The 55,972-nt window shown below is 68.0% G+C and carries 60 protein-coding genes and 1 tRNA gene (2 of these 61 only partly in view); 37 read left to right on the forward strand and 24 right to left on the reverse strand.

Annotated elements, in window-relative coordinates; genetic code table 11:
* The 18 genes from M2317_RS11830 to M2317_RS11915 form a co-directional block, all read left to right on the forward strand.
* Window positions 1–1,145: the 3' portion of a primosomal protein N' gene (locus tag M2317_RS11830; protein ID WP_429460390.1), read on the forward strand. 805 nt of this gene lie to the left of the window's left edge; only the last 1,145 of its 1,950 coding nucleotides appear in the window; its start codon lies off the left edge, out of view; the stop codon is at window positions 1,143–1,145.
* 18 nt (window positions 1,146–1,163) lie between these two features.
* Entirely contained in the window at window positions 1,164–2,087 is a 924-nt protein-coding gene (locus tag M2317_RS11835; protein ID WP_429460392.1) for a methionyl-tRNA formyltransferase, read from the forward strand.
* A 65-nt stretch (window positions 2,088–2,152) separates the two neighbouring features.
* On the forward strand, window positions 2,153–3,511 hold the full coding sequence (locus M2317_RS11840; protein WP_429460737.1) for an RsmB/NOP family class I SAM-dependent RNA methyltransferase: 1,359 nt from the start codon (window positions 2,153–2,155) through the stop codon (window positions 3,509–3,511).
* Complete coding sequence (gene rpe / locus M2317_RS11845) at window positions 3,508–4,191, forward strand: ribulose-phosphate 3-epimerase (RefSeq protein WP_429460394.1); 684 nt, start codon at window positions 3,508–3,510, stop codon at window positions 4,189–4,191. Before M2317_RS11840 ends, rpe begins: the two co-directional genes overlap by 4 nt.
* A complete protein-coding gene (locus M2317_RS11850; protein ID WP_429460396.1) occupies window positions 4,188–4,451 on the forward strand; it encodes a phosphoribosyl-ATP diphosphatase in 264 nt (87 codons plus the stop codon). Before rpe ends, M2317_RS11850 begins: the two co-directional genes overlap by 4 nt.
* A 40-nt stretch (window positions 4,452–4,491) precedes the next feature.
* On the forward strand, window positions 4,492–5,331 hold the full coding sequence (hisG, locus tag M2317_RS11855; RefSeq protein WP_429460398.1) for an ATP phosphoribosyltransferase: 840 nt from the start codon (window positions 4,492–4,494) through the stop codon (window positions 5,329–5,331).
* Window positions 5,331–6,092, forward strand: coding sequence for an imidazole glycerol phosphate synthase subunit HisF (gene hisF, locus M2317_RS11860; protein ID WP_429460399.1), 762 nt, complete (start codon window positions 5,331–5,333; stop codon window positions 6,090–6,092). The genes hisG and hisF overlap by 1 nt, the downstream gene beginning before the upstream one ends.
* Window positions 6,089–6,445 (forward strand): phosphoribosyl-AMP cyclohydrolase, encoded by a 357-nt coding sequence (hisI, locus tag M2317_RS11865; protein WP_429460400.1) that lies wholly within the window; start codon window positions 6,089–6,091, stop codon window positions 6,443–6,445. The genes hisF and hisI overlap by 4 nt, the downstream gene beginning before the upstream one ends.
* Window positions 6,442–7,029: a Trp biosynthesis-associated membrane protein gene (locus M2317_RS11870; RefSeq protein ID WP_429460402.1), complete on the forward strand. Its 588-nt coding sequence runs from the start codon at window positions 6,442–6,444 to the stop codon at window positions 7,027–7,029. The genes hisI and M2317_RS11870 overlap by 4 nt, the downstream gene beginning before the upstream one ends.
* Before the next feature lie 45 nt (window positions 7,030–7,074).
* Window positions 7,075–7,305 (forward strand): HGxxPAAW family protein, encoded by a 231-nt coding sequence (locus M2317_RS11875; RefSeq protein WP_429460403.1) that lies wholly within the window; start codon window positions 7,075–7,077, stop codon window positions 7,303–7,305.
* A complete protein-coding gene (gene trpC / locus M2317_RS11880; protein ID WP_429460405.1) occupies window positions 7,305–8,084 on the forward strand; it encodes an indole-3-glycerol phosphate synthase TrpC in 780 nt (259 codons plus the stop codon). The genes M2317_RS11875 and trpC overlap by 1 nt, the downstream gene beginning before the upstream one ends.
* Window positions 8,081–9,289 carry a tryptophan synthase subunit beta gene (trpB, locus tag M2317_RS11885; protein ID WP_429460407.1) on the forward strand — a complete coding sequence of 403 codons (1,209 nt, stop codon included), beginning with the start codon at window positions 8,081–8,083 and terminating at the stop codon, window positions 9,287–9,289. The genes trpC and trpB overlap by 4 nt, the downstream gene beginning before the upstream one ends.
* Window positions 9,286–10,092, forward strand: coding sequence for a tryptophan synthase subunit alpha (trpA, locus tag M2317_RS11890; RefSeq protein WP_429460409.1), 807 nt, complete (start codon window positions 9,286–9,288; stop codon window positions 10,090–10,092). Before trpB ends, trpA begins: the two co-directional genes overlap by 4 nt.
* Window positions 10,093–10,102: 10 nt before the next feature.
* Window positions 10,103–11,134, forward strand: a complete 1,032-nt coding sequence (gene lgt, locus M2317_RS11895) for a prolipoprotein diacylglyceryl transferase (protein WP_429460411.1) — start codon at window positions 10,103–10,105, stop codon at window positions 11,132–11,134.
* A 141-nt stretch (window positions 11,135–11,275) separates the two neighbouring features.
* Window positions 11,276–15,796: a glutamate synthase large subunit gene (gene gltB / locus M2317_RS11900; RefSeq protein ID WP_429460739.1), complete on the forward strand. Its 4,521-nt coding sequence runs from the start codon at window positions 11,276–11,278 to the stop codon at window positions 15,794–15,796.
* Entirely contained in the window at window positions 15,789–17,255 is a 1,467-nt protein-coding gene (locus M2317_RS11905) for a glutamate synthase subunit beta (protein WP_429460412.1), read from the forward strand. The genes gltB and M2317_RS11905 overlap by 8 nt, the downstream gene beginning before the upstream one ends.
* A gap of 55 nt (window positions 17,256–17,310) precedes the next feature.
* Window positions 17,311–18,762 (forward strand): pyruvate kinase, encoded by a 1,452-nt coding sequence (pyk, locus tag M2317_RS11910; protein WP_429460414.1) that lies wholly within the window; start codon window positions 17,311–17,313, stop codon window positions 18,760–18,762.
* 55 nt (window positions 18,763–18,817) lie between these two features.
* The gene (locus M2317_RS11915) at window positions 18,818–19,483 is read left to right on the forward strand and encodes an esterase/lipase family protein (RefSeq protein ID WP_429460416.1); all 666 of its coding nucleotides are present in this window, start codon (window positions 18,818–18,820) and stop codon (window positions 19,481–19,483) included.
* 65 nt (window positions 19,484–19,548) lie between these two features.
* Here the strand turns inward: M2317_RS11915 and M2317_RS11920 are convergent.
* Window positions 19,549–19,631: transfer RNA gene (locus M2317_RS11920), tRNA-Leu, on the reverse strand.
* Window positions 19,632–19,731: 100 nt separating this feature from the next.
* Here M2317_RS11920 and M2317_RS11925 point away from each other — a divergent pair.
* The gene (locus M2317_RS11925; protein ID WP_429460418.1) at window positions 19,732–20,349 is read left to right on the forward strand and encodes an ANTAR domain-containing response regulator; all 618 of its coding nucleotides are present in this window, start codon (window positions 19,732–19,734) and stop codon (window positions 20,347–20,349) included.
* Window positions 20,350–20,381: 32 nt separating this feature from the next.
* A complete protein-coding gene (locus M2317_RS11930; protein WP_429460741.1) occupies window positions 20,382–20,882 on the forward strand; it encodes a GNAT family N-acetyltransferase in 501 nt (166 codons plus the stop codon).
* 20 nt (window positions 20,883–20,902) lie between these two features.
* Here M2317_RS11930 and M2317_RS11935 read toward each other — a convergent pair whose 3' ends face one another.
* Window positions 20,903–21,307, reverse strand: a complete 405-nt coding sequence (locus M2317_RS11935; RefSeq protein WP_429460743.1) for a hotdog fold thioesterase — start codon at window positions 21,305–21,307, stop codon at window positions 20,903–20,905.
* Between the two features lie 63 nt (window positions 21,308–21,370).
* On the opposite strand from M2317_RS11935, the gene polA reads away from it, so the two are divergent.
* The 8 genes from polA to M2317_RS11975 all read left to right on the forward strand — a co-directional run bounded on the left by polA (window position 21,371) and on the right by M2317_RS11975 (window position 30,726).
* Window positions 21,371–24,001, forward strand: a complete 2,631-nt coding sequence (polA, locus tag M2317_RS11940) for a DNA polymerase I (protein ID WP_429460420.1) — start codon at window positions 21,371–21,373, stop codon at window positions 23,999–24,001.
* A 36-nt stretch (window positions 24,002–24,037) separates the two neighbouring features.
* Window positions 24,038–25,711, forward strand: coding sequence for a DUF885 domain-containing protein (locus M2317_RS11945; RefSeq protein ID WP_429460422.1), 1,674 nt, complete (start codon window positions 24,038–24,040; stop codon window positions 25,709–25,711).
* 72 nt (window positions 25,712–25,783) lie between these two features.
* Complete coding sequence (locus tag M2317_RS11950; protein WP_429460423.1) at window positions 25,784–26,812, forward strand: LLM class flavin-dependent oxidoreductase; 1,029 nt, start codon at window positions 25,784–25,786, stop codon at window positions 26,810–26,812.
* A 39-nt stretch (window positions 26,813–26,851) separates the two neighbouring features.
* Entirely contained in the window at window positions 26,852–28,201 is a 1,350-nt protein-coding gene (locus tag M2317_RS11955) for an MFS transporter (protein WP_429460425.1), read from the forward strand.
* Window positions 28,202–28,239: 38 nt separating this feature from the next.
* Entirely contained in the window at window positions 28,240–28,995 is a 756-nt protein-coding gene (locus M2317_RS11960; protein WP_429460427.1) for an SGNH/GDSL hydrolase family protein, read from the forward strand.
* Window positions 28,992–29,618: a YczE/YyaS/YitT family protein gene (locus tag M2317_RS11965; protein WP_429460428.1), complete on the forward strand. Its 627-nt coding sequence runs from the start codon at window positions 28,992–28,994 to the stop codon at window positions 29,616–29,618. The genes M2317_RS11960 and M2317_RS11965 overlap by 4 nt, the downstream gene beginning before the upstream one ends.
* A complete protein-coding gene (locus M2317_RS11970; RefSeq protein WP_429460430.1) occupies window positions 29,615–30,358 on the forward strand; it encodes a formylglycine-generating enzyme family protein in 744 nt (247 codons plus the stop codon). The genes M2317_RS11965 and M2317_RS11970 overlap by 4 nt, the downstream gene beginning before the upstream one ends.
* Window positions 30,359–30,465: 107 nt before the next feature.
* Window positions 30,466–30,726, forward strand: coding sequence for a DUF6458 family protein (locus tag M2317_RS11975; RefSeq protein WP_429460431.1), 261 nt, complete (start codon window positions 30,466–30,468; stop codon window positions 30,724–30,726).
* A 13-nt stretch (window positions 30,727–30,739) separates the two neighbouring features.
* Here the strand turns inward: M2317_RS11975 and M2317_RS11980 are convergent, their stop codons facing one another.
* The 7 genes from M2317_RS11980 to M2317_RS12010 are packed head-to-tail and all read right to left on the reverse strand — an operon-like array spanning window position 30,740 to window position 34,863.
* The gene (locus M2317_RS11980; protein WP_429460433.1) at window positions 30,740–31,153 is read right to left on the reverse strand and encodes a GNAT family N-acetyltransferase; all 414 of its coding nucleotides are present in this window, start codon (window positions 31,151–31,153) and stop codon (window positions 30,740–30,742) included.
* Window positions 31,150–32,454 (reverse strand): MFS transporter, encoded by a 1,305-nt coding sequence (locus M2317_RS11985; RefSeq protein ID WP_429460435.1) that lies wholly within the window; start codon window positions 32,452–32,454, stop codon window positions 31,150–31,152. Before M2317_RS11985 ends, M2317_RS11980 begins: the two co-directional genes overlap by 4 nt.
* Window positions 32,455–32,498: 44 nt before the next feature.
* Window positions 32,499–33,044, reverse strand: a complete 546-nt coding sequence (locus M2317_RS11990) for a hypothetical protein (protein ID WP_429460437.1) — start codon at window positions 33,042–33,044, stop codon at window positions 32,499–32,501.
* Window positions 33,041–33,526, reverse strand: a complete 486-nt coding sequence (locus M2317_RS11995) for a GNAT family N-acetyltransferase (protein WP_429460439.1) — start codon at window positions 33,524–33,526, stop codon at window positions 33,041–33,043. The genes M2317_RS11990 and M2317_RS11995 overlap by 4 nt, the downstream gene beginning before the upstream one ends.
* Window positions 33,527–33,541: 15 nt before the next feature.
* Entirely contained in the window at window positions 33,542–34,144 is a 603-nt protein-coding gene (locus tag M2317_RS12000) for an AAA family ATPase (protein WP_429460441.1), read from the reverse strand.
* Between the two features lie 31 nt (window positions 34,145–34,175).
* A complete protein-coding gene (locus M2317_RS12005) occupies window positions 34,176–34,460 on the reverse strand; it encodes a DUF1905 domain-containing protein (RefSeq protein ID WP_429460443.1) in 285 nt (94 codons plus the stop codon).
* Window positions 34,461–34,479: 19 nt separating this feature from the next.
* Window positions 34,480–34,863 (reverse strand): DUF1761 family protein, encoded by a 384-nt coding sequence (locus M2317_RS12010; RefSeq protein WP_429460445.1) that lies wholly within the window; start codon window positions 34,861–34,863, stop codon window positions 34,480–34,482.
* A 76-nt stretch (window positions 34,864–34,939) separates the two neighbouring features.
* On the opposite strand from M2317_RS12010, the gene M2317_RS12015 reads away from it, so the two are divergent.
* Window positions 34,940–35,557, forward strand: a complete 618-nt coding sequence (locus tag M2317_RS12015; protein WP_429460447.1) for a TetR/AcrR family transcriptional regulator — start codon at window positions 34,940–34,942, stop codon at window positions 35,555–35,557.
* Window positions 35,558–35,581: 24 nt separating this feature from the next.
* Here the strand turns inward: M2317_RS12015 and M2317_RS12020 are convergent, their stop codons facing one another.
* The 3 genes from M2317_RS12020 to M2317_RS12030 all read right to left on the reverse strand — a co-directional run bounded on the left by M2317_RS12020 (window position 35,582) and on the right by M2317_RS12030 (window position 38,097).
* Entirely contained in the window at window positions 35,582–36,184 is a 603-nt protein-coding gene (locus tag M2317_RS12020) for a histidine phosphatase family protein (protein ID WP_429460449.1), read from the reverse strand.
* 32 nt (window positions 36,185–36,216) lie between these two features.
* Window positions 36,217–36,747 (reverse strand): AAA family ATPase, encoded by a 531-nt coding sequence (locus tag M2317_RS12025; protein WP_429460451.1) that lies wholly within the window; start codon window positions 36,745–36,747, stop codon window positions 36,217–36,219.
* 63 nt (window positions 36,748–36,810) lie between these two features.
* Window positions 36,811–38,097, reverse strand: coding sequence for an MFS transporter (locus M2317_RS12030; RefSeq protein WP_429460452.1), 1,287 nt, complete (start codon window positions 38,095–38,097; stop codon window positions 36,811–36,813).
* Window positions 38,098–38,301: 204 nt separating this feature from the next.
* Between M2317_RS12030 and M2317_RS12035 the strand changes: the two genes are divergently transcribed.
* The 3 genes from M2317_RS12035 to M2317_RS12045 all read left to right on the forward strand — a co-directional run bounded on the left by M2317_RS12035 (window position 38,302) and on the right by M2317_RS12045 (window position 40,920).
* Window positions 38,302–38,952 carry a GNAT family N-acetyltransferase gene (locus tag M2317_RS12035; protein WP_429460454.1) on the forward strand — a complete coding sequence of 217 codons (651 nt, stop codon included), beginning with the start codon at window positions 38,302–38,304 and terminating at the stop codon, window positions 38,950–38,952.
* Between the two features lie 163 nt (window positions 38,953–39,115).
* Window positions 39,116–40,273, forward strand: a complete 1,158-nt coding sequence (locus M2317_RS12040; protein ID WP_429460455.1) for a class I SAM-dependent methyltransferase — start codon at window positions 39,116–39,118, stop codon at window positions 40,271–40,273.
* A 14-nt stretch (window positions 40,274–40,287) separates the two neighbouring features.
* Entirely contained in the window at window positions 40,288–40,920 is a 633-nt protein-coding gene (locus M2317_RS12045) for an HAD family hydrolase (RefSeq protein ID WP_429460457.1), read from the forward strand.
* Here the strand turns inward: M2317_RS12045 and M2317_RS12050 are convergent.
* Genes M2317_RS12050 through M2317_RS12070 form a run of 5 tightly spaced genes read right to left on the reverse strand, consistent with a single transcriptional unit; the run spans window position 40,864 to window position 44,874 of the window.
* Window positions 40,864–41,205, reverse strand: a complete 342-nt coding sequence (locus M2317_RS12050) for a transcriptional regulator (RefSeq protein WP_406245319.1) — start codon at window positions 41,203–41,205, stop codon at window positions 40,864–40,866. The two genes, M2317_RS12045 and M2317_RS12050, sit on opposite strands and share 57 nt — an antisense overlap.
* Window positions 41,202–41,648: a hypothetical protein gene (locus M2317_RS12055; RefSeq protein WP_429460459.1), complete on the reverse strand. Its 447-nt coding sequence runs from the start codon at window positions 41,646–41,648 to the stop codon at window positions 41,202–41,204. Before M2317_RS12055 ends, M2317_RS12050 begins: the two co-directional genes overlap by 4 nt.
* 50 nt (window positions 41,649–41,698) lie before the next feature.
* The gene (locus tag M2317_RS12060) at window positions 41,699–44,047 is read right to left on the reverse strand and encodes an ATP-binding cassette domain-containing protein (protein ID WP_429460461.1); all 2,349 of its coding nucleotides are present in this window, start codon (window positions 44,045–44,047) and stop codon (window positions 41,699–41,701) included.
* Window positions 44,048–44,063: 16 nt separating this feature from the next.
* Window positions 44,064–44,471, reverse strand: coding sequence for a VOC family protein (locus tag M2317_RS12065; RefSeq protein WP_429460462.1), 408 nt, complete (start codon window positions 44,469–44,471; stop codon window positions 44,064–44,066).
* A gap of 10 nt (window positions 44,472–44,481) precedes the next feature.
* A complete protein-coding gene (locus M2317_RS12070; RefSeq protein ID WP_429460745.1) occupies window positions 44,482–44,874 on the reverse strand; it encodes a helix-turn-helix transcriptional regulator in 393 nt (130 codons plus the stop codon).
* 165 nt (window positions 44,875–45,039) lie between these two features.
* On the opposite strand from M2317_RS12070, the gene M2317_RS12075 reads away from it, so the two are divergent.
* Window positions 45,040–45,633 (forward strand): HdeD family acid-resistance protein, encoded by a 594-nt coding sequence (locus M2317_RS12075; RefSeq protein WP_429460464.1) that lies wholly within the window; start codon window positions 45,040–45,042, stop codon window positions 45,631–45,633.
* A gap of 60 nt (window positions 45,634–45,693) precedes the next feature.
* Here the strand turns inward: M2317_RS12075 and M2317_RS12080 are convergent, their stop codons facing one another.
* The gene (locus M2317_RS12080) at window positions 45,694–46,458 is read right to left on the reverse strand and encodes an SDR family oxidoreductase (RefSeq protein WP_429460466.1); all 765 of its coding nucleotides are present in this window, start codon (window positions 46,456–46,458) and stop codon (window positions 45,694–45,696) included.
* Between the two features lie 114 nt (window positions 46,459–46,572).
* Between M2317_RS12080 and M2317_RS12085 the strand changes: the two genes are divergently transcribed.
* The 4 genes from M2317_RS12085 (at window position 46,573) to M2317_RS12100 (ending at window position 49,244) form a co-directional block, all read left to right on the forward strand.
* On the forward strand, window positions 46,573–47,046 hold the full coding sequence (locus M2317_RS12085) for an NfeD family protein (protein WP_429460467.1): 474 nt from the start codon (window positions 46,573–46,575) through the stop codon (window positions 47,044–47,046).
* 10 nt (window positions 47,047–47,056) lie between these two features.
* Window positions 47,057–47,983 carry an SPFH domain-containing protein gene (locus tag M2317_RS12090; RefSeq protein ID WP_429460469.1) on the forward strand — a complete coding sequence of 309 codons (927 nt, stop codon included), beginning with the start codon at window positions 47,057–47,059 and terminating at the stop codon, window positions 47,981–47,983.
* Window positions 47,980–48,753, forward strand: a complete 774-nt coding sequence (locus M2317_RS12095) for a glycerophosphodiester phosphodiesterase family protein (protein WP_429460471.1) — start codon at window positions 47,980–47,982, stop codon at window positions 48,751–48,753. Before M2317_RS12090 ends, M2317_RS12095 begins: the two co-directional genes overlap by 4 nt.
* Window positions 48,754–48,860: 107 nt before the next feature.
* Window positions 48,861–49,244 (forward strand): RNA polymerase-binding protein RbpA, encoded by a 384-nt coding sequence (locus M2317_RS12100; RefSeq protein WP_429460473.1) that lies wholly within the window; start codon window positions 48,861–48,863, stop codon window positions 49,242–49,244.
* Here the strand turns inward: M2317_RS12100 and lnt are convergent.
* The 6 genes from lnt to M2317_RS12130 form a co-directional block, all read right to left on the reverse strand.
* Entirely contained in the window at window positions 49,241–50,773 is a 1,533-nt protein-coding gene (gene lnt, locus M2317_RS12105) for an apolipoprotein N-acyltransferase (RefSeq protein WP_429460474.1), read from the reverse strand. The genes M2317_RS12100 and lnt overlap by 4 nt on opposite strands.
* Window positions 50,774–50,776: 3 nt before the next feature.
* Window positions 50,777–53,251, reverse strand: a complete 2,475-nt coding sequence (locus tag M2317_RS12110) for a DEAD/DEAH box helicase (protein WP_429460476.1) — start codon at window positions 53,249–53,251, stop codon at window positions 50,777–50,779.
* Window positions 53,248–54,012: a twin-arginine translocase subunit TatC gene (gene tatC, locus M2317_RS12115; protein ID WP_429460478.1), complete on the reverse strand. Its 765-nt coding sequence runs from the start codon at window positions 54,010–54,012 to the stop codon at window positions 53,248–53,250. Before tatC ends, M2317_RS12110 begins: the two co-directional genes overlap by 4 nt.
* Window positions 54,013–54,074: 62 nt before the next feature.
* Complete coding sequence (gene tatA / locus M2317_RS12120; protein WP_429460480.1) at window positions 54,075–54,326, reverse strand: Sec-independent protein translocase subunit TatA; 252 nt, start codon at window positions 54,324–54,326, stop codon at window positions 54,075–54,077.
* A gap of 33 nt (window positions 54,327–54,359) precedes the next feature.
* Window positions 54,360–55,343, reverse strand: a complete 984-nt coding sequence (locus tag M2317_RS12125) for a helix-turn-helix transcriptional regulator (protein WP_429460481.1) — start codon at window positions 55,341–55,343, stop codon at window positions 54,360–54,362.
* Window positions 55,343–55,972, reverse strand: partial view of a helix-turn-helix transcriptional regulator gene (locus M2317_RS12130; RefSeq protein ID WP_429460483.1) — the 3' portion only. It continues 363 nt past the right edge of the window; 630 of the gene's 993 nt are visible here — the last part of the coding sequence; its start codon lies beyond the right edge, outside the window — the gene reads right to left on this strand; its stop codon occupies window positions 55,343–55,345. The genes M2317_RS12125 and M2317_RS12130 overlap by 1 nt, the downstream gene beginning before the upstream one ends.

The following is a 55,972-nucleotide window of genomic DNA, read 5'->3' on the forward strand; positions in this document are numbered from 1 at the left end:
TGTCCGAGCCGCTGGCGCCTTATGTGCACGCGCGCGACGCCGCGCTGCTGCGTCAGGAGCAGGAGGGCAGTGCGCTGCTGATCGCGGGCCATACCCGCACCACCGACGCCGAGCGTCTCGTCCAGCTCGGCTGGCTGCAGGACGTCCGCGCGGCCAGACGCATTCTCCCTCGCGTGCAGCTGAGCACCCCGCAGGAGCTCGAGCAGGGCGCGGCGAGGATGCCGTCCAGCGCGTTCCGGTCGGCTCGGGATGCCGCGGCGGAAGGGCCGGTGCTCGTCCAGGTCGCTCGTCCGGGTTTCGCACCCTCCCTGGTGTGCGCCGACTGCCGCAGACCCGCCCGCTGCCCGCAGTGCGCGGGTCCGCTGGGGGCGCGCACCCGCGGCGCCGTGCCGGTGTGCGGATGGTGCGGTCGCGCCGCACGCACGTGGACCTGCCCGGAGTGCTCGTCGACGAAGCTCCGCCTCGCGTCCTCGGGGAGCGAACGGACCGCCGACGAGCTCGGGCGCGCCTTTCCCGGCATCCGGGTCATCGTCGCGGACGGAACGCATCCGATCACGCGGGTCGACGACAAGCCGAGCCTCGTCGTCGCCACCCGTGGCGCCGAGCCGCTTGCAGACGGCGGATACCGCGCCGTGATCCTGCTCGACGGCGCCCGGATGCTGCAGGCCCCGGATCTGCGCATCGGGGAGTCCTGTCTGCGCTGGTGGTCGAACGCCACGGCGCTGGCCGCACCTGGTGCACCCGTGCATCTGGTCGGCATCCAAGGACCGGCGGCCATGGCACTGGCGACCTGGAATCACGCCGGCTACGCCCGCGCCGAGCTCCAGAGTCGAGCACCTGTGCACATGCCCCCGACCGTCCGCGTGGCGCAGGTCGAGGGGACATCGGCATCGGTGCGCGCGGCGGTCGAGGCCGTCCGCGCGCTCGGACTGCCGGCGGAAGCCGTGCTCGGACCCGTGCCGCTGGCCGACGACGACGGGCGCGTGCGTGCGCTCATCCGCTTCGAGTACGGAGCGGGCACGGCCGTCGCCACCACGCTGCGCGCGCAGGTGATCGCCGACGCCGTCCAGCGCCGACGCGGCAAGGGCCGCCCGACCAGGGCCTCGCTCGCGCTGCGGCTCGATATCCTCGAACCTGAGATCTGACCCCACCGGAGAACCTTCATGCGCCTCGTCTTCGCCGGCACACCCGCCGTCGCCGTCCCCACGCTGCGGCTGCTCGCCGCGAGCCATGAGATCGCGGCGGTGGTCACGCGTCCCGATGCCCCGCTCGGCCGGAAACGGATTCTCACGCCGTCGCCGGTCGCTCTCGCCGCCGAGGAGTTCGGCCTTCCGATCATCAAGGCCGCGCGCCTGGATGCCGAGGCGACCGAGCGGATCGCGGCTGCGCGACCGGAGCTCGGTGTCATCGTCGCCTACGGGGGACTCGTCAAGGAGCCTCTGCTCTCGACGCCCCTGCACGGCTGGATCAACCTGCACTTCTCGCTGCTGCCGGCCTGGCGCGGTGCCGCCCCGGTGCAGCGCGCGCTGATCGCAGGCGACGACGAACTCGGGGCGAGCGTCTTCCAGCTCGTCGAGGCCCTGGACGCCGGCGACGTCTACGCGGCACGCGCGTTCGACGTGCCCGCCGACGCGACCGCCGACATCGCTCTGGACGCCCTCGCAGCGGCCGGCGCGCCGTTGACCGCCGAGGTGGTCGAGGCGATCGAAGCCGGAACCGCGCACGCGCAGCCGCAGACCGGGACGGTCACTCTCGCGGCGAAGCTGACGCTGGAGGACGGCCGGCTCGACTTCACGCGGCCGCTGAACGAGGTGTACGCCCGGTTCCGCGGCGTCACCCGCGAACCGGGCGCGCACACGACTGTCGACGGCGCGCGCCTGAAGATTCTTGCCGCAGAGCCCGGCGCCGATGCGGCGCTCGCACCGGGGCTCATGCAGGGCACGAAGGATGCCGTGCTGATCGGGACGGCGACCTCGCCGCTCGCGGTGACGCGGGTGCAGCCGGCGGGCAAGCCGGCGATGGCGGCCGCCGACTGGTGGCGCGGTCGGCGCGAGGGCGAGGGCGAGGGCACGGTGGCCGGATCGTGAGCGGTCCGCAGCGCTCCTCGCGTCGCCCCTCGCGTCCTGGCGGGAACTCGCGCCCTGATCGCACAGTGCAAGCCGCGCGACGGGTGGCGTACGACGTGATCCGCGCGGTGAGCGAATCGGACGCCTACGCCAACCTGCTGCTGCCGGGTGCGATCACGGAGGCGGGACTTTCGCCGCAGGATGCCGGCCTCGCGACCGAGCTCACGTACGGCACTCTGCGCCGCCGGGGCACCTATGACGCGATCATCTCTTCGGCTGCCGGTCGGGATGCCGCGGACATCGACACTCCTGTTCTCGACGCCCTGCGACTGGGGGCGCACCAGCTGCTGGCCACGCGCGTCGCCTCGCACGCGGCCGTCAACGAATCGGTGAACCTCGCCGCCGCGCACAGCCGCGGGGCCGCCGGCTTCGCCAACGCGGTGCTGCGCCGGATCGCGCGCGACACCCCGGGGGAGTGGGACGAGCGGATCGCGGCGGCGGCGCGCTCGGACGACGAGCGCCTCGGGTTGCAGACGGCGCATCCGGTCTGGGTGATCCGAGCGCTTCGGCGTGCGCTGTCGGCGGAGGGTCGCGCAGAAGAACTCGAAGCGCTCCTCGAGGCCGACAACGTGTCGCCCGAGGTGACCCTGGCCGCGCTTCCCGGCCTGGCGCAGCCGTCGGAGCCGCGACGCCCGTATGCGCCCACCGCTTTCGGCGCTCCGGGGGGAGATCCGCACGTCTACCTCGGCGAGGCCGCAGGCACCGTGCGCGTGCAGGACGAAGGCTCGCAGCTCGTCGCACTGGCGCTCACCGCGGCGACGCCGATCGACGAGGGCGAGCGCTGGCTCGACCTGTGCGCCGGCCCTGGGGGCAAGACGGCGCTGCTCGCCGCGATCGCGCAGCTGCACGGCGTCAGGCTCGAGGCGAACGAGGTCATCCCGGCCCGCGCCGGGCTGGTGCGCAATGCCTTGCGACCGATTTCCGGAGAAGTGCCGGTGCATGAGCAGGACGGGCGCGCGCTGGCATCCGCGCGTCCAGGCGAGTTCGATCGGATCCTCGTCGATGCCCCGTGCACGGGCCTCGGCGCGCTGCGTCGCCGACCCGAGGCGCGCTGGCGCAAGACTCCTGCGGACGTCGCCGAGCTCACCGGTCTTCAGGCAGAGCTGCTCGACGCGGCCGCCGACGCGCTGCGCCCAGGAGGCGTCGTCGCGTATGTGACGTGCTCCCCGCATCTCGCCGAGACCACGGGCGTGGTGTCCGAGGTCCTGCGCGGACGCGATGATCTCGTCGAGCTCGACGCTCGCGCCGTGATCGCGCAGGTGAGCCGCTCTCCGATCGACCTCGCCTCCGACGGCTCCGGCCGCGTGCAGCTGTGGCCGCACCGCCACGGCACCGACGCCATGTTCCTCGCGCTGCTCCAGCGCACCGAGAAGGGATCCCGATGACCACGTTCCCCGAAGCGCCGCGCATCAACCCCAGCATCCTGGCGGCCGACTTCGTGAACATGCAGGCCGAACTCGCCCGCATCGCCACAGCCGACTTCGTCCACGTCGACGTCATGGACAACCACTTCGTCCCGAACCTCACGTTCGGTCCGCAGATGGTCGAACGAATCCAGGCGACGAGTCCGGTGCCGCTGGATGTGCACCTGATGATCAGCGATCCCGATCTGTGGGCGCCCGGTTACGCCGAGCTCGGTGCGGCGAGCGTCACGTTCCATCTGGAGGCGGCGCACGAGCCCGTCGCGCTCGCGCGTCGACTGCGCAGCATCGGAGCCCGTGCCGGCGTGGCGATCAAACCCGGAACCACCGGTGAAGCGCTGTACGACATCCTCGACGAGTTCGATCAGGTCCTCGTGATGACGGTCGAGCCCGGCTTCGGCGGCCAGGGCTTCATGCCCGAGACGATGCCGAAGCTGAGCGCACTCGTGAACGAGGCGCGTCGCCGAGGATCGAACGTGTGGTTCCAGGTGGACGGCGGGATCTCCGCGGACACGATCGAGCAGGCGGCGGCGGCCGGGGCGGACACCTTCGTCGCAGGTTCCGCCGTGTACGGAGCCGAGAACGTCGAGGCCGCCGTCATCGGGCTCAGGGACCTCGCGCGAGCGGCTAGCCTGGGATCGTGAAGACTTTCGACGAGCTGTTCGCCGAGCTCCGTACCAAGGCCGAAACCCGTCCTGAGGGGTCGGGTACCGTCGCGGAGCTCGACGGCGGCGTACACACCATCGGCAAGAAGATCGTCGAAGAGGCCGCCGAAGTCTGGATGGCCGCGGAGTACGAATCGGATGATGCCGCTGCCGAGGAGATCTCGCAGCTGCTGTATCACGTGCAGGTCATGATGATCGCCAAGGGACTGAGCCTTCAGGACGTCTACCGACATCTCTGATGCGCTCCGCCCTGTCGCTCTCCTGAACTGAAAGACCCCCATGCTGCGCATCGCTGTTCCCAACAAGGGCTCGCTGTCCGAGACGGCCGCCGAAATGCTCGCCGAAGCCGGTTACGCCGGTCGCCGCGAATCCAAGACCCTGCACGTCATCGACGCCGAGAACGACGTCGAGTTCTTCTTCCTCCGTCCGCGCGACATCGCCACCTATGTCGCCTCCGGCGCCCTGGACGTCGGCATCACCGGCCGCGACCTGCTCAGGGACGTGCCGCAGCAGGCACGCGAGATCCAGTCGCTCGGCTTCGCCCACTCGACGTTCCGTTTCGCGGCGCCCCCTGGAGCGTTCTCGAGCATCGAGGATCTCGACGGCGTCCGTGTCGCATCCGCCTACCCCGGCCTCGTGGACGCCTATCTGCGCGAGCACGGCGTCCAGGCCGAACTCGTGCCGCTCGACGGGGCCGTGGAATCCGCTGTCCGGCTCGGTGTCGCGGACGCGATCGCCGACGTCGTGGAGACCGGGACGACGCTCCGCCAGGCGGGTCTCGAGATCTTCGGACCCGTCATCATCGAGTCCGAGGCCGTGCTGATCAGCCGGCCGGGGGATGCCGAGGGCACCGAGACGCTGCTGCGGCGGCTGCGTGGCGTCATCGTCGCCCGCCGCTACGTCCTGCTCGACTACGACCTCCCCGCCGACCTCGTGGACCAGGCCGTGGCCATCACGCCGGGGCGTGAATCCCCGACGATCTCGCCGCTGAAGGATCCGAGCTGGGTCGCGGTGCGCGTCATGATCCCCCGCAAGGGCGTCAATCAGGTGATGGACGCGCTCTACGCGCTGGGTGCGCGCGCGCTGCTGGTCACCGCGATCCACGCCGCGAGGCTCTGATGGCGCTCGCGAGTCGCGTCATCCCGTGTCTCGATGTGGCGGCCGGCCGCGTCGTCAAGGGCGTGAACTTCGAGAACCTGCGCGACATGGGCGACCCCGTCGAGCTGGCGGCGCACTACGCCGCGCAGGGGGCGGACGAGATCACTTTCCTGGATGTCACGGCCACCGTCGACGAACGCTCCACGACCTACGACGTCGTGCAGCGCACCGCCGAGCAGGTCTTCGTGCCGCTGACGGTCGGCGGGGGAGTGCGCAGCGTCGACGACGTCGCGCGGCTTCTCTCCGTGGGTGCCGACAAGGTCGGGGTGAACTCCGCGGCGATCGCCCGTCCCGCACTGCTCGGCGAGATCGCCGATCGCTTCGGCGCGCAGGTCCTGGTGCTCTCGCTCGACGTCAAGCGCGCAGCGACCACGGAATCCGGTTTCGTTGTCACCACGCACGGCGGCCGAACCGAGACGACTCTCGACGCACTCGAATGGGCGCGCGAGGCGACCGAGCGGGGTGCCGGCGAGCTGCTGGTGAACTCGATCGACGCCGACGGAACGCAGGACGGCTTCGACCTGGAGCTCGTGCGCCTCATGCGCGAGGTCGCCTCGGTTCCGGTCATCGCCTCCGGCGGTGCCGGCAAGGCCTCCGACTTCGCTCCGGCGATCAGAGCCGGAGCGGATGCCGTGCTCGCCGCGAGCGTGTTCCACACCGGAGCCCTCACGGTCGGCGATGTCAAGGACGCGCTGCGAGCCGAGGGGGTGCTGGTCCGATGAGCGACGTGGAGGAACGCATCGCGCAGGTCGCCTTCAACGCGGACGGCCTCGCGCCCGTCATCGTGCAGCAGTGGGACACGCTCGAAGTGCTCATGCTCGCCTGGATGGATGCCGAGGCCCTGCGCCGCACCCTGACGGAGGGGCGCGCGACGTACTGGTCCCGGTCGCGTCAGGAGTACTGGCGCAAGGGGGATACCTCCGGCAACACGCAGCTCGTCCACGGCGCGCGCCTGGACTGCGACGGAGACGCCATCCTGCTGCAGGTGCACCAGAACGGACCGGCGTGCCACACGGGAACTCGAACCTGCTTCGACGCGACCGATCTGGAGGCCGCTCCGGCGGCGGACGCATGACCGCAGCTGCACGCGGACGATCCATGGCGGTCCTCGGGTTCCTCGCGGCCGGGGGCATCGGCGTGCTCTCGGCGACGCAGACCTGGCTCGTCGCGACACGACATGACGCCGCCGAGCCGATCCTCGTGACCGGCGCGCAGGCGCTCCCGCTGCTGACACCGCTCAGCCTCGCCGTGCTCGCCCTGGCCGCGGTGCTCGCGATCGTCGGTCCGGTGCTGCGATACGTCCTGGCCGCACTCGGTGCGGCGGTCGCCGTGCTGCTGGGCTGGTCGACCCTGGAGCTGCTGCTGAACCGCCCCCTCGGTGCGGTCGCCGCCACTGTCACGGACGTGACGGGCCTCGCCGGCGACGCCGCGATCGCCGACCTCGTCGATGCCGTGCAGACGACCGCGTGGCCGACCGTCGCACTGGTCGGGTGGGCGATTCTCCTCGCCGCCGCCGTCTTCACGATCGGCACGGCTCGCCGCTGGAAGGCCGGCGGCAAGCGATTCCGCACGGATGCGGACGCGACCGCGGCATCCGGGCCCGTCGATGCGATCGATTCCTGGGACGAGCTGTCCCGCGGAACCGACCCGACGCGCTGAGACCGGTAGACTGACCACGCCCGCCATCGACCCGGAGGAATCCCCATGAGCAACGCCATCGCAGACCCCGGCCACGGACACTCGCCTGCCGCCTGGACCGCTGTCGTGGTCATGCTGTTCGGTGTCGCCGCCGGTACCGTCGCCTACTGCTTCGAGCAGCCGCTGTTCGTCTGGATCTCGGTCGGGATCATCGTCATCGGAGCGCTGCTGGGCTGGATCCTCGCGAAGGCCGGTTACGGCGTGAAGGGCCCCAAGTACTCGCCGAAGGCGCACTAGTGGTTCTCGCCGACCTCACGGCCGGCGCTGTCGAAGACGCCGAGCGTCGTGCGCTGATGCGCCCGCTCGCCGACGTCGAGAAGGCGGCCCTGGCCCGTCCGGCTGCGAAGGACGCCCGTGCGGCACTCGCCCCGGCATCCCGTGTCAAGATCATCGCCGAGGTCAAGCGTGCGAGCCCGTCCCGCGGTGCCCTCGCCGAGATCCCCGACCCAGCGCATCAGGCGTCGCTGTACGAGACAGGCGGCGCCTCGGCGATCAGCGTGCTGACCGAGGAGCGCCGATTCGGCGGCAGCCTCGCCGACCTGGAGGCGGTCACGAGCCGGGTGTCCGTTCCGGTGCTGCGCAAGGACTTCATCGCGACGCCCTACCAGGTGCTCGAGGCGCGCGCCGCGGGCGCCGACCTGGCTCTCCTGATCGTCGCCGGCCTCGAACGGCGCGTGCTCACGGAGCTGTTCGCCCTGATCACCGAGCTCGGGATGACGCCGCTGGTCGAGACGCACTCCGCCGATGAGATCGCCGTGGCCGCCGATCTCGGAGCTGCGCTCATCGGCGTCAACGCGCGGGATCTGACAACCCTCGAGCTCGACCGCGACCTGTTCAGCCGCATCGGGCACCTGATCCCCGACGGCGCGACGAAGATCGCCGAATCCGCCGTGCTGTCACCGGACGACGTCGCGCACTACCGAGGCGCGGGTGCGGATGCCGTGCTGATCGGCGAGGCACTCGTCACCGGCGACCCCGTCGCCACGCTGCATCGATTCCTGGAGGCCGGCGCATGAGCCTGCGTGATCAGTCAGGACCGTTCTTCGGCGACTTCGGCGGACGGTACATGCCGGAGTCCCTCATCGCCGCGATCGACGAGCTCACCGCCGCGTACGAGCAGGCGATCGCCGACCCGGCCTTCCGCGCCGAGCTGGCGCATCTGCTCAGCAGCTACGCCGGGAGGCCCTCCGCCCTGACCGAAGTGCCGCGGTTCGCCGAGCACGCCGGGGGAGCACGCGTCTTCCTCAAGCGCGAGGACCTCAACCACACCGGCAGCCACAAGATCAACAACGTCCTCGGTCAGGCGCTGCTGACCAAGCGGCTCGGCAAGACCCGCGTGATCGCCGAGACCGGCGCCGGGCAGCACGGCGTCGCGACCGCTACGGCAGCGGCGCTGTTCGGCCTGGACTGCACCATCTACATGGGCGAGGTCGACACCGAGCGGCAGGCGCTCAACGTCGCCCGCATGCGCCTGCTGGGCGCCGAGGTGATCGCGGTCAAGACCGGATCCCGCACCCTGAAGGACGCGATCAACGACGCGTATCGTGACTGGGTCGCCACTGTGGAGACGACGAACTACATCTTCGGCACCGCAGCGGGGCCGCACCCGTTCCCTGCGATGGTGCGCGACTTCCAGAAGATCATCGGCGAGGAAGCGCGCGAGCAGCTGCTGGCCACGGCCGGTCGCCTGCCGGATGCCGTGGTCGCCTGCGTCGGCGGCGGTTCGAACGCGATCGGCATGTTCGACGCGTTCCTCGATGACGACTCCGTCAAGCTGTACGGCGTGGAGGCAGCCGGTGACGGCGTCGACACGCCACGGCACGCGGCATCCATCGAGCGCGGGCGCCCAGGCGTGCTGCACGGCGCGCGCACCTACGTCCTCCAGGACGAGGACGGCCAGACCATCGAGTCGCATTCGATCTCGGCCGGACTCGACTATCCGGGAGTGGGGCCGGAGCACTCCTGGCTCGCCGACATCGGCCGAGCCGAGTACATCCCCGCGACCGACGACGAGGCGATGCAGGCGCTGCGGCTGCTGAGCCGGACCGAGGGGATCATCCCCGCGATCGAGTCGGCGCACGCGCTGGCCGGAGCCATGCGGATCGGACGGGAGCTCGGACCCGACGCCCTCATCGCAGTGTGCCTGTCCGGCCGAGGCGACAAGGACATGGACACGGCAGCGCAGTACTTCCACCTGTACGACGAGGAGCCCGGCGCATGAGCCGTGTCGAGGACGCCATCCGGCGCGCGCACGAGGCCGGACGCGGAGCCTTCATCGGCTACCTCCCGGTCGGATATCCGGATCTGGACACCAGCATCCGCGCGGCGATCACGCTCGCCGAGAACGGCGCGGACGTCATCGAGCTCGGTCCGCCCTACAGCGACCCGGTGATGGACGGTCCTCTGATCCAGGAGGCCACCCAGGCCGCCCTGGCCGCCGGCTACCGCACGAAGGACCTCTTCACGGCGCTGCGTGCGATCACCGCGGCGACCGACGTGCCCGTCGTCGTCATGACGTACTGGAACCCGGTCGTGCAGTACGGCGTCGACCGCTACGCCGACGACCTGCTGGCCGCGGGGGCATCGGGGCTCATCACGCCCGACATCACTCCCGAGGCCGCGGCCGAGTGGATCGCCGCGAGCGAGCGGACGGGACTCGACCGCATCTTCCTCGCTGCGCCCATGTCCACCGACGAGCGCCTCGACCTCGTGTCGTCGTCGTCGACCGGATTCATCTACACGGTGTCGACCATGGGCATCACGGGGGAGCGGGCCGAGCTGGACAAGGCCGCCCGCACGCTCGTGGGGCGTCTGCGCGAGCACGGCGCAGGCTGCGCCTGCGTGGGGATCGGCATCTCCACACCGGAGCAGATCGCCGCGGTCCTCGAGTACGCGGATGGCGCGATCGTGGGCACGGCCCTGGTCCGCGCCCTCCGCGACGGCGGTCTCGACGGGCTCGCCGCCACGACGCTTTCCCTGGCAGCCGGTACTGCGCTGTCCGATCGCACCGATCAGAGAAACTAGAATCGCACTCATGTCCCTCGCGCTCTCCAGCACCCTCAACGGCGTGCTCACCAGCATCCCGAGCCCGCCCGAGAACACCTTCACCCTGTGGCCGGGCGGTCCGACGATCTATTACTACGCGCTGTGCATCATCGCCGGCATCATCGTCGCCACGCTGATGACCAACCACCGCCTCACCAAGCGCGGGGCCGAGCCCTGGATCGTCATCGACATCGTGATTATCGCGGTGCCGCTCGCGATCATCGCGGCCCGCTTCTATCACGTGTTCACGCACCCGAACGACTACTTCGGCGAGGGCATCAACACCTGGAATCCCTTCCAGCCCGGATCGATCTGGGCGATCTGGGAGGGCGGCATCGCCATCTACGGCGCCCTCATCGGCGGTGCGGTCGGTGCATGGCTCGGCTGCCGCTGGGCGAAGATCCGCTTCTGGAGCTTCGCCGACGCTCTGGCACCCGGCCTTCTGCTGGCGCAGGCGCTCGGTCGATTCGGGAACTGGTTCAACCATGAGCTGTTCGGACTGCCGACCGATGTCCCGTGGGGCCTGGAGATCGAATCCGACAATCCGGCGTTCCCACCCGGACTCGCGGACGGCACGCTGTTCCACCCGACGTTCCTGTACGAGGTCATCTGGAACGGTCTCGGCGTGCTCGTCCTGCTCTGGCTCGGTCGCAACCTCTACTTCCAGTGGGGCCGGCTCTTCGCGGTCTACCTGATCTGGTACAGCGCAGGACGCATCGTGTGGGAGTCGATCCGGATCGACCCGAGCGAGATCATCCTCGGCCTGCGCAGTAACGTCTGGGCGGCCATCATCGGCGTCGTCGTCGGCATTGTCATCCTCATGGTCCAGACGCGCCGTCACCCCGGTCGCGAACCCTCCGTCTACCAGCCCGGCTACAGCCGGAAGGATGCCGACGCTGATGTACAATCGCAAGACAATCCCTCTGACTTCGTGGACGTGAGCGAGCCTCCGGCCGAAGAGGTCACCGCAGGAGCCACCGCCACAAGCACCGCTCCCACGAACGAGGCAGGCGCCCGATAAGCCGCCTCGTGGCGGGAGATCCATTGCACTGAACGAGCGGGCCGACGTCGTCCCCGGTGTCACTTGAATAACTGAGGACGGTAACTGGTGTACTTCCAGCCTCCCTACGGCGCCTCCGGCGCCTACCCCCCGAAGCAGGGCATGTACAACCCGGCGTTCGAAAAGGACGCCTGTGGCCTTGCCATGGTCGCCACGCTCCGCGGCACGCCAGGTCATGACATCATCCAGCAGGCGCTCGAAGCCCTGCGAAACCTGGAGCACCGCGGCGCGATCGGCTCAGATGCCGGCACCGGAGATGGCGCAGGCATCCTGACCCAGATGCCCGACGAGTTCCTCCGCGCTGTGACGGGGTTCGAACTTCCTCCGGTCGGCGAATACGCCGTCGGACTCGCGTTCCTCCCGCTGCAGGCGGGGGAGCGCCGCACTCAGAAGGCCGGCGTCGAGAAGATCGCCCGCGAAGAGGGACTGACGGTCCTCGGCTGGCGCGTCGTACCGACCGCCAACGAGCACCTCGGCAAGCTCGCCGACGAAGCGCGTCCCGCGTTCGAGCAGCTCTTCGTGGCGCGCCCCGCCAAGGGCGACTCCCCCGCGCTCTCGGGCATCGAGCTCGACCGCGTCGCCTACCGGCTCCGCAAGCGCGCCGGTCACGAGCTCGGCGCCTACTTCGTCACCCTCTCCAGCCGCACGCTCGGCTACAAGGGCATGGTCACGACGCTGCAGCTCGAGCCGTTCTACCCCGATCTGCAGGACGAGCGCTTCGCCAGCGAACTCGCCGTCGTGCACTCGCGCTACTCGACCAACACGTTCCCGTCCTGGCCGCTCGCTCAGCCTTTGCGGATGCTGGCGCACAACGGCGAGATCAACACCGTCGGCGGCAACCGCAACTGGATGCGCGCCCGCCAGTCGCAGCTCGAGTCCGAGCTGCTCGGCGACATCCGTCCGCTGCTGCCGATCTGCACGGACGGCGCGAGCGACTCGGCATCCTTCGACGAGGTGCTCGAGCTGCTCACCCTCACCGGGCGCAGCCTGCCGCACGCCATCCTGATGATGGTTCCCGAGGCATACGAGAAGCAGGCGGACATCTCTCCAGAGCTGCGCGCCTTCTACGAGTACCACTCGAACCAGATGGAGCCGTGGGACGGCCCCGCCGCGCTCATCTTCACCGACGGCACGCTGGTCGGCGCCACCCTCGATCGCAACGGACTGCGCCCTGGACGCTGGACCGAGACGACCGACGGCCTCGTCGTGATCGGATCCGAGACCGGTGTGCTCGAGTTCGAGCCGGAGCGCATCAAGCGGCGCGGCCGGCTCCAGCCCGGCAAGATGTTCGTCGTCGACACGGCCGCCGGCCGCATCGTCGAGGATGACGAGATCAAGCAGCACCTGGCGACCCTCCACCCCTGGCAGGAGTGGCTCGACGAAGGCTCCGTGCGCCTGGCCGATCTGCCCGAGCGCGAGCACATCGTGCACCCGCCGGCGTCCATCACGCGCCGTCAGCGCACCTTCGGCTACACCGAGGAGGAGGTGCGCATCCTTCTGACCCCGATGGGCCAGAACGGTGCGGAGCCGCTCGGCGCCATGGGATCCGACACGCCGATCGCGGTGCTCAGCGAGCGTCCGCGGCTGCTGTTCGACTACTTCACGCAGCAGTTCGCCCAGGTGACCAACCCGCCGCTGGACTCCATCCGCGAAGAGGTCGTCACGAGCCTCAAGCTCGGTATCGGGCCGGAACGCAACCTGCTCGACTGGGGGCCGGATCATGCGCACACGGTGACGCTCGACTTCCCGGTGATCGACAACGACGAGCTGGCGAAGATCCGCCACATCGACAAGGCGATGCCGGCACGGCGCTCCGTGACGATCCGCGGCCTCTACCACTTCGACGCCGGACCGCAGTCGCTTCCCGACCGCATCGCCGAGATGTGCGCCGAAGTGGATGCCGCGATCGAAGAGGGCGCCGAGTTCGTGATCCTCTCGGATCGCGACTCCAACAAGGACCTCGTTCCGATCCCGTCGCTGCTGATGATCTCCGCGATCCATCACCATCTGATCCGCCGTGAGAACCGTCTGAAGGTCGGGCTCATCGTGGAAGCCGGCGACGTCCGCGAAGTGCACCACGTCGCCACGCTGATCGGCTACGGGGCGTCCGCCGTGAACCCGTATCTCGCGATGGAGACGGTCGAGCATCTGGTGCGCACCGGCTTCATCACCGGCATCTCGCCGGAGAAGGCCGTCCGCAACCTGATCTACGCGCTCGGCAAGGGCGTGCTGAAGATCATGTCGAAGATGGGCATCTCCACGGTGTCGTCGTACGCCGGCGCCCAGGTCTTCGAGGCCGTCGGACTCAGCCAGGAGTTCATCGACGCCTACTTCACGGGCACCGAGTCAAAGCTCGGGGGCATCGGCGTCGACGAGGTGTACGCCGAGAACCAGGCGCGTCACGACTACGCCTACCCCGAGGACGCCGCGGCACGCGCACATGAGCGGCTGTGGACCGGAGGCGAGTACCAGTGGCGCCGTGACGGTTCGCCGCACCTGTTCAACCCGGACACCGTGTTCCGGCTGCAGCACTCGACCCGCACGCGTCGGTACGACATCTTCCGCGAGTACACCAAGCTCGTCGACGATCAGGCCGCCGAGCTGAAGACGCTCCGCGGACTCTTCTCGCTGCGCACGGGGCACCGCAAGCCGGTGCCGCTCGACGAGGTCGAGCCGGTCAGCGAGATCGTCAAGCGGTTCTCCACCGGCGCGATGAGCTACGGCTCCATCTCCCGCGAGGCCCACGAGACGCTGGCGATCGCGATGAACCGCATCGGCGGCAAGTCGAACACCGGTGAGGGCGGCGAAGAGCCCGATCGCCTGGTCGACCCCGAACGCCGCAGCTCGATCAAGCAGGTGGCATCAGGTCGATTCGGCGTGACCAGCCAGTACCTCACCGAGGCGGATGACATCCAGATCAAGCTCGCGCAGGGCGCCAAGCCCGGCGAGGGCGGTCAGCTGCCGCCAGGCAAGGTGTACCCCTGGGTGGCGCGCACGCGTCACGCGACCGCCGGCGTCGGACTGATCTCGCCGCCGCCGCACCACGACATCTACTCGATCGAGGATCTCAAGCAGCTGATCTTCGATCTGAAGCGCGCGAACCCTGGAGCCCGCATCCACACCAAGCTCGTCAGCCAGTCCGGCATCGGCGCGGTGTCGGCGGGCGTCGCGAAGGCACTCAGTGACGTCATCCTCGTCTCCGGGCACGATGGCGGCACCGGCGCGAGCCCGCTGAACTCGCTCAAGCACGCCGGCACTCCGTGGGAGCTCGGTCTCGCCGAGACGCAGCAGACGCTCATGCTCAACGGCATGCGCGATCGCGTCGTCGTCCAGGTGGACGGGCAGCTCAAAACCGGCCGCGACGTCATCATCGGCGCTCTGCTGGGAGCGGAGGAGTTCGGCTTCGCCACGGCTCCACTCGTCGTGAGCGGATGCATCATGATGCGCGTCTGCCATCTCGACACGTGCCCGGTGGGCGTCGCGACGCAGAACCCGGTGCTCCGCGAACGCTTCACTGGGAAGCCGGAATTCGTGGTGAACTTCATGGAGTTCATCGCCGAAGAGGTGCGCGAGATCCTCGCCGAACTGGGCTACCGCTCGCTCGATGAGATCATCGGACGCGCCGATCTCATCGAGACGAACGCCGCGATCGAGCACTGGAAGGCGGACGGACTGGATCTGTCGCCGATCCTCGAGGGACCGGTGTTCCCTGCATCCGAACCCCGGCGCAGCGGCCGCGAGCAGGACCACGAGCTGGACGAGCACTTCGACGTCCAGCTGATCGAGATGGCGCAGGAGGCGCTCGCGGACGGCTCTCCCGTCCTGATCGAGCTCCCGATCCGCAACACCGAGCGCGCGGTCGGCACCATGCTCGGCCACGAGGTCACCACGCGCTACGGTGCGGCGGGCCTGGCACGCGAGACGATCGACGTCACCCTCACCGGCACGGCCGGGCAGTCGCTGGGCGCATTCATGCCCGCCGGCATCGCGCTGCGCCTCGAGGGCGATGCGAACGACTACGTCGGCAAGGGCCTCTCCGGCGGCGACATCACGATCCGTCCGCCGCGCGGCGCGACGATCATCCCGCAGGAGAACGTCATCGCAGGCAACGTCATCGGGTACGGGGCGACCGGCGGGACGATCTTCATCTCCGGCGTCGTCGGCGAGCGATTCCTGGTGCGCAACTCGGGTGCCACGGCCGTCGTCGAGGGCGTGGGCGACCACGCGCTCGAGTACATGACCGGTGGTCTCGCCGTGATCCTCGGGACGACGGGACGCAACCTGGGCGCCGGCATGTCCGGCGGCATCGCGTACGTCCATTCGCTGCGCACCGACAAGGTGAACGCCCAGTCCCTGGACAGCGGCGAACTGCGCCTCGAGCAGCTCGATCGCGCCGACCTCGAGGTGCTGCGGAGTCTTCTCACCGAGCACGTCGAGCGCACGGCATCCCCGTTGGCGGCAGACATGCTCGCCGATTTCGACAACGTGGCGAACGAATTCGTCAAGGTGCTTCCGCGCGACTTCGCCGCGGTGCAGAACATGCGCCAGGAGGCGGAGCAGGCCGGGCTCGACCCGGACGGCGACGTCATCTGGAACCGGATCCTGGAGGTGACCGGTGGCTGACCCCAAGGGCTTTCTGAAGGTGACGGAGCGGGAGCTTCCCGCTCGCCGTCCCGTCCCGGTGCGGATCATGGACTGGAAAGAGGTCTATGAGCCGGGCGACCAGGCCGTGCTGCGCCGCCAGGCCGGCCGTTGCATGGACTGCGGTGTCCCGTTCTGCCACTCCGGCTGCCCATTGGGCAACCTGATCCCGGAGTGGAACGATCTCACCTGGCGGGGCGAGGGCCGTTCGGCGATCGAGCGACTGCACGCCACGAACAACTTCCCGGAGTTCACCGGTCGGCTGTGCCCTGCGCCCTGTGAGAGCTCGTGCGTGCTCGGGATCAACCAGCCTGCCGTGACGATCAAGCAGATCGAGGTCTCGATCGTCGACGAGGCGTTCTCGCACGGCTGGGTCGAGGCCGAGCCGCCGGAGCGCCTCACCGGCAAGACCGTCGCGGTCGTCGGCTCCGGGCCCGCGGGTCTGGCTGCGGCCCAGCAGCTGACGCGTGCTGGACACACGGTCGCCGTGTTCGAGCGCGACGACCGCATCGGCGGTCTGCTGCGCTACGGCATCCCGGACTTCAAGATGGAGAAGAGCCACGTCGAGGCGCGCCTTCGCCAGATGCAGGAGGAGGGCACGCGGTTCCGTGCCGGCGTCGAGATCGGCAAGGACATCAGCTGGGCCGACCTCCGCGCCAGGTACGACGCGGTCGTCATCGCGACCGGCTCGACCGTTCCCCGCGATCTGGCAATACCCGGTCGCGACCTGGACGGCGTCCACTTCGCGATGGAGTACCTCGTCGAGTCGAACCACGCCGTCGCAGGCGACAAAGTGCCCAACCAGATCACGGCCGAGGGCAAGCACGTCATCGTGATCGGCGGCGGTGACACCGGTGCCGACTGCATCGGCACCGCGCACCGCCAGGGGGCGCTCAGCGTCACGAACCTCGCGATCGGCCGCCAGCCGGGCGACGCGCGGCCGGATCACCAGCCGTGGCCGATGATGCCGACCGTGTTCGAAGTGTCCTCGGCGCACGAGGAGGGCGGGGAGCGGGTCTACCTCGCCTCGACCGTCGAGTTCCTGTCCAACGACGCCGGTGAGGTGCGCGCGCTGCGCGTCGCCGAGACCGAGTTCGTCGACGGCCGGCGCGTGCCCAAGAGCGGTACCGAGCGCGAGATCCCCGCTGACCTCGTCCTGATCGCGATGGGCTTCACCGGCCCGGAGCAGGACGGCTACACCGAGGAGACCCTGCCGCAGGTCACCGACCGCGGCAGCTTCCAGCGCGACGACTCCTACGCGTCGACGATCCCCGGCGTGTTCGTGGCCGGAGACGCCGGACGCGGGCAGTCGCTCATCGTGTGGGCGATCGCAGAGGGCCGTGCCGCCGCAGCGAGCGTCGACCGCTTCCTGATGGGCGAGACGGTGCTGCCCGCACCGGTGCGTCCGACGGATGTCGCGATCGGCCTCCAGCCCGCGTAGGCTGACTGCGGCACCGTCGCCAGTTCTATTCCCTCTTCTACCCTGGAGACTTCTGTTGAGACGCGCGAAAATCGTCGCCACCCTCGGCCCCGCCACGAGTTCCTATGAGAACGTGCGGGCCATCATCGAAGCCGGAGTGGACGTCGCCCGACTGAACCTCAGCCACGGCGACTACTCCGTCCATGACGCCAACTACGCCAACGTCCGTCGTGCTGCCGACGACGCAGGCAAGGCGGTGGCCGTGCTCGTCGATCTGCAGGGCCCGAAGATCCGTCTCGGCAAGTTCGAGGCCGGTCCCTACGAGCTCGAGGTCGGTGACATCTTCAAGATCACCACCGAAGACATCATCGGCAACCGCGAGATCTGCGGAACCACGTTCAAGGGCCTGCCCCAGGACGTCAAGGCCGGCGACTTCCTGCTCATCGACGACGGCAAGGTCCGCGTCGAGGTCGTCGAGACCGACGGGACCGTCGTCACGACGAAGGTCATCGTCGCCGGTGCCGTGTCGAACAACAAGGGCATCAACCTGCCCGGTGTCGCCGTCAACGTGCCCGCGCTGAGCGAGAAGGACGAGGCGGACCTCCGCTGGGGCCTGAAGATCGGTGCCGACCTCATCGCGCTGTCGTTCGTCCGCAACGCCTCCGATGTCGTCCGCGTGCACGAGATCATGGCCGAAGAGGGCGTCAAGGTGCCCGTCATCGCCAAGATCGAGAAGCCGCAGGCCGTCGACGCTCTCGAGGAGATCGTCGACGCGTTCGACGGCATCATGGTCGCCCGTGGCGATCTCGGTGTGGAGCTGCCCCTCGAGGCCGTCCCGATCGTGCAGAAGCGTGCCGTCGAGCTGGCTCGTCGCAACGCGAAGCCGGTCATCGTCGCGACGCAGATGCTCGAGTCGATGATCTCCAGCCCCGTGCCCACGCGCGCCGAGACCAGCGATGTCGCCAACGCCGTCCTCGACGGTGCCGATGCGGTCATGCTGTCCGGCGAGACGAGCGTGGGGGAGTACCCGATCGTGGTCGTCGAGACCATGGCGCGCATCATCGAGTCCACCGAGGAGCACGGCCTCGAGCGCATCAGTCACCTCACCAACAAGCCGAAGACGCAGGGTGGCGCGATCACGCTCGCAGCGCTCGAGGTCGCCGAGTTCGTCGACGCGAAGTACCTGTGCGTGTTCACGCAGTCCGGTGATTCGGCCCGGCGTCTGTCGCGGCTGCGCTCGCGCATCCCGATGATCGCGTTCACACCGGAGCCCGGTATCCGTCGTCGTATGGCGCTCACCTGGGGCATCCAGTCGATCCTCGTCGATGTCGTGCAGCACACCGACCTGATGTTCCACCAGGTCGACGACTACCTTCTCGGCAACGGTCTCGCCGTCGAAGGCGACAAGGTCGTCGTGATCTCCGGGTCCCCTCCAGGGATCATCGGCTCGACCAATGACATCCGCGTCCACAAGGTCGGGGATGCCGTCGGCGGTGCCGCTCCGATCTACAAGGCCGCCGGGGCCTGATGGACCTCGTCACGGGGCGCGGGATCACCACCCCGCGCCCTGTGACGTATCGACGATGACGCATCTGCTGCGCCGAGCGGGATGGTGGGTCCGTGATTACGCCTACGCGCTCGCGTGGCAGGCGCGGGCGTTCGTCGACCGGACGGATCCCGATTCCTACGCTTCGGGTTCACGCGTGCCCGTCATCGTGCTCCCCGGCGTCTACGAGACCTGGCAGTTCATGCGTCCGCTCGTGGCGGCGATGCACGAGAGCGGCCACCCCGTGCACGTCGTGCGGGCGCTGCACCGCAATCGACGGCCGATCCTCGAGATCGCCGCAGACGTCACAGCATTCCTCGAGAGTGCCGATCTGCACGACGTGATCGTCGTCGCCCACAGCAAGGGCGGACTCGCCGGAAAGCTCGCCATGGCGGGGCCGGCCGGTGCGCGCATCCGAGGGATGCTGGCCGTCGCGACGCCGTTCCACGGTTCCGCGTGGGGACGGATCATGCCGTGGCGCACACTGCGCGCCTTCTCGCCGCTGGACCCCGCCATCGTCGAGCTCGCCAGGGAGCTGGACGCGAACGCCAGGATCGTGTCGATCTATCCGCGTTTCGACCCGCACATTCCGGAGAGCAGCGAGCTACCAGGGGCGAAGAACGTACCGCTGGACACCGGCGGGCACTTCTGGGTGCTCACGAATCCCCGCATCCTCGACGAACTCGAGGAGCTCACGGGCTGAGCGCCGTGGGGCGCCGGCGGTATGCGCTGTTGATGGAGCCTGTCCGGTTGCCATTGCGATTCGAGTGCCGGCGGTGGGACTCGAACCCACACGCCCTTTCGGACAAAGCATTTTGAGTGCTCCGCGTCTGCCATTCCGCCACGCCGGCCCTGTATCGCGTCTACGACTGTAGCGCAGGATCATGCAGTCTCCACGGTCTCCGACGCGCCGTCGTCCGGACAGTGCCCGCTCTCCCGTAGAATGAACGGGTGACCGAAGAACAGGCTGAACAGTCCACGGCATCCGCTCCGCGACGCGTCGTCGTCGCCGAAGACGAATCGCTGATCCGTCTCGACATCGTCGAGATCCTGCGAGACAACGGATTCGACGTGGTCGGTGAGGCGGGAGACGGCGAGACCGCCGTCGCGCTCGCGACCGAGCTCCGCCCCGATCTGGTCATCATGGATGTCAAGATGCCGCAGCTGGACGGCATCAGCGCGGCCGAGAAGCTGCACAAGGGCAACATCGCCCCCGTCGTGCTGCTGACCGCGTTCAGCCAGAAGGAGCTCGTCGAACGCGCGAGCGAGGCCGGCGCACTGGCCTACGTCGTCAAGCCGTTCACGCCGAACGACCTGCTGCCGGCGATCGAGATCGCTCTGGCCCGCCACGAGCAGATCATCACGCTCGAGGCCGAGGTGGCTGACATGGTCGAGCGCTTCGAGACGCGCAAGCTCGTCGATCGCGCGAAGGGCCTGCTCAACGAAAAGATGGGCCTCTCCGAGCCCGAGGCGTTCCGCTGGATCCAGAAGGCATCGATGGACCGCCGTCTCACGATGCAGGACGTCGCCAAGGCGATCATCGAGCAGCTCGCTCCCAAGAAGGCCTGATCGAACTCGAGCACGGCATCCGCCTCCGTCTGCTGCAACCCGGCGACGGAGAGATGCTGGCAGCAGCATACGAGCGCAACCGTCAGCACCTGGCTCCCTGGGATCCCGAACGCGACGACCGGTTCTTCACGCCTGAGTGGCAGGAATCGCACGTCGCGGCTTCGCTGGTCGAATCGGATGCCGGGCGCAGCGCCCGCTTCGTCCTGATCCGTGACGACCACGCCATCGTCGGTCTCGTCAACCTCAACAACATCGTGCGCGGTGCGTTCTGGAGCGCGGATCTCGGCTACTGGATCGACCGAGAGCATGCCGGCCGCGGATCGATGACCCGTGCTGTCGCCGCGGTGCGGGAGCACGCGGCATCCGTCCTGCAGCTGCACCGTCTGCAGGCGGCGACGCTGCTCCACAACGCCGCATCGCAACGGGTTCTCGCGGCGAACGGCTTCGAACGGATCGGGATCGCGCCGAAGTACCTGCGGATCGCGGGGGAGTGGCAGGACCACGTCCTGTTCCAGCGGATCCTCGCCGCCTGATTCCGCCGTACGCGCCGGCGTCAGGCGGGCATTTCCTTGATCATGTTCGTGATGCGGATCGTCGAGCACCGACGCCCCTGATCATCGGACACGACGATCTCGTGCACCGTGATGCTGCGCCCGAGATGAATCGGCGTGCACACGCCGGTGACGACGCCGGACGTGGCCGAACGCGTGTGCGTCGCGTTGATGTCCACCCCGACGGCGAGCCTCCCAGGGCCCGCGTGCAGGTTCGCGGCCATCGACCCCAGCGATTCGCCGAGCACCACGTATGCGCCGCCGTGCACGAGGCCGACGGGTTGCGTGTTGCCCTCGACGGGCATGGTGGCGACGGCGCGTTCGATGGCGAATTCAGTGAACTCGATTCCCATCTTCTCGGCCAGGGCTCCCATGCCACGGGCGGTCGCCCACTCCAGGCCGTTCATCCGGATGCTGTCGCTCAACGATCCTCCTCAGCGCGTGTCTGTCGTCCTCGTTAGGCTGACAGGGTGACGGACTCCGCAAAGCCTACCCTCATGGTCGTCGACGGCCATTCGCTCGCCTATCGTGCCTTCTTCGCTCTCCCGGTCGAGAACTTCACGACGAAGGACAACCAGCACACGAACGCCATCTACGGCTTCCTGTCCATGCTGGTGAACCTCATCAAGGCCGAGAAGCCGACCCACATGGCGATCGCGTTCGACACGTCACGACACTCGTTCCGCACCGACGAGTACCCCGAGTACAAGGCCACCCGGTCCGAGACGCCGCAGGAGTTCCGCGGCCAGATCCCGCTCCTGCAGGACTGCCTCGCCGCGATGTCCATCCCGGTCCTCACGAAAGAGGGCATCGAGGCCGACGACATCCTGGCGACGCTGGCGAAGCAGGGCTCCGTGCAGGGGTACGACGTCCTCGTCGTCTCGGGCGACCGCGACACCATCCAGCTCGTGAACGACGATGTGACCCTGCTCTACCCCTCCGTCCAGGGCGTGTCCCAGCTGAAGCGCTACGACCCGACGACCGTCCAGGAGCGCTACGGCGTCCGACCGGAGCAGTACCCCGAGATCGCCGCGCTCGTCGGCGAGACGAGCGACAACCTGCCAGGGGTGCCGAAGGTGGGGGAGAAGACCGCGGTGAAGTGGCTGACCCAGTTCGGCAGTCTCGACGAGCTCATCGCGCGCGCCGATGAGATCAAGGGCGTCGTCGGCGGCAACCTGCGCGATCACATCGACGACGTGCGCCGCAATCGCAAGCTCAACCGCCTGCTCACCGACGTCGAGCTGCCTCTCGCGCCCGGCGATCTCGTGGTCGCCCCGATCGACGCGCAGGCGGTGCGCGACATCTTCGCCCGTCTGGAGTTCCGCACGCTGCTGCCGCGCGTGTTCGAGGCGGTCGGTGCCGAGGCGGTCGAGGACGACACGCCTGCCGTGGTCGTCCCCGCGCCGGTCGAGTCGTCGGCTGGCGACCTCGCCGACTGGCTCTCCGCCCAGAGCGGCGAGCTCGCGCTCACCCTCGTGCTCGCCGGGGGGATGCCGATCCGGATGGGCGTCGCCGGGAGCACGGGCCTGCACGAGACCGATTGGAACGCTGAGACGGCAGAGGCGCTGCGTCCCTGGCTGGAGTCCGCTGCCCCGAAGGTCATGCACGACGCCAAGCCTCAGGTGAAGGCGCTGCTGCGCGCAGGCATCCGCATCGGTGGGCTCGCGTACGACACGATCCTGGCCGGATGGCTCCTTCGCCCGAGCTTCCCCGACAAGACGCTCGGAAACCTTGTCGAGCGCTACCTCGGCGAGAAGCTCCCCGAAGCGGATCCGACCCAGCTCGTCCCCGAGACGGATGGAGCCACCCCTGCCCAGGAGGCCTGGTTCACCCTGCGGACCGCCGAGGCACTGCGCGCGGACATCCCGGGGTCGGTCGCCGCCGTGCTCACCGACATCGAGCTGCCGACGCTCCTGGCACTCGCCGACATGGAGATCGCGGGCGTCGCCGTGTCGCATGACGTGCTCTCGACGTTCTCGGGCGAGCTCGGCACGCGCGCAGACGCGATCGCACAGGATGCCTTCGCCACGATCGGCCGCGAGGTCAATCTCGGGTCTCCCAAGCAGCTGCAGGAGGTGCTGTTCGAAGAGCTGCAGCTTCCGAAGACGCGCAAGACGAAGACCGGGTACTCCACGGATGCCGCGTCACTGGCCGACATCCAGGAGAAGAGCCCGCACCCGTTCCTCGAACAGCTGTCCCAGCACCGCGAGGCGACGAAACTGCGGCAGATCATCGAGTCGCTCGACACGGCCATCAAGCACGATCACCGCATTCACACGACATACGTGCAGACCGGCAGCCAGACCGGTCGCCTGTCCAGCACGGACCCGAACCTGCAGAACATCCCCGTGCGCACCGAGGAATCACGGCGCATCCGCAGCGCGTTCGAGGTCGGGGAAGGCTACGAGACCCTTCTGACGGCCGACTACTCGCAGATCGAGATGCGCATCATGGCGCACCTGTCCGGTGATGAAGGTCTCATCGAGGCGTTCAACAGCGGCGAGGATCTGCACCGCTTCGTCGGGGCCAGGGTGTTCGGCGTCGACCCTGCGGACGTCACCTCGGCGATGCGCACGAAGGTCAAGGCGATGTCGTACGGCCTGGTCTACGGCCTGAGCGCCTTCGGCCTGTCCAAGCAGCTGCGCATCGAGCAGGCCGAGGCCAAGCAGCTGATGCTGGAGTACTTCGCCCGGTTCGGCGCAGTGCGCGACTACCTGCGCGCATCGGTGCTGGCGGCCAAGGAGGTTGGGTACACCGAGACGATCTTCGGTCGACGCCGACCGTTCCCCGACCTCACCAGCCCCAACCGCGTGCTTCGTGAGAACGCGGAGCGTGCAGCGCTCAACGCGCCGATCCAGGGCAGCGCGGCCGACATCATGAAGATCGCACTGTTCCGCATCCACGACGATCTCGTCGCTGCCGGGTTGCGCTCGCGGGTCCTGCTGCAGATCCACGACGAACTCGTGGTCGAGGTCGGGCCGGGGGAGTGGGATGCCGCGGAGCAGATCGTGCGCGCCCGCATGGCCGGTGCCGCCGAACTGTCCGTCCCGCTGGATGTCCAGGTCGGGCGCGGGCACGACTGGAACGAGGCCGCGCACTGAGGTGGCAGCGGTAGGGGTGCGCAGTACGCTGGGCGGATGACCAATACTCCGCGCACACCTACCGCGATCGATCAGGTCGCCGAGGAATGGGTCGATGACCTCGCCGTCCTCGCGCCGACCCTGGGCACATACATCGGACGCAATGAGGCGAACGACCGCTATGCCGACCTGAGCCCGGAGGGCCAGGACCACTACGCCTCCGAAGTCCGCCGCACGCTGGCGAAGCTCGACGCGCTGCAGCCTGTCGATGCGATCGACGAGGTCACGAAGGCGGATCTCGGCAGTGAGCTGCGGCTCGAACTCGAGCTCCATGATGCGCAATGGCACCTGCGCGACCTCAACGTGATCGCATCCGCGCCGCAGGACATCCGCTCGGTCTTCGACCTGATGCCGACGGTGACGACCGACGATTGGGACATCGTGTCGACGCGTCTGGGTGCCATCCCGGCGGCGCTGCGCGGCTACACGGCCACGCTGCGCGAGGGCATCGCCCGCGGCGTCACACCAGCCAGGCGGCAGGCCGTCGAGGTGGCGAAGCAGATCGAGCGCTACACGGCCGATGACGGCTTCTTCGCCGCTTTCGTCGCCGAAGCGGCGCCCGCCGAAGGCGAACTGCCTGCGTCTCTCGCCCGCACGCTCGCCGACAACGCCTCCGCCGCGCGCGTCGCGTACGACGAGCTGCGTGCATTCCTCGCCACGACCCTGGCCGACGCCGCCGGCGAGGTGGATGCCGTCGGGCGCGACCTGTATGCGCTGAACTCCCGGCGGTTCCTCGGCGCGACCATCGACCTCGACGAGACCTACGAGTGGGGCATCGACGAGCTGCGGCGCATGGTCGCCGAGCAGACCGCGATCGCGAACGAGATCCTCCCGGGATCCACCGTCGAAGAAGCCGTCGCGCATCTCGAGTCGGATCCGGCACGCAAACTGCACGGCACCGAGGCGCTGCAGCGGTGGATGCAGGAGACCAGCGATCGCGCCGTCGCCGAGCTGGGCGCCACGCATTTCGACATCCCGGAGGAGATCCGCACGCTGGAATGCATGATCGCTCCGACCCAGGAAGGCGGGATCTACTACACGGGTCCGACGGACGACTTCTCCCGTCCAGGGCGCATGTGGTGGTCGGTTCCGGAAGGCGTGACCGAGTTCGACACGTGGCGCGAGCTCACCACGGTCTACCACGAGGGCGTACCCGGTCATCACCTGCAGATCGCCCAGGCGGTGTACAACCGGTCGGAGCTGAATTCGTGGAGGCGCCTCCTCGCCGGCACCTCAGGACACGCCGAGGGCTGGGCCCTGTACGCGGAGCGGCTCATGCAGCAGCTCGGCTACCTGGACGACCCCGCCGACCGGCTCGGGATGTTGGACGGGCAGCGCATGCGTGCCGCCCGCGTCGTGCTGGACATCGGTGTGCACCTGAAGAAGCCCCGCCTCGACGGGCAGGGCGTCTGGGACGCGGAGTACGCGCTCGAGTTCATGCGCAAGAACGTGAACATGTCCGATGAGTTCGTCCAGTTCGAGGTCAACCGCTACCTCGGCTGGCCGGGGCAGGCGCCGTCGTACAAGGTCGGTCAGCGCATCTGGGAGCAGGTGCGCGACGCCTACCAGGCGCACCAGGGTGACGCCTTCGACGTCAAGGACTTCCACAAGCGCGCCCTCGACATGGGTGGCGTGGGACTCGACACGCTGCGGACCGCTCTGCTGCGCTGAACTCCGGATGGTCGCCGCGGGAATGCCGCGGCGACCATCTCGGTTCATTCACCTGAATAGGAAAGGGTTGACATGGACATCGAGTTCGGGCTGGATACCTTCGGCGACATCACGCGCGACGCGGACGGGAAGCTGATCACGGCCGCGCAGACCATCCGCAACATCGTCGAACAGGCCGAGCTCGCCGACCGCGTCGGCGTCGACTTCTTCGGCGTCGGCGAGCACCATCGAGCGGAGTTCGCCGTCTCCGCCCCTGAGATGGTGCTGTCCGCCATCGCCTCGCGCACGGAGCGCATCCGCCTCGGCACGGCCGTCACCGTCCTGTCGTCCGACGATCCGGTCCGCGTGTTCGAACGCTTCGCCACATTGGATGCCGTCTCCAACGGCCGGGCCGAGGTCGTGCTCGGGCGCGGATCCTTCATCGAGTCCTTCCCGCTCTTCGGGTTCGACCTGCGCGACTACGACGCGCTGTTCGAGGAGAAGCTGGAGCTGTTCGTCGAGCTTCTGAAGGAGAAACCCGTCACCTGGTCCGGCACCATGCGACCGGCCCTCGACGACGCCGACGTGTTCCCGAAGACCGAGCACGGACTGCGCACGTGGGTCGGTGTCGGGGGCAGCCCGGAATCCGTCGTGCGCGTCGCCCGCCACGGGTTGGGGCTCATGCTCGCCATCATCGGCGGTCCCGCTGCTCGCTTCGCACCCTTCGTCGACCTGTACCACCGCTCGGTGGCGAGTTTCGGCACGGCATCGCACCCGATCTCGGTGCACTCGCCCGGCCATATCGCTGCGACGGACGAGGAGGCCTGGGATGCCGCCTACGACGGCTTCGAGGCGATGAACAACACCATCGGAGCGGAGCGCGGATGGCCGCCGTACAGCCGCGCCCGCTTCCAGAACGACGTCGGCCCGGCCGGAGCGATCTACGCCGGTTCCCCCGAGCGCGTTGCGCAGAAGATCGCCGAGACCGTCCGCACGCTCGGACTTGGACGCTTCGATCTGAAGTATGCCACCGGAACGCTCGCCCACGAGCAGATGATGCAGAGCATCGAACTGTACGGCACCGAGGTGATCCCTCGAGTTCGCGAGCTGCTCGCCGACTGATGCACGATGCGCGCCCGGCTCGGCTCTACGATGAGGGACATGGCTGACACTCTGCCGAGCCGGGCCTCTCTCGCCGGCCGGCTCGACGATCTCCCGTTCACGCGGCGGCATCTGCGGGTGCTGACCGGATCCGGCATCGGCTGGGCTCTGGATGCGATGGACGTCGGGCTCATCTCGTTCATCATCGCGGTGCTCGCGCAGCAGTGGGAACTGACCAAGACCGAGACCGGGTGGATCGCCTCGGTCGGATTCATCGGCATGGCCATCGGAGCGAGCATCGGCGGTCTGCTCGCCGACCGACTCGGCCGGCGCCAGGTGTTCGCGCTCACGCTGCTGATCTACGGCGCAGCCACGGGCGCGAGCGCACTCGTGGGCGGCGTCGCCGCGTTGCTCGTGCTGCGGTTCTTCGTCGGCCTCGGGCTCGGCGCCGAACTGCCCGTGGCTTCGACCTACGTCAGCGAGTTCGCGCCGAGCCGGATCCGTGGACGGCTGATCGTCATTCTGGAGGCGTTCTGGGCGGTCGGCTGGACCGCCGCGGCCCTCATCGGCTACTTCGTGATCCCGGCATCCGTCGACGGCTGGCGCTGGGCCTTCGCGCTCGGCGCCGTACCGGCCGTCTACGCGCTCATCGTCCGGTGGGGGCTTCCCGAGTCGCCGCGCTGGCTGGCCGGGCGAGGGCGCATCGCCGAAGCGGAGCGCATCGTCACGGCATTCGAGACGGATGCGGGGATCATCACAGGTCCCGCGATCCGCAAGGAGCCGCCTTCCCGCGCGCTGGCCGCCACGACGCGCGCGCGACTCGGCACGCTGTGGAATGCGGAGTTCCGGGTCCGCACGCTCTGCCTCTGGCTGGTCTGGTTCTGCGTGAACTTCGCCTACTACGGCGCGTTCATCTGGATCCCCAGCATCCTCGTCGATGCCGGCTACGACCTGGTGCGCTCGTTCGGCTTCACGCTGCTCATCACACTCGCCCAGTTGCCCGGCTACGCGGTCGCGGCATGGCTCATCGAGGTCTGGGGGCGGCGTCTGACGCTCTCCGTGTTCCTGGCGGGTTCCGCGATCTCGGCGGTGCTGTTCGGCACCGCGACGGGCGAATTCTCGATCATCGCAACGGGCATGGCGCTGTCGTTCTTCAACCTCGGGGCCTGGGGCGCTCTCTATGCCATCACCCCGGAGACCTATCCGACGTCGCTGCGGGGGACCGGTACCGGTTGGGCGGCTGGCGTCGGCCGGATCGCATCGATCATCGCGCCGCTGCTCGTGCCCGTGCTGCTCGTCGCCGGCGGTGCTCCGCTTCTCTTCGTCGTGTTCGCCGCGGTGTTCGTGGTCGCCGCCGGGGCGGTCTGGGGCCTGGCCGACCGCCGGGGCAAGGCGCTCGACGACCGTTGACGCGCTCCGCCGCGCTGGTGCGCAATAGGCTGGAAGACGTGAGTGCAGTGAGATTCGTGGCGATCGGCGATTCGTTCACCGAAGGCGTCGGTGACGAGCTCCCCGACGGTCGTGTACGCGGCTGGGCCGACATCGCTGCGCAGGGCTGGGCGGATGCCGCAGGTCACCCGATCCGGTACGCGAACCTCGCGATCCGCGGCAAGCTGGCCTGGCCGATCGTCGAGCAGCAGCTCGAGCCCGCCCTTGCGCTGCGTCCGACTCACCTGTCGTTCAACGGCGGCGGCAACGACATGCTGCGCCCGCGCAGCGACATCGAGCACATCGCCGATGCCTTCTCCCGTGTCCTCCGCCGCTGCGATGAAGAAGGCGTGACACTGATCCTGCTGTCCGGGGCGAATCCCTCCGGGCAGCTTCCGTTGGGGTCGCTCGTGCAGCGCCGCGGCGACGAACTGTCGGATGCCGTGATCCGCCGCATCGAGAATCGTCCCGACGTCATCCGCGCGCTGAACTGGCCGGATGCCGAGCTGTCGACGCCGCCCTACTGGTCGGAGGACCGGTTGCACATGAACGCGGCCGGGCACCACCGCGTCGCGGCGCGGGTCCTGCACGGTCTCGGGCACGAGCCGCCGGCGTCGTGGTGGTCGCCGACCGCGCACCCACCGGCAGGGCCGAGCGGTTTCGCCTACTACCGACAGCACGTGGGGCCCTGGGTGAAGCGTCGCGTCACCCGAACCTCTTCAGGCGATGGGCGCGAGCCCAAGCATCCGACCTGGGTCGAACTGGTGCCGCAGTGACGACGCGTCGCAGCCTGCTGCTGCCGCGCCGCATCACACAGCTGCTCGTCGGACTGTTCCTCTACGGCATCGGCATCGCGTTCATCGTACGGGGCGAGATCGGCGCGTCCCCGTGGGATGTGCTGACGCAGGGCATCGCCAACCACGTCCCGCTGAGCTTCGGCACGATCACCGTGCTCACGAGCGTCGTGGTGCTGCTGTTCTGGATCCCGCTTCGCCAGAAACCCGGCGTCGGAACGCTCCTGAACGCCCTGCTCGTCGGTCCGGCCGCTGATGTCGGTCTGGCGCTGATCCCGGCGGGCCAGGACCTCTGGTTGCGGATCGTCTTCTTCATCATCGGGCTCGTCGTGCTCTCCGCCGCGACCGGCCTCTACATCGGGGCGCACTTCGGTCCAGGTCCCCGCGACGGCCTGATGACCGGACTGCACCGGGTCACCGGTTGGCGGATCTGGATCGTCCGGACCGCGATCGAGGTCACTGTCGTCCTGATCGGCTGGATGCTGGGTGGCAACGTGGGGATCGGCACCTTGGCGTTCGCGCTGCTCGTGGGCCCCTTGTGCCAGTACTTCATGCGGGTCTTCGCCATCCGGCTTCCCGAGCGCGACGCGGCATCGGCGACATGAGCGAGATCGAGCTCGCCCGCATTCCCGCAGGGACCGTCACGCTGCACGATGCGCGTCGGAACGAGCACCGCCACGTCGCGCTCGAGGACTTCGAGATCGGCGTGTTCGCCGTGACGGAGGAGCAGTTCGCCGAGATCCTGGGCATCCCTTCCCGCCATCCGCGACGCCCGGCATCGGATCTGAGCTGGTTGCGCGCGGTGCGGTTCTGCAACGCGGCATCCGAATGGGAGGGTCTGGATCCGGCGTACGCGTTCGATGGCGAGGACGTCACTTGGCACGTGGACAGCGATGGCTATCGCCTTCCCACCGAGGCCGAGTGGGAGTACGCGTGCCGTGCGGGATCCACCGGCCCGCACTACGGCCCGCTCGCCGAAGTGGCGTGGACGAGCGCCGATGGGCTCCGGCATCCTCAGGATGTCGGCGGCAGGCTCCCGAACCTGAACGGACTGTTCGACACGCTCGGAAACGTGTGGGAGTGGTGCTGGGATCTGCTGGATCCGGCGCGCTATGACGACTACCGGGTGTTCCGCGGCGGGGGATACGACGACGATGCGTGGAGCGTCCGGGCATCCGTTCGTCGCGGGGGAGCGCCACGGATGCATCATGCCGATGTCGGCATGCGACTCGCTCGGGGCGGATTCGACGCCGTCGACGCCGCACAGGGCTGGTCCGCGCAGGCGGACCGGGAGCGGGCCTTCATCGACAATGCTCGTCCTGTGGGCTGGACGCCGCGGCGCTGAGGACTCGGACCCTGTCAACCCCCTGGCTGAAGCCGGCCTGATCGCGGAGGGTGAGAAGTCCAGGCGCTCCTGCGCCCCACCGGACCACGGTCCTGGAAGGAGTTCTCATGAGCATCGGAACCGGCGTCGTCCTGTTCGTCATCGGCGCCATCCTCGCGTTCGCCGTGAACGTCGAGGTCGAATGGGCAGACCTCGACATGATCGGCTACATCCTGATGGGTGCCGGCGCCGTGGTGTTCATCATCGGGCTGATCCTCATGGCGAAGCGCCGCCGCACGGATGTCGTGACACGAACGGAGACCGATCCGGTCGCCGGCGAGCAGGTTTCGCGTCGATCGACACGCACCGACGAGCCGGGGACGCTCTGATCGAGACGCCGGATCAGGGCATCGCGCGGACCATGTAGCGCTTCGGGTCGTCCGGATTCTCGAAGCCGAACTGCGCGTACAGCCCGTGCGCATCGGCGGTCGCCAGGAGGATCCGGGTGATCCCGAGAGGGCGGAGATCGTCGATCACGCCCTGGACGAGCATCTTCCCGATGCCTCTGCCTCGCGCAGCGTCGCCGACGAACACGTCGCACAGCCACGCGAACGTCGCGAGATCCGTCACCACGCGCGCGTAGGCGACCTGTTCGCCGGTCACGTCGTCCCAGACACCGTAATTGCGCGACGCATCGATCGCGGCATCCTGAGTCTGACGCGGACGACCCGTCGCCCAGTACGACTGCTCGCTCAGCCAGGCGTGCACCCGCGTGCGATCGATACGAGCGTCGTCCTGCGCGAAGGTGAAGGTCACGGGCGTCTCCGATCAGGGTCCAGTCCGATGCGGATGCGGGTGCGCTTCCGCTCGATGATGATGAAGGTCGCGCCCAGCAGCCACAACGGCACCTGCGCGAGGAAGGCGAGGCGGAAGGCGTCCAGTGAATAGGTGTCCGGAGTCCCTGCGCCCTGCAGGTCGAGGGCGAGTCCGATCAGGAAGATCACGACCAGCGCGGCGATGAAGCCCCCCGCGTTCGTCACGCCCGTGGCGGTGCTCAGCCGGTGCGAGGGGTTGTGCGTACGGGCATGGTCGAACGCGATCATGGAGGCAGGGCCTCCGGTGGCGAGGGCGATCGCGAGCGCGTAGAGCAGCCAGAGCGGCGCCTGTCCCGGCCAGGCGATGACGACGAGCCACGCGACCAGCTGGATGGCGACGGCGGGCAGGACGAGCCCGACGGAGCGATAGTTCGGCATCCTCCGGGAGAGATCGCCGATCAGGGGTCCGAGAAGCATGCCCGCGACGACATATACCGAGATGATGGTCGCCGCCTGCGCGGTCGACAGACCCTCGCCGGCGGTGAGGAACGGCATGCCCCAGAGGAGGACGAAGGCGGTGCCCGCGAACGGCGTGGTGAAATGCGACCAGAAAGCCAGCCGCGTGCCGGGGTGCGCCCACGCCGCACGGATGCCCACGCCGGTGTCGATGGTGCTCGTCACCACCCGGACGACGCCGGTATCGGTGTTCACTGTGACATCGGCATCCCGCTCGGGGGGATGGTTGCGGATCACGGCGAAGACCAGGATCGCGAACAGGATGCCGAGGCCGGCGATGCTGCCGAAGGTGATGGTCCAGCTGGTGGCGTGCAGCAGAGCGGCGAGGGGGATGAGGGCGATGAGCTGCCCGGTCTGCCCGAGGAGTCCGGTGAACTGCACCATGACTGGACCGCGCTGCGCGGGGAACCAGGTCGCGACCAGGCGCAGCACGGCAGGGAACACTGCGGCGTCGCCGGCTCCGAGCAGGATGCGCGCGATGAGGGCGATTCCGATGCTGGGCGAGACCGCCATGACGAGCTGGCCTGCCGCCATCAGGACCATGCCGATCGTGATGATCGGACGCGAGCCGTATTTGTCGAGCAGGATGCCGATGGGGATCTGCATGCCGCCGTACACGGCCAGCTGCACCACGGCGAACAGCGACAGCGTCGAGGCATCGGCCTGGAATCGCTCGGCCGCATCGACGCCGACGGCACCGAGCGACGTGCGGTTCGTGATCGCGAGCGTGTAGGCGGCGACACCGACCGACCAGATGAGCCATGCCCGCCATCCCGGATTGGACACGGGAGAGACGGGAACGGATCGCACCTCTCTACGCTACTCCCGGTTCACTGCAGATCCCGCGCGAGCACGCAGAGTGCAGGGGAGTCGCCGATCCGGATGCCGGCGGCGATCTCGTGCCATCCGCGTGCGGTGTAGAAGCTCCCTGCCGCAGGCGCATCCGCGTGCCGGCTGAGCACGGCGGTCGGGTACGGCAGATCGGCGAGGAGCCCGTCCAGCAGGAGCGACGCGACGCCGGACCGGCGAGCGGAACTGTCGACGGCGAGTTCCTGCACGCAGAAGCAGGATTCGCCGAACCATCGCCGGCGGATGTCGTCTGCGAGAAGTGGCACGACCCGGTCGTGCCACCAGTCGCCGGCGGCGATGCCCGTTCCCAGCGCCAGACCGATGACACGCGCTTCGTCGCGGGCGAGCAGCAGCCGGAAGTTCGGTTTCGAGGCCGCATAGCGCCGGATGCGCTCCACGAATGATGCTCGGCTGGCCGCGGCATCCTCTTCGTAGGGCGCCTCGGCGAAAGTCCGGGCGTACAGGTCGGCCGCGACGTCGAGCTGGGCCGCGTCTCCGTCCCAGCTCGCGATCCGAACGGAGGTCATGTTGGGCCCGACGTGGCGGCGAAGAGCAGGCGCGGGTGCGGTTCGAATCCGTTTCGGGTGTACATCGAGATGGACTCCGGCGACGTGTGCACTGTCACGTGCTCAGCTCCTCGGTCGCGTGCGGCGTCGAGCACCGCGTGCACGAGACGTCCTCCGAGCCCTCGATCGCGGAACGAGGGCAGGACGTAGCAGGACTGCAGGTCGGCCGATACCCGATCGATGCTGCGCGTCGTGGGGACGCGCGGTGCAAGTGCGAGCCAGGCCATGCCGACGATCTCGGTATCGGCCACCGCGACGAACGGGATGTGGGATGCCGCGTGCTCGCGCGCCCAGTCGGCGGCGGCCCGTACGTACTGCACCTCGGTCATCTCCGGCCGATCGCCGCGGTCGTCGACGTTCCAGATCCACCGCAGCCGGACGACGCGCTCGAGCTCATTGTCGCGCGCCGGCCGGACTTCGACGTCGTGCGTGCTGTCCACCATGGAATCCACGGTAGATCACCGGATGTGCTGGATGCCGACGCGGAAGCGCCTCAGCTGGTAGCGCCACGGGACCAGTCGAGGCGCGGTCAGAGCCAGCCCGGCGTCCTGAGCGATCCATTCGACGACCTCATCCGTCGTGCGGAGGTCCGTCGCCACATGGGTGCCGTAGCGCTCCTGCGCGAGCGCGGCGACGCACCGCGGGATCTGCTCCATCGCCCAGGTGTCGCGCTGCAGGCCGGACGCGATGAACGCGATGCGTCTGCTGAGCCGCGTGCGCAGCGTCTCGGGGGTGGCGATCAAGGCGTAGTGGCGGACATCGACCCCGCGCTCGCGCAGGCCGCCGACGATCTCGTCGAAGTAGTCGTCGCGCACGATCGTCATCGGTACCAGCACGGGCCCGGCATGCGAAGCCTCCGCGTGCTCGAGAGTGTCGACGATCGAGGTCCGCCACTGGGGCAGATCCTGGAAGTCGCCGTGCACTGCCGCCGGTAGCATCTTGTGCAATGCGAAACCGAGCAGCTCGGGATCCGCGACGTGCGCATCCGCCAGCCGACGCTTGAGTTCGAACGCAGTATGGGTCTTGCCGGAACCGAAGGCTCCGTTGATCCAGATCAGCACGTCATCAGCCTATGCGGGCCGTCCGAGGAGATCAGTTCAGCCGCTCCGTGAGGTGGACGGTGACTTCGTCACCGTCGGTGCGTCCGATCTTCTTGCGGATCGATGCCGCGATCGGAAGCTTGTGGGTGCCATCGCCGAGCGCCATGAAGGCGCCGCGGAACGGCTCGCCGTCGACGGTTCCGATCACCTTGACGAGGCCGCGCGTGCCGAAGACGTTCGCGGAATCGGGGAGCTGGACGCAGGTCCAGGTGTCGCCCTCGCGCACCTTTCCCAGGACGGCGGTGAAGGTGATGTCGAGGGATGAGGGAGTGCTCATGTCCGTTCTCCTTTCCTGTTCATCGGGCGAAGATTCCGACGATCGTCCCGATGATCGTCAGTTTGAGGACCCAGTCCAGCAGGTGGACGCCGGCGACGGGAAGAGCGGTGTTCTCGTGCACGACACCGCCCATCAGCAGGATCAGCGGCAACGTCGACAGGCCGAGACCCAGCAGAGCGCCAGTCCCGGCGCCGTGCCATCCGGCGGCCAGCATCAGCCCGGCCACGAGACATGACGCGAGGAGGCTGCGCACGGCGACGGAGCCGATCTGTGCGGTCGTCGAGAGTCCAGGCCGGGGAGTGCTGCTCCGAGCGACGAGCGACGACACCTTCGGCACGGCGTAGAGCAGAGCAGAGGCGAGGAAGGACACCACCGTCGCGAGGGCGATACCGATGACGATCATGAGCCGTCTCCTTTAGTACTGAGTGGTACTCAATGTATATTCGCCAGCGGGAACCGTCAAGTACTAAAATGGTCGCATGATGTCCGATCTTCGAACGCGCGGACGCCCGACCGGCCTCACCGGTGCGAGCCTGCTGGCTGTCGCACGCGATGTGCTCCTCGAGAACGGGTACGCCGGGACCTCGATGGAGGAGATCGCGAAGCGAGCGAGGATATCAAAGGCGTCGCTCTATCGTGAGCACGGATCGAAGCGCGCTCTGTACGCCGCAGTCGTCGAGCACTGGACCGCCGCGGGCCGTGATGCGATGCGCCCGGCGCTGGACGACCTGCGGGGGAGCAGGGATGTGAGATCCGGACTGGTCCGCCTCGCGGAGACGATGCGCACCGGCATCCTGAGTCCGCCCGTCATGGCGATGCGGATGCTGGTGACCGCCGAAGCCGCCACGCAACCGGAAGTCGCCGCCGCGTACCTCGAGCAGAGCTGGCACAGGAACATCCGTAATCTGGCGGCAGCGCTCGACGACCTCACGGTGGCGGGCCGTCTGCGGATCGACGATCCCGTGGAGGCGGCCGAACAATTCACGTGGCTGGTGATCGGAGCTCCGATGAACGCCCGGATGCTCGGGGGAGAGGGCGCCGACGCGCCGAGCATCACCGGAGCCGTCGATCTGTTCCTCGCGCGCTACAGCAGGTGACGCCCGATCCGCGGAGATTCGACGCTATCGCGAGGATGCCGCGGTGGCGGTGCGGAGATGGCAGACATCATTGAATCCGACGATGACCGCCTCTCGGCCCGGACGCAGCTCGATCTCAGTGATGCTCGCGTTCGCCACGGGCAATTGCATCCAGGCTGCTGGAGGGGCGCCCAGGGCTCGGCTCACGAAGCTCGCAACGACGAAGGCATGAGTGATCAGCACCAGCGCGCCGGATTCCAAGCTGCTTTCGGCCGCGTCGTGCAACGTGGTCCACGCTGCGTTCAGCGTCACGGCATCCAGATCCTGCTCGTCTACCGGTGTCTCCTCCAGCCACGGCCAACGGTGCTCCGGATAGTCGGTCCAGCGATCGCTGGAGGGCATCGGCGTCAAGTCGTCGAGAAGGTCGCTGACATCGGGGGACGTCCCGACCCTTCGCCCGATGACCTGCGCGGTCTGCTGCGCCCGTCGCTTCGGGCTGCTCAGCACTGGACCGGTCTCCTCCTGCGCGAGTCGTTCGGCCAGCAACAGCGCTTGCTGTTCGCCCGTCGCATCGAGGGGCGGGTCGGCCTCGGAATGGCCTTGCGCCTGCGCATGGCGCACGAGCAGGATTCGGTTCATGCCTGCCATCCTTTCAGGCTCACCTTGACTGCGCGGCGACGCTAGTCCCGGTCGGCGCTCAGGTCCTGAAGGATCATCGACACGATCTCACCCGGTCGCGCGTCCGGGCCGATGCGCCGTTCATCGAACCAGGGGAGCGGCTGCCAGCCGTCGTGCCACTCGCGGAGCTTCTCTTCGCCGAAAGCGTTCGACAGCGGACGACCGGCATGTCGTCGGATCGTCTCGTCGAGCCCGACGTCGAACTGATGGATGCACGTCAGCCCTCGATGGTCCCGGTGCAGTCGCTCGAAGGATTCCGAGTAGTCGCGCAGATTGAAGATGCCGTCGAGGATGACGTCGTAGCCGAGGCCCAAAGCTTGTCTGGCCGCGCCGTCGATGAGAATGCTCGCGTCGCGAGCGCGGCGCAGGCGGTCGTCGTCGTGCAGCATCTCGCGACGGACGTAGTCCTGATGGATGACGGCCACACGCGAGCCGAGTTCCGCGCGCAGCGCGAGGGCCGTCGTCGTCTTTCCCGATGCAGAGTCGCCACGGAGGATGACGAGACGCGTCGACGTGCTGCCGATCCGAGTCATCGCCCCATTCTCACAGCAGCCGCGGGCGAGAACCTGCCGGATGACACGCGCATCCGTGCACGATCAGGGCGCGGCATCCCCATGCCGTGCCGTGCGCAGCGGCGAGAACGCGACGAGCAGCGTCGCGATCGTGAAGACGGCGGCACCTATTCCGAGCGTCCACTGGTACCCGAGCCACACCATCAGCACACCGGAGAGGAGGGCACCGAAGAAGAACACCACCCGGTTGACCGTGCGGATGGTCGCGTTCATCCGCCCCTGGATCGCGTCGGGGGCGACCGCCTGTCGATACGAGATGTCGTTCGTGTCCTCGATGCCCATAGCGAGTCCGTACAGGAACTGAGCCGCTGCCACGACGATGAGAAGGACGCCGATGCCGCTGTCCGCCGTGAGGGGAGCGGCGGCGAGGACGACCCATGGCACGACGACGAGTGCTCGCCCGAGCAGAATCGCACGACCCGCGCCGAGTCCTGCTCCGACGCGGGGAGCGATGAGCGCGCCCGTGAATCCGCCGACACCGCCCGCTGCGAGCGCGATGCCGAATGCCCACGCGGGCAGAGCGAGGTCGCGCAGCACGTAGACCGCGAACACCGTCGTCACGATGCTGTTTCCGAGGAACCAGACATGCACCGAGAAGGCGAGCGGCCGGAGCGTCGGATGCCGGTACGTGAACCGCATCCCGTCGGCGATGTCATGTCCGATATGACGACTCGCTTCGCGCTTGGCAGCCTTCGGTTCGACGACACGAATGCGCGACTGCAGCACCGCCGCAGTCGCGTTGATCACGGCTTCGAACACGAACACGAGAGGCGCCCCGACGAGGTTGAACAGCAGCCCGCCGAGCGCGGGTCCGGCCGTTCCGGCGACCGTCGTGCTCTGCCCGAGGCGGGCGTTGGCCGACACGAGTGATTCGCGAGGCACGATGCGGGGGAGCAGAGGCTGCGCGGCCGAATCCGCGAAGAGCGTCAGCACTCCGAGTGCGAGGATCACGGCCGCGAGCGTCCAGAACGTGAGCGTGTCCGTGATCAGGAGGATCGGCACGACGCCCAGGACCACAGCACGCCCGATGCTGGTGATCACGAGCGTGCGCTGGCGGCGCCAGCGATCCATGAGCGCACCGACGATCAGCCCGAGGAAGAGATACGGAACGACGCCGAGCGCGCTCAGCGCGCTGATCTGCACAGGCGTCGCATTCAACACGGTGACGATGAGGACCTGGAATGCGACGCCGGCGATCGCACTGCCGAACGAGCGGATGGTCGTCGCGCTCCAGAAGTATGCGAAGGCCGGATGCGTCAGAATCTCACGACGAGGCGGCGTCACAGGGGCATCGTCCGCTCCGTCGGGCATGGCTTCAGACTACTGACCCGGGCGAACGGACTCCGGCGTTGCTAGCCTGGCCGCGATCGGTTCCGCGTCGAAATGGAGGACGTCCCATGGATCGCACGACCGACGTCACCGTTCCCGATCTCGTCGGGCAAGCGGTGGACATCGAAAGCCGGGGGAGTACGTCACATGTCGGCGGACCACCGGCAGCTGAGATAGTGTCCCCGCATGGACCTGGAAGAGCTCTGGCCGCTGTTCGGACTCGAGATCACGACGCCGCGGCTGATGCTGCGTCCGGTCCGCGATGCGGACCTGCCCGGCCTCGTGCAGGCGGCGCTGGACGGGGTGCACGACGCCGAGCGCACGCCATTCAGCGTTCCATGGACGGATGCCGAACCTGCCGATCTGCCGCAGAACCTCGCCGCCTACCAGTGGAACCTGCGCAACCGGGTCAATCGCCACCATTGGACCGTCGCCTTCGCCGTGCATTTCGAAGGCCGCGTGGTGGGATCGCAGGATCTCTCGGCGTACGACTTCACCAACCGCCGCACCGTGAGCACCGGCTCCTGGCTCACGAAGTCGGTGCACGGCCAGGGGATCGGCACGGAGATGCGGGCGGCGCTGCTGCTGTTCGCCTTCGACGTACTCGGGGCAGAATGGGCGGAGTCGGGGGCGGCCGTCTGGAACGAGGCGTCGCTGAGCGTGTCGAGGAAGCTCGGATACGAGCTGAACGGCGTGACGCGAGTATCGCCGCGGCACGGCGAGCCGACTGATGAGCAGCGTGTGCGTCTCGACAAGGCATCGTTCGTCCGGCCGGACTGGGCGATCGGCGTTCGCGGGGCGGAGCGCGCATTGGCGCAGCTCTGCGTGAGTGTGTGATCTCGGCGGGGAGCGGGTTCTGTCCGCCTTCCTTCACTTGAACTGACATAATGTGCATTATCGGTAACTCTTCAAGCACCGCTCATACCGCTCACGCGGACGCCGGATGTCGAGCGCCTCGCTCGCCGGCATCCGCAATGGTTCGGACTGGCATGATCGAATCATGCCGATCACCAGCCCGCTGACTCTGTGCTGCCTGCTCTGGGCGCGACCCGGCCCCGTTGCCGATCTGGCCGCCTATGAGGATGCCGTCATCGCACTGCTCGCCGACCATGATGGTGCACTCGTCCAACGCGCGTATGGCGAAGGCACCGCCGAGCATCCCGACGAGGTGCAGATCTATTCGTTCCCGGACCAGACTGCGCTGGACGGCTTCCTCGCCGACCCGCGGCGCATCGCGCTCACGGACGAGCGCGACCGGGTGATCGCCCGCACCGAGCTGTTCCCCGTCAGCCTGCCGACGCCGGTACCTGTCCCGTTCGGCGGGGATGTCGCGATCGACTGGGAATCGGCACGATCCGCGAACCGGGACAACTGGAATGACCGTGCCGCCCTGCACGAACAGGCGTACGGACTCGAAGCCTTCGATGATCCTGAACACCTCAGTGACGTCGTACGGGAGGACCTTCCCGTACTGACGAGTTTCCTCACCGACGGCTCGATCGCAGGTCTCGGTGTCTGTCACCTCCAGTGCCACCTCGGCACGGACACCATCTCCCTCGCTCGCGCGGGCGCGTCTGTGACCGGACTCGACTTCTCCCCCGCATCCCTCCGCAGCGCCGCACGCCTGGCCGCCCGCGCGGGTGCGTCCGTGACATGGGTGGAGTCGGATGTTCTGGATGCTCGAGACGCCGTCGAGGGCGATTTCGACGTCGTGTACACGAGCATCGGCACCATCACCTGGCTGAACGATCTCGATCGCTGGGCCGAGCAGGTGCACGCCCTTCTGAAACCCGGCGGGACCTTCTTCATCCGCGACGGCCACCCGGCCCTGTATGCGCTCGACGAGGATGCCTCCGCGCTCAGCACGCGATACGCGTACTTCGGCGATGGTCGAGCACAGCAGTGGGACGACGACAGCACGTACGCGGGCGACGACACGGTCGGGCACGCCCGCACCTATGAGTGGCCCCATCCGCTGTCGGAGATCATCGGTGCTCTCCTGCGCGCCGGCCTCCGTCTGCTCCATTTCGACGAGGGCCAGACGCTCCCCTGGCGGTTCAGCCCACGCATGCTCGAGGTGGACGGCGGCTTCGCCTGGCCCGATGCCGAGCGCAACCTCATCCCCTGCACGTACACGATCGTCGCGCGTCGCGACTGAGCAGACGAGCACCCGTGAAGAAGTTCATCCTGTTCGACAACGACGGCGTCCTCGTCGACACCGAGTACTGGTACTTCCGCGCCGGCGAACGCGCCCTGGCTTCGGTCGGGGTGCGGCTCGACCTCGATCAGTACCTGCACGACATGGCTCACGGCCTCGGCACGTGGCATCAGGCCGCCCGGACCGGTGTCGACGAGGCGACGATCGACCGGCTGAAGGCGCTGCGCAACGAGTACTACCAGGAATCCCTCCGGACCGAACAGATCGAGATCGACGGCGTCGAAGAGGTCCTGGCCGAACTGGCTCCGCACGTGCGGATGGCGATCGTGACGACGTCCAAGCGAGCGGATTTCGACCTGATACACGCGAATCGCGGCATCCTCCGGTTCATGGACTTCGTGCTCTCCCGTGACGACTACACCCAGGCGAAGCCGCATCCCGAGCCGTATCTGACGGCTCTCGAGCGCTTCGGCGCCGCCCGATCCGAGGCACTCGTCGTCGAGGACTCGGCTCGAGGGCTGCGCTCCGCCGTCGCCGCCGGGATCGACTGCGCCGTGGTGCACAACGACTTCACACAGGCCCAGGACTTCTCAGGTGCGACCCACCGGATCGCGAACCTCCGCGAGCTCCGGGACCTCATCCGGTAATTGCGCGGCCGAGGCCAAGCGCTGCAGTTCCGCCACGTGTGCGCGGAACGCCGTGCGTCCCGCCGTACTGAGCGCGAGCCACGTGCGCTGGCGGCCGCCCAGCGACCGCTTGGTGATCGTGAGGTAGCCGGCATCCTCCAATGCCTTAGCGTGCTTGGACAGCACGGAATCGGAAACGCCCAGACGCTCTCTCGCGAACGAGAACTCGGCGTCATCGACCTGTGCCAGGATGCCGCACAACTGCAGCCGTGCGGGAGCGTGAATCGCAGGGTCGAGCACGCTCACCCTGCCTCCGCCACTGCCAGTCCACGTCGCCAGACGCGCATCCACGCGAATCCCGCTATCGTAACCACGATCGCCGCCACTCCGCCCAGAACGACGCTCATCCAGACCGAATGGGCGAGGAAGGACGCACCCATCAGTCCGACGAGGGCCACCGCCATCAACGCGACCACTCCACGCGTGCGCGCGGGTGCGTAGCCGGACACCCACCAGCCGTGCGATCGACGCCACCACCCAACGAGCAGCGGCACCCTACCGAAGAAAGCCACCGCGAGAATCCAGCTCCACGGTGACGTCAACCCCTGCGCGATGACCATGAGACCTGCGCCGAGACCGAGGGCGACGTGATACCAGCCCTCCCCCGGTACGGCCTGCGCGTACCCAGCCGCCGCGTCATCGAGACTGGCGAGTGCTGCGGAGGGGTCAACGCACTCTTCGTTTTCCATACTGGAAAGATAACACTCACTTTCCAGTATGGAAAGTGACTAGGCGCTCTTCACCCCCCGACGTACTGGGCCAGGTGCTCCCCCGTCACCGTCGACTTTCCCGCGACCAAGTCGGCCGGTGTTCCTTCGAACACCACGCGCCCGCCGTCGTGTCCGGCGCCGGGGCCGATGTCGATGATCCAGTCGGCATGCGCCATCACCGCCTGGTGATGCTCGATGACGATCACGGTCTTTCCTGCGTCCACCAGCCGATCCAGCAGACCGAGGATGGTGTTCACATCCGCGAGGTGCAGACCCGTCGTCGGCTCATCGAGGACGTACACGTCGCCCTTCTCCCCCATCTGGATGGCGAGCTTGACGCGCTGGCGCTCACCGCCCGACAGCGTCGACAGCGGCTGGCCCAGCGACAGATAGCCGAGCCCGACGTCTTCGAGCCGGCCGAGGATCGCCATGGCCGCCGGGATCTTCGCCTCCCCCTCGGAGAAGAACACGCGAGCCTCAGAGACCGGCAGATCCAGGACCTGGGTGATGTCCTTGCCGCCGAGCTTGTAGTCCAGCACCGCCGCCTGGAAGCGCTTGCCGCCGCAGTCCTCGCAGGGCGTCTCGATCGTGTCCATGAATCCGAGCTCGGTGATGATCACACCGGAACCCTTGCACGTCGGACACGCGCCCTCGGAATTCGCGCTGAACAGCGCGGGCTTCACGCCGTTCGCCTTCGCGAACGCTTTGCGGATCGGCTCGAGCAACCCGGTGTACGTCGCCGGATTGCTGCGGCGCGAGCCCTTGATCGCACTCTGGTCGATCGAGACGACCCCGTCACGTGGAGTGATCGAGCCATGGATCAGCGAGCTCTTCCCCGATCCGGCCACGCCGGTGACGACGGTCAGCACCCCGGTCGGGATGTCGACGTCGACGTCCTGCAGATTGTTCTCGTCCGCCCCGCGCACTTCGATCGCGCCGGTGCGCCCGCGCACGGCATCCTTCAGCGTCGCACGATCGTCGAGATGGCGACCTGTGATGGTGTCGCTCGCCCGGAGCCCTTCGACCGTCCCCTCGAAGCAGATCTCTCCCCCGGCGGCACCCGCACCCGGTCCCAGGTCGACGACGTGGTCCGCGATGGTGATCGTCTCGGGCTTGTGCTCCACGACGAGCACAGTGTTGCCCTTGTCGCGCAACTGGTAGAGCAGCGAGTTCATCCGCTGGATGTCGTGCGGGTGCAGCCCGATGGTCGGCTCGTCGAACACGTAGGTGATGTCGGTGAGGGACGATCCGAGGTGCCGCAGCATCTTGATCCGCTGCGCCTCTCCCCCGCTCAGAGTGCCGCTGGGACGCTCCAGGCTCAGATAGCCGAGGCCCAGAGTGACGAACGCATTGAGGTTCGCGCGCAATGCGTCCAGCAGCGGTCCCGCACCGGGGAGGTCGAGTCCGGCGACCCACTCGGCGAGGTCCGTGACCTGCATCCGGCAGGCGTCGGCGATGCTCTTGCCTGCGATCTTCGACGATCGCGCGCCCTCGGTCAGGCGGGTCCCGTCGCACTCCGGGCATGTCTTGAAGGTCGCGACCCGCTCGACGAACGCGCGGATATGGGGCTGCAGCGCGTCCAGATCCTTCGACAGCATCGCCTTCGTGATCTTCGGGATCAGACCCTCATAGGTCATGTTGATGCCGCTGATCTTGACCTTCGTCACCTCGCCGTACAGGAAGAGATGACGCTGCTTCTCGGTGAACGCGGCGATCGGCTTGTCGGCCGGGTAGAACCCGGACGCCGAGAAGCCCTTCACCATCCATCCGTCGGCGGTGTAGCCGGGCACCATGATCGCGCCCTCGTCGAGCGACTTCGACTCGTCGACGATCTGAGCGAGATCCAGATCCGACACCGATCCCCTGCCTTCGCAACGCGGGCACATCCCGCCGAGGTAGATCGCATCCTTCACGATCTTCTTCTCGCCGCCGGGGCCGGTCATCACCCCGCTGGCCTTCTGGGTCGGGATGTTGAAGGAGAAGGCCGTCGGACCGCCGATGTACGGCTCTCCCAGCTTGGAGAACAGGATGCGGAGCATCGCGTTCGCGTCCGTCACTGTTCCGACCGTGGAACGAGGGTTCGCGCCGAGTCGCTCCTGGTCGACGATGATCGCTGTCGTCAGGCCCTCGAGCACGTCGACATCGGGGCGCGGCACCGACGGCATGAACCCCTGCACGAATGCACTGTAGGTCTCATCGATCATCCGTCGCGATTCCGCCGCGATGGTATCGAAGACCAGCGAGCTCTTGCCCGAACCGGACACGCCGGTGAAGACGGTCAGTCTGCGCTTGGGGAGGACGACGCTGACGTCCTTCAGGTTGTTCTCACGGGCACCCGCGACGCGGATGCTGTCGTGCGAATCGGCGATGTCCGCCATCGTCGTCCTCTCTGGTTCAAGCCTGCTGCAGACGCACCATGTTTCCCGCGGGGTCGCGGAAGGCGCAATCACGGATGCCGTACGGCTGGTCGATCGGCTCCTGAACGACGTCTGCGCCCTTGGCCTCGATGGCCGCGAAGGCTTCGTCGACATCGTCCGTCGCCAGAACGATACCGCCGAAGCTGCCCTTCGCCATGAGTTCCAGGATCGTGGCGCGCTCGGCATCGTTGATCCCCGGGTCCACCGCTGGCGGTGTGAGCACGATCGCGGTGTCCGGCTGCCCGACCGGCCCCACCGTGATCCACCTCATCTCCTGATAGCCGACGTCCTTGCGGACCTCGAAGCCGAGCATGTCTCGGTAGAAGGCCAGGGAGGCCTCGGCATCGGTGTGGGACAGGAAGCTCGCGTTGATCGTGATGTTCATGTCTACGACGTTACGAGCGGCCGGACGGTTTCGCTTCTCGATTCCTGACCGGTCTCGTCGCCTGCTTCTCCACCCACGACGGGATGCCGGGGCCGAGACCCGGGTTCTCCCGGTAGGCGCTCGGCGGCACGCCGACCAGCTCGGAGAATCGAGTGCTGAACGTGCCGAGCGAGGAGAAGCCGACTTCGAAGCACACGTCCGTCACGCTGATGTCGCCGCGTCGCAACAGTGCCATCGCCCGCTCGATGCGTCGCGTCATCAGGTAGGCGTACGGCGACTCCCCGTACGCCAGTTTGAACTGCCGGCTCAAGTGGCCGGCGGAGATGTGGATGCCGCGCGCGAGCGCCTCGACATCCAGCGGCTTCGCGTAGTCGCGGTCGATCCGGTCGCGGACTCTGCGCATGAGGATCAGATCCTGGAGAGCTCTGGATTCGGCATCGGGCACGGGATCGATCCTCCCACTTGATGAACCAGAATGACGCGGCGTGCGTGCGCCTCCGGCCCCGAACCAGGCCGCGCGCTACGCTGGGCGACGACCTTCACAGGTTCTTCCCAGAAAGGCACTCTCATGTCGGACGCACTCTCCGAAGCCAAATCCGTTTTCACCTCCCTTCGTGTCGCGCTCGCGGTATCGGGCGTGCTCTCGCTCATCGTCGGCATCCTGCTACTGGTCTGGCCGGCCAAGTCCGCCGGCGTCCTGACCTGGATCCTCGCGCTCTTCCTGCTCGTGGCCGGTCTCACTTCGATCGCGATCGGCATCTTCTCCGGCAAGGGCGGCGGATGGGCCCGTGTCGGCTACATCGCCCTCGGACTGCTCTACATCGTCGCCAGCGTCGTCGCGTTCGCCAACATCGCGACCACGACGGCTGTCCTCGCCGTGATCGTCGTGATCTTCATCGGCGTCAGCTGGATCGTGGACGGGATCGTGTCGCTCACTCTGCTGGGCCAGGCCGCCTCGAAGGGCTGGACGATCGCCTTCGCGGTCATCAGCATTATCGCCGGTGTGGTCGTGCTGTTCTCGCCGCTCTACGCCGCTCTCGTGATCTGGTGGATCCTGGGCATCACTCTGGTCGTCGTCGGCATCATCCAGATCATCCGCGCCATCACGCTCGGCAAGGAAGAGAAGACCATCACGAACGACATCCGCACCGAGCTCGGCTGACCGGCTCCGTCGCACAAGAACGGCCCCGCCTGCTCGCAGGCGGGGCCGTTCTTCGTGGTGCTACTCGGCGATGAATCCCGTCGTGTCGCCCACGAGGCGCGTGTTGTCGGCGGGCACGGGGTCGAGCGCGGCCTGCGCGACCTCGGCCGCGAACTCGGATACGTTGTAGAGCTTGCCCGCGTCCTCTCGACGTGCGGAGATCGCCCCGGGGTTGGCCCGCTCGAGCAGCGTCGCGGTGATCGTGCCCTCGATCATGTCGCCGGACACGATCGTGAATCCGATGCCCTTCTCGGCCAGAGCCGGGATCAGTTCGCGGAGCGCGTCCTCACCCGCGCGCTTCGACAGCGCGACGGGCTCGTACTCGGGCATGGTCGGCGTGGTGCGGATGAAGTGGGCCTGATGGCTCGTCACGAACACGACTCGAGAGCCTTCACCCAGCAGCGGCAGCGCAGTGTTCAGGACGCTCAGCTGAGCATCCCGGTTGAGAAGAAGCGCGTAGTCCTCGGCCATGCCGGACTCCATACCGCCCGATGCGTTCAGCACGAGGATGTCGAGGCGGCCGTACTCCGCGCGCACCTGCTCGAACATGTCGGCCACGGATGCCGGGTCCGTGAGGTCCGCTCCGACGACCAGGGCGCGACCGCCGAGTTCGCGCAGCTCGGCAGCGAGCTTCTCCGCTCGGGGCGCCTTGTTGCGGAAGTTGATGACCACGTCGGCGCCGGCCTGCGCGAAGTAGCGGACGGTGTCGGCGCCGATACCGCGCGACGAACCGGTCACGAGCGCGACCTTGCCGGTGAGGGATCCTGCGGGCAGAACGTCGGGCACGATGACTCCTTGAGATGCGGGGACGACCGCGTTCACGCGGCCGGTCCAGCCTACCAATCGGCCCCTCCCCTTCCGCGTCGTGACGCCGTGATAGGTTGACCGCAAGGAGGGTGTATGGACGGCTTCGCCACGTTCGTGGAACTCGTGGATCAGTGGGCCTGGATCGGCTGGCTGGTCCTCATCGCCACGTTCCTCGTCATCGAGATGCTCTCGCTCGACTTCACGTTCCTCATGCTCGCACTCGGCAGTGCGGTCGGCCTCGTCACAGATCTCGCCGGAGTGCCGATCTGGGTGCAGGTCCTCGCCGCCGCACTGGCCGCGGCGCTGTTCATCCTGTTCCTGCGGCCTCCGCTGCTGAAACGGCTGCGGCGCGGAGAGGATCCGACCAAGTCCAACGTCGAGGCGCTGATCGACCTCCGAGGCTTCGCGCTCTCCGACATCACCCAGCTCACCGGACAGGCGAAGCTCGCGAACGGCGACACCTGGACGGCACGCAGTGCGACCGCGACGCCGATCCCCCAGGGCGCCGCGGTCATCGTCAGTTCCATCAACGGCGCCATCGCCGTCGTACGCCCCGCAGGCGAATAAGGAGACTCCAGTGGACGACTCGTTCATCCCGGCAGCGATCGGATGGATCCTCGCGATCGCCGTCATCATCTTCGTGGTGGTGACCGTCGCACGATCCATCCGCATCATTCCGCAGGCCACGGCCGGCGTCGTCGAGCGGCTCGGCCGGTACCACAAGACGCTGACTCCCGGCCTGAACATCCTGGTCCCGTTCATCGATCGGCTGCGCCCGCTCATCGACATGCGCGAGCAGGTCGTCTCGTTCCCCCCGCAGCCCGTGATCACCGAGGACAACCTCGTGGTCTCCATCGACACCGTGGTGTACTTCCAGGTCACCGACGCGCGCGCCGCGACGTACGAGATCGCCAACTATCTCGGTGCGGTCGAGCAGCTGACCACGACGACCCTGCGCAACGTGGTCGGTGGCCTGAACCTCGAAGAGGCCCTCACCAGCCGTGACAACATCAACGGCCAGCTGCGCGTCGTCCTCGACGAGGCGACCGGTAAGTGGGGCATCCGCGTCGGACGCGTCGAGCTGAAGGCGATCGACCCGCCCGTCTCCATCCAGGACTCCATGGAGAAGCAGATGCGTGCAGAGCGAGACCGCCGCGCCGCGATCCTCACCGCAGAAGGCTCCAAGCAGTCCCAGATCCTCGAGGCCGAGGGCCAGCGGCAGGCCGCCATCCTTCAGGCAGAGGGCGACAAGCAGGCAGCTGTGCTGCGCGCGCAGGGCGAGGCGGAGGCGATCCAGAACGTCTTCACCGCGATCCACCAGGGCCAGCCGGACGACAAGCTGCTCGCCTACCAGTACCTGCAGATGCTGCCGAAGATCAGCGAGAGCCCGTCCAGCAAGCTCTGGATCATCCCGAGCGAGCTCACCGAGGCGCTCAAGGGCATCGGGACGGCATTCACGCCCCGCCAGGGTCCGCCGTCGACGTCGAGCACTCCGGGCGCGTGACGCACCCATACTTCACCGGTACGCGGCATCCTCGAGTCCTCGCCCATCGCGGCCTCACCGCTTCGGGCGAGGACTCTTCCGTATGGGAGAACACCGCGGGAGCCTTCGCCGCCGCGCACGCGGCCGGTGCCGAATACATCGAGACCGATTGCCGCGTGACCGCCGACGGCGACGTCGTGCTCTTCCACGACGAGACGCTCGAACGCCTCCTGGGCGACCCGCGCCCCGTCGCAGACGTCCGCACGTTCGAACTCGCGGAACTCCTCGCTCCGCACGGCGGGCTGCTGACGGTCGCCGACGCTCTCAACGGCTTCCCCGAGGTCCGATTCAACATCGACGTCAAGACGGATGCCGCGGCAGAGCCGATCGGCGCCGTCGTCGCGCCGCACGCTCATCGTGTGCTGCTGACGAGCTTCTCGGACGCCAGACGCCGGCGCGCCGTGGATGCCGCTCTGGCCGCGGGAGCGGCCATGCGACCGGCGACCTCCGGCGGGCGCCGCACGATCGTCGTCCTGCGCCTGCTCTCCGCGCTCCGCCTGTCCCCCGCTCGCGCTCTGCGCGATGTGGATGCCGTGCAGATCCCTGAGCGGCAGGGCCCGATCCGGGTGTTCACGGCGTCGCTCGTCCGTGCTGCGCGGCGGGCCGGAGTCGAGGTCCATGTGTGGACGGTGAACGATTCCGACGACATGCGCCGACTCGTCGCGGCCGGAGCGGACGGCATCGTCACCGATCGGGCGGATATCGCGCTGAAGGTCCTCGCGCGGCGCTGAAGCACGTCCCGCTGGGATTCGACTGTGAATCGAGCCGTGGAATCACCTCCGTGGATGAAGCGCACAGGTCGGAGCGTTATACCTGAGAGCGACGAGAGGACCACACAATGGCAGATCGCAGCCTGCGCGGCATCCGACTCGGCGCCCAGAGCCTACAGAGCGAAGAGGGCGTCGTTTTCATGGAGCGCCGTGAGACCACCTACACCTGTGACGCGTGCGGACACGTCACGACCCTGATGTTCGCAGCGGACGCCGAACCGCCGCAGACGTGGGAGTGCCGTACCTGCGGCGCCGACGCGGTGCTGCAGGTCGACGGCAAGTCCGTGACCCTTGAGGAGAGCGACGAGAAGGCCGCCCGCACCCACTGGGACATGCTTCTGGAGCGCCGCACGCGCGCCGAACTCGAAGAGCTCCTGGAAGAGCGTCTCGCCTTCCTCCGTGCCCGTCGTGGCGCGGGTGAGGACCCGAGCCGCGAGAAGATCGGCGCCTAAGCGCGCCTGCGCGCGCGCCACCACCCGATCAGGAGCGCCGCGAGTCCGCCCCACAGCAGCACCTGCTGCACCCAGGGCCCCAGAACGACCCCCGCCGTGAGGCCGGAGCGCAGCTCGACATCCTCGAGCATCGCCCCGGCCTCGTCTGCGTCCAGGAACGAGACGGTCGTGCCGTCCGGCCGGATGATCTGGCTGGTGCCCACGGTGGAGATGTTGACGACGGAGCGTCCGGTCTCGATCGCCCGCATGCGAGCGAATGCGAGCTGCTGCAGGTTCTCGTCGGTACCGCGGAAGTCGGCGTTGTTGGTCTGGAGGATCAGAACCTCTGCACCGCCGTTGACACCCTCGCGGATGACGTCGTCGTAGATCACGTCGAAGCAGATCGCGAGTCCGATGAGTGCGTCATCCACCTGCATGATCGGCGGGTTCGTTCCCGGTGTGTACTCGCGCTGGAGAAGTCCGATCAGATCCGGCACGATCGCGTTGTAGAAGGCCCGGTCCGGGACGTACTCGCCGAAAGGCACCGGATGACGCTTGTCATGCGTCTGGTCGGCGGTGCCGTCCTCGAGCCACAGCATCGAGGTGTTGAAGTACTCCCCGTCGCGTTCGGTCGCGGCATTCGCGAGCAGCGGCGCGCCCGCACGATTCGCCACCAGGGTCATTCGCCGGGCGAGATTCGCGTTCTGGAACGGGTCGCTGTCGACCGAGCCCTCCGGCCACACCAGCAGATCGATGTCCTCGCCGTAGAGCGATCGTGATGCATCGGTCTGCGCGTCGATCACGGAGTACGGCTCGCGCACGTCGAAATAGCCGGTCGGACCGTTGCCCTGGACAGCTGCGATGCGCAGGTTCCCGGCCGCCGCCGTCGGGAAGGCCGGCACGACGAAGAGCACGACGATCGCCGCTGTCGGCACCAGCAACCGCACCGGTCGATGCCACAGTTGCAGGCGCACGGACTCGATGAGCACGGCGACGGCGAACACCATCAGGAAGCTCAGCCCGCTCACGCCGACCCAGGACGACAGCGCAGCCAGCGGGCTCGTCGACTGCGTCATGCCCAGCCGCGCCCACGGGAAGCCGGAGTACGGCAGGGCGCCCACGACGAGTTCGCGTCCGACCCAGAGGGCGGCTACCAGGGCGGGCAGCGCGATCAGGCGCCCGGCTGTGCCGGGGAACGCCCGCGGCATCCACCGGTACGCGAGTGCGATCGGGATCACGCACACGGCGGTGAGGGCCGCCTCGACGCCCGCCAGCGCCATCCACGGGATCGGACCGAGGTAGCGCGACGTCCACGAGACGAGCAGCAGGTAGAACACCAGTCCGTGGACCAGTCCCACGAGCAGCGCGCCCCCGGCGCGGCGTCCGATCAGTGCGAGCAGCAGCAGCGCGGTCGCCGGGAAGGCGAGGATCCACGCCGCCACGTCCGGATAGGCGAGATCCATGAGCCAGCCGCCCGCAGCCGCCGCGAGCACGGCGAGCCACAACGGCAGGAGCGCGCGTGCTGGCCGCGATGTTGTGGGTTCCGGCATCCCTCAGAGCCCCGAGTACGCCACGATGCCGCGGCGCACGCCTTCCAGCGCGCGGCGGGCCGTCCGTGCGACATCCGCATCGTCGGCGACGATCGAGAGCTGATCGAGCAGATCGATAGTCTGCTTCGCCCATCGGACGAAGTCGCCCGCTGCCATATCCGCGTCGACGAGGACGCGATCGAGCATGACGCCGCGGGCCCAGGAGTGCATCGCGCCGGCGAGGCCAGCCGCGAGCGGCTCGGACCCCGGGAGGTGATGATCGTGCTCCAGGTCATCGAGCTGCGCCCACAGGTCCGTCGTCTTCTCGTAGGCCGCACGGAAGGCGCCGCGCGGCAGTCCCCGCTCCCCCGAGTTCGCCTCGTCACGCCGCGGCTCATACACGAGGCAGCAGGCCATCGCGGCGAGCGACGGAGCATCCAGCCCCTTCCAGAGTCCCTGACGCAGGCTTTCGGCGACCAGCAGGTCGCGTTCCCCGTAGATGCGGCGCATGGTGCGTCCGGCATCCGTCAGTTCCAGCCGGTCGCCGGAACCGGTGACGTAGTCGAGCGCAGCGAGCACATCCAGCACGCGGTCGAAGATGCGCGCGACGGTGCCGGTCCTCGTCTCGATCTGGCGACGCTTGCGATCCGTGTCCCGCTTGAGCTTGTAGTAGCGCTCGCCCCAGCGGGCGTGCTTCTCGCGATCCGGGCAGTTGTGGCAGCCGTGGCGCTGCATCCGACGGCGGAGACTCTCGATCTTCTTCACGCGCTTGTCGCGCTGGGCGCGAGGTGCGTGCGAGTCCTGGCGGTTCTTCTTCTCGAGATCGCTGAGTTCCCGGCGGATCGCCGCGTAGTCGGCGAAGTCGCCATGCTCGCAGGTCATCGCCGTCAGGTACCCCTCGAGCGACGCTTCGGCCTCTCGCACCTCGCGCGCGAGACCCACGACCGCACGGTCGGCCTGGAACTGCGCGAACGAGCTCTCCAGGATCTCCCTGGCACGCGCGCGACCGAACCGATCGACGAGATTGACGGCCATGTTGTACGTCGGTCGGAAGCTCGAGTTCAGCGGATAGGTGCGTCGAGAAGCCAGGGCGGCGACCGCCTGGGGGTCCATGCCCTCGGTCCACTGCACGACGGCGTGGCCCTCGACGTCGATGCCGCGTCGGCCGGCACGGCCGGTGAGCTGGGTGTACTCCCCCGACGTGATGGCGACTCTGGCCTCGCCGTTGAACTTCTCCATCTTCTCGAGCACCACTGTTCGAGCCGGCATGTTGATGCCGAGCGCGAGAGTCTCGGTCGCGAAGACGACCTTCACGAGCTTGAGGCGGAACAGTTCCTCGACGATCTCCTTGAAGGCCGGCAGGAGTCCGGCGTGATGCGCCGCGACACCGCGCTCGAGATTCTCCCGCCACTCCCAGAATCCCAGCACTCCGAGGTCCTCGTCCTGGAGGTTGCGCGTGTGCTCCTCGACGATCGCACGGATCTCGGCCCGGTCCTCCGGTGTCGTCAGGCGGATGCCGGAGCGACTGACCTGTTGGACCGCGGCGTCGCAGCCGACCCGGCTGAAGATGAAGAAGATCGCCGGGAGCAGGTTGGATCGCTCGAGGAGCCCGACGACGTCCGACCGGTCCATCCGCTCGATGCGGCGGGTATTGGATGCTCGGACCGGACGCTTCCCGCCGCGCGGCGGTCGCTGCGCCTGCCGACCGGCGTGCTTGTTGCTCACGTAGTTCTGCGCCTGGCGATTGCTCTCGTAGCGCGAGCCCGTGAAGGATCGGATGCGCAGCAGCTCCTGGTTCACCTGCGCCGTGGCGATGCCGGCACGATCATCGAACAGCGGCAGCAGATCGTCGCGCACGAGGACGTGCTGCTCCAGCGGAACCGGACGGATCTCGGAGACGATGACCTCTGTGTCGCCGCGGACCGTGTCCAGCCAGTCGCCGAACTCCTCCGCGTTCGAGACGGTCGCGCTCAGCGCGACCAGACGCACGGGCTGCGGCAGGTGCAGGATGACCTCTTCCCAGACCGGGCCGCGGAAGCGGTCAGCGAGATAGTGCACTTCGTCCATGACGACGTAGCGGAGATCGGTGAGCGCGGACGAGTCCGCGTACAGCATGTTTCGCAGCACCTCGGTCGTCATCACCACGATGCGCGCATTGCCGTTGATGTTCGTGTCACCGGTGAGCAGGCCCACGTGGTCGGCGCCGTAGACCTCGACGAGTTCGCGGAACTTCTGGTTCGACAGCGCCTTCATCGGGGTCGTGTAGAACGCCTTCTGATTCGGCGTCTGCATGGCCAGATGGATGGCGAACTCGCCGACGATCGTCTTGCCCGCGCCGGTGGGCGCGGCGACCAGCACGCTGTGTCCGCGTTCGAGCGCATGGCAACCGGCGAGCTGGAAGGGGTCCAGATCGAAGGCCTGCCTGGCTGCGAAAGCGGATGTCTCGGGCGAGTCGGCCGCGGCCCGCGCCGCCGCGTACCGATCGGCCGGCGAACTCATGCGCTCGGATCCGGAAGGAGGCCGGCAGCCGCGTCGCGCTTGCGTTTGCGGCGGTCGAACAGCATCGACAGGAAGGCTGCCGCGAAGAACAGCACGATGAGGATGCCGCCGAGGATGAGCATGCTGACCACGTCCGCCGCCGGCGTGGTGAGAGCGGCGAAGACCGTCGCGATGAGGATGGCGACGCGCCAGCCCTTCAAGATCGCCTTGCCGGACATGATGCCGGCCAGGTTCAGCGCCACGAGGAACACGGGCAGCACGAAGGCGACCCCGACGACGATCATCAGTTTGAACACGAAGTCGTAGAACTTGGATGCCTCGTAGAGATTGTTCCCGCCCTCGGGCGTGAACGTCGCCATGAGTTCGATCACGTGCGGGACGAGGAAGGTCGCCACGTAGCATCCGGCGAAGAAGAGCGGAACCGCTGCGGCGACGAAGCCGAGCGTGTACTTGATCTCCTTGCGGGTGAGCCCCGGCATGAGGAACGCCCAGAGCTCCCACAGCCAGACGGGGGCCGCGAGGAAGATGCCGATGGAGAACGAGATGCGCATCCGCAGGTCGAATGGAGCGGTCACCGAGGAGAAGGTGAGGCCGGTCAGGCCCTGGCCGCCCTTGGCCTCCGCCACGACCTCGAACGGCCGCGTGATGTAGTCGATGATCGGGTCCGTGATGAAGAACGCGATGATCATCGCGACGAGGAGCGCAGCTGCTGAGATCAGCAGACGCTTGCGCAACTCGACGAGATGCGCACCGAGCGACATCCTGCGCTCACGCCGATTGGAGTCCCCTTCAATCGGGGACGTCGCACCTTCCGACACTGCGGTCAGGGGGTGCGATCAGTGCCGGACGCGGCTCCGTTGTCGTTCGTCGTGGTGGACGACGGCGTCTCGGGTTCTGCGGCGGTGGATTCTGACTTGCGAGCCGCGTCTTCATCCTTCATCGCGCTCATCTCGCCCTTGAAGACGCGCGCGGACTGTCCCATGCTCTTCGCGAGCGCAGGCAGCTTCGCTGCACCGAAAAGGAGCAGGATGACAGCGAGGATGATGAGCAGGTGCCATCCGGTCAATCCGGCCATGTTGATCTCCTCGGGTCGGGGGTTCGTTACAGTCTAACCACCGACGACGCCGTCGTCGGGTTGATAGTACAGAGCGAGTCCTGCGGCGGCCCAGTCCCGCGTCGCCGTGCGCGCCACGGACGGGCTGAGAACCCGCATGCGCCCACCGAAACGACCGGCCAGACGCTTGATTCCACGCGGGTCCGACAGTCGCACGTGTGCGACGACGTCATCGCCCACTGCCTCGCTCTCGGCCGCGAATCCGCTCAGCAGGGGCAGCAGCTGAGCGGGCAGGCGCACCGAGACATTGCCGTCGGCGACACCGTCCGAGAACAGATCGGGCACGCTCTCGCCCTGGTGAGTGCTGGCGATGTCCGTGAGCCGCGGCTCGCTGACACGATCGAGATGGAAGGTGCGCATCGCCTCGCGCAGATGGCACCAGCCCTGCAGATACCACTGCCCGTTCGTGATCATCACCTGAACGGGATCGACCGTGCGCGTCGTGGGCGCGGCATCCGGTGCCTGATACGTGAACGACACCGCGACGCCGGCGCGCAGCGCGTTCGAGACGACTTCGCGCACCTCGTCGACGGCTTCGGTCGCGACGACGACCGCTGCCGGTGCGTCGGCCGCGCCACGGGAGAGCTTCGCGATCAGCCCCGCGACGAGGCCGGAACCGGCGACCTCCGGCACCGAGGCGACCATCTGCAGTCCCGCCAGGAGAGCTGCGGCCTCACGCGCCGTGAAGCGCGGCACGCGCCGCAAAGCGACGTCGTTGGTGATCTCGATGACGTCCTGCTCATCGAGCAGGTCCCAATCGATGTCGAACATCTCGTGCGGCTGCTGCCAGTAGCCGGAGTCGCCGGGCAGGCCGATCACGGTGAGCTTCTCGACCATCGCGCGCAGCTCGTCCGGCGTGACCTGGAACTCGGCCGCCGCCTCGGCCAGCGACACCTGACCGCGCTCGAGCAGGTACGGCACGAGCGTCAGGTACAGGCGGACGCGCTCGGACGCGAGCAACGGCTTGGGCTTCGCCATCACGACTCTTCCCCCTCGTCCTGATGCGCGGCGATGATCGCCGTGAGCCGATCGACGACGGCATCCCGCAGATCCGCGGGTTCCACCACGCGAACCTCAGGGCCGTAGGAGGCGAGCTCATCGGCGAAGATGTGCCGATCGACGTAGTGGACGTGGATGCCCTGTGCGGCGGGGACTGCTCGGCGCCCGAGGCGCAGTGCGGCCTCGGTCCCCGGGGTGACCTCAAGGAGTGCCCGGTTGCGGCGCGCGACCTCCTCGAGGCCGGCCATCGCCCGGTCGCCCGCGCCCTCGCGCAATCCTGCGTCGAACCGCTGCGTCGTGAGCTTCACGTCGCCCACGATGCGGCTGAGGAGGAAGGTGCGCTCGCCCTCGGCATCCGCATCGATGCCGTAGACGTGCCAGCGCGCCTCGTAGTCGACCAGTGCCAGCGGACGGACGCGACGGGAACGGGCGGCATCCTCCCCCGGCTTCAGGTAGTCGAAGCGGACGACGCGACTCGACTCGATCGCCTCCTGCAGGGGACCGAACGCGGGGTCGCGCGTCGTGATGCGCGGCGCGAAGCCGATGATCGGCGCGTCGCCGTCGATGCCGAGCGCCCGGATCTTGCGCACGCCAGCCTGGGCGTCACC

Origin of the sequence: Microbacterium sp. ZKA21 (genome assembly GCF_050434165.1) — a bacterium.
Classification (GTDB): domain Bacteria; phylum Actinomycetota; class Actinomycetes; order Actinomycetales; family Microbacteriaceae; genus Microbacterium.

Excerpts from the sequence above, each read along its gene's own strand:
- M2317_RS11835 (WP_429460392.1), top strand. The coding sequence starts at position 1,164 with ATGCGCCTCGTCTTCGCCGGCACACCCGCCGTCGCCGTCCCCACGCTG.
- rpe (WP_429460394.1), top strand. The coding sequence starts at position 3,508 with ATGACCACGTTCCCCGAAGCGCCGCGCATCAACCCCAGCATCCTGGCG.
- hisG (WP_429460398.1), top strand. The coding sequence starts at position 4,492 with ATGCTGCGCATCGCTGTTCCCAACAAGGGCTCGCTGTCCGAGACGGCC.
- hisF (WP_429460399.1), top strand. The coding sequence starts at position 5,331 with ATGGCGCTCGCGAGTCGCGTCATCCCGTGTCTCGATGTGGCGGCCGGC.
- hisI (WP_429460400.1), top strand. The coding sequence starts at position 6,089 with ATGAGCGACGTGGAGGAACGCATCGCGCAGGTCGCCTTCAACGCGGAC.
- M2317_RS11870 (WP_429460402.1), top strand. The coding sequence starts at position 6,442 with ATGACCGCAGCTGCACGCGGACGATCCATGGCGGTCCTCGGGTTCCTC.
- M2317_RS11875 (WP_429460403.1), top strand. The coding sequence starts at position 7,075 with ATGAGCAACGCCATCGCAGACCCCGGCCACGGACACTCGCCTGCCGCC.
- trpB (WP_429460407.1), top strand. The coding sequence starts at position 8,081 with ATGAGCCTGCGTGATCAGTCAGGACCGTTCTTCGGCGACTTCGGCGGA.
- trpA (WP_429460409.1), top strand. The coding sequence starts at position 9,286 with ATGAGCCGTGTCGAGGACGCCATCCGGCGCGCGCACGAGGCCGGACGC.
- lgt (WP_429460411.1), top strand. The coding sequence starts at position 10,103 with ATGTCCCTCGCGCTCTCCAGCACCCTCAACGGCGTGCTCACCAGCATC.
- gltB (WP_429460739.1), top strand. The coding sequence starts at position 11,276 with ATGTACAACCCGGCGTTCGAAAAGGACGCCTGTGGCCTTGCCATGGTC.
- M2317_RS11915 (WP_429460416.1), top strand. The coding sequence starts at position 18,818 with ATGACGCATCTGCTGCGCCGAGCGGGATGGTGGGTCCGTGATTACGCC.
- M2317_RS11935 (WP_429460743.1), bottom strand. The coding sequence starts at position 21,307 with ATGAACGGCCTGGAGTGGGCGACCGCCCGTGGCATGGGAGCCCTGGCC.
- M2317_RS11945 (WP_429460422.1), top strand. The coding sequence starts at position 24,038 with ATGACCAATACTCCGCGCACACCTACCGCGATCGATCAGGTCGCCGAG.
- M2317_RS11950 (WP_429460423.1), top strand. The coding sequence starts at position 25,784 with ATGGACATCGAGTTCGGGCTGGATACCTTCGGCGACATCACGCGCGAC.
- M2317_RS11955 (WP_429460425.1), top strand. The coding sequence starts at position 26,852 with ATGGCTGACACTCTGCCGAGCCGGGCCTCTCTCGCCGGCCGGCTCGAC.
- M2317_RS11970 (WP_429460430.1), top strand. The coding sequence starts at position 29,615 with ATGAGCGAGATCGAGCTCGCCCGCATTCCCGCAGGGACCGTCACGCTG.
- M2317_RS11975 (WP_429460431.1), top strand. The coding sequence starts at position 30,466 with ATGAGCATCGGAACCGGCGTCGTCCTGTTCGTCATCGGCGCCATCCTC.
- M2317_RS11990 (WP_429460437.1), bottom strand. The coding sequence starts at position 33,044 with ATGACCTCCGTTCGGATCGCGAGCTGGGACGGAGACGCGGCCCAGCTC.
- M2317_RS11995 (WP_429460439.1), bottom strand. The coding sequence starts at position 33,526 with ATGGTGGACAGCACGCACGACGTCGAAGTCCGGCCGGCGCGCGACAAT.
- M2317_RS12005 (WP_429460443.1), bottom strand. The coding sequence starts at position 34,460 with ATGAGCACTCCCTCATCCCTCGACATCACCTTCACCGCCGTCCTGGGA.
- M2317_RS12010 (WP_429460445.1), bottom strand. The coding sequence starts at position 34,863 with ATGATCGTCATCGGTATCGCCCTCGCGACGGTGGTGTCCTTCCTCGCC.
- M2317_RS12015 (WP_429460447.1), top strand. The coding sequence starts at position 34,940 with ATGATGTCCGATCTTCGAACGCGCGGACGCCCGACCGGCCTCACCGGT.
- M2317_RS12020 (WP_429460449.1), bottom strand. The coding sequence starts at position 36,184 with ATGGCAGGCATGAACCGAATCCTGCTCGTGCGCCATGCGCAGGCGCAA.
- M2317_RS12025 (WP_429460451.1), bottom strand. The coding sequence starts at position 36,747 with ATGACTCGGATCGGCAGCACGTCGACGCGTCTCGTCATCCTCCGTGGC.
- M2317_RS12030 (WP_429460452.1), bottom strand. The coding sequence starts at position 38,097 with ATGCCCGACGGAGCGGACGATGCCCCTGTGACGCCGCCTCGTCGTGAG.
- M2317_RS12035 (WP_429460454.1), top strand. The coding sequence starts at position 38,302 with ATGGACCTGGAAGAGCTCTGGCCGCTGTTCGGACTCGAGATCACGACG.
- M2317_RS12040 (WP_429460455.1), top strand. The coding sequence starts at position 39,116 with ATGCCGATCACCAGCCCGCTGACTCTGTGCTGCCTGCTCTGGGCGCGA.
- M2317_RS12055 (WP_429460459.1), bottom strand. The coding sequence starts at position 41,648 with ATGGAAAACGAAGAGTGCGTTGACCCCTCCGCAGCACTCGCCAGTCTC.
- M2317_RS12060 (WP_429460461.1), bottom strand. The coding sequence starts at position 44,047 with ATGGCGGACATCGCCGATTCGCACGACAGCATCCGCGTCGCGGGTGCC.
- M2317_RS12065 (WP_429460462.1), bottom strand. The coding sequence starts at position 44,471 with ATGAACATCACGATCAACGCGAGCTTCCTGTCCCACACCGATGCCGAG.
- M2317_RS12070 (WP_429460745.1), bottom strand. The coding sequence starts at position 44,874 with ATGCGCAGAGTCCGCGACCGGATCGACCGCGACTACGCGAAGCCGCTG.
- M2317_RS12075 (WP_429460464.1), top strand. The coding sequence starts at position 45,040 with ATGTCGGACGCACTCTCCGAAGCCAAATCCGTTTTCACCTCCCTTCGT.
- M2317_RS12085 (WP_429460467.1), top strand. The coding sequence starts at position 46,573 with ATGGACGGCTTCGCCACGTTCGTGGAACTCGTGGATCAGTGGGCCTGG.
- M2317_RS12100 (WP_429460473.1), top strand. The coding sequence starts at position 48,861 with ATGGCAGATCGCAGCCTGCGCGGCATCCGACTCGGCGCCCAGAGCCTA.
- lnt (WP_429460474.1), bottom strand. The coding sequence starts at position 50,773 with ATGCCGGAACCCACAACATCGCGGCCAGCACGCGCGCTCCTGCCGTTG.
- M2317_RS12110 (WP_429460476.1), bottom strand. The coding sequence starts at position 53,251 with ATGAGTTCGCCGGCCGATCGGTACGCGGCGGCGCGGGCCGCGGCCGAC.
- tatC (WP_429460478.1), bottom strand. The coding sequence starts at position 54,012 with ATGTCGCTCGGTGCGCATCTCGTCGAGTTGCGCAAGCGTCTGCTGATC.
- tatA (WP_429460480.1), bottom strand. The coding sequence starts at position 54,326 with ATGGCCGGATTGACCGGATGGCACCTGCTCATCATCCTCGCTGTCATC.
- M2317_RS12125 (WP_429460481.1), bottom strand. The coding sequence starts at position 55,343 with ATGGCGAAGCCCAAGCCGTTGCTCGCGTCCGAGCGCGTCCGCCTGTAC.